The sequence below is a fragment of the Pseudomonas iranensis genome (genome assembly GCF_014268585.2).
GTDB classification, from domain to species: domain Bacteria; phylum Pseudomonadota; class Gammaproteobacteria; order Pseudomonadales; family Pseudomonadaceae; genus Aquipseudomonas; species Aquipseudomonas iranensis.
Genome location: NZ_CP077092.1, coordinates 3,315,274 through 3,371,736 on the forward strand (window position 1 = coordinate 3,315,274; position 56,463 = coordinate 3,371,736).

A 56,463-nucleotide genomic window follows, 5' to 3' on the forward strand; every position below is an offset into this window, starting at 1 on the left:
CTGTAGCGGTCTTCCTCGCCGGAAATCTTCGTCGCCGCCACTTCTTCCAACAGCGCAGCAGCGCCGCCAACGACTTTCTCCGGCGGGAAGGTCAGACCGGCCACACGGGTTTGCAGATCCTGCACGTCTTTGTTCAAACCGTCGGCCAATGCATCCAGGCCCTTAGTGGACTTCTCCGCGAACAACGAATATTCGATGCGGTGAAAGCCAGTGAAGTCTTCAGCCTTCACGCCTTTTTCGTGGTCGTCGACGCGCGAGTCGATGGACGCATCGAGATCGCTGAACAGCTCGGCAATCGGCTCGATCGACTCGTAATACACCCGCGTCGGCGCGTAGAGCTTCTGCGCGGTCGCCAAGTCGCCTTTCTTCACTGCGTCGGTGAACTGCTGGGTGTGGCTGGCCAGTTCATCGAGCTTTTCGGTCACGTAGATCTTGTAGTCCGACACCGGCCCCACCAGATCCAGCGGCGCAGTCGCGGCGAACGCCGCTAACGGGGTGTTGAGCAAACCAAGGGTCAGCAATAACGCGAGTGGCGTTTTTTTCATGGGGCGGCTCCAGTGTCGGTTGGGTGTCATGCGGTTTTGTTTTGGGAGGTGGCAGCCAGTAACGAGCGACCGATGAAATCGTCATCGCCGGTAGCGCCGGGCAGGGTGAAGAAATAACCGCCGCCGACCGGTTTGAGATATTCCTCAAGCGGCTCGCCATTGAGTCGGGTTTGCACGGTGATAAAGCCTTTTTCCAGATCGGCCTGGTAGCAGATGAACAGCAGGCCCATGTCGAGCTGGCCGTTCTTGTTGACGCCGTTGGAGTAGTTGAACGGCCGACGCAGGATCAGATTGGCCTGGGTCGCGGCGGTGCGCGGGTTGGCCAGACGAATGTGCGCATCGAGCCTGGTCAGTTTGCCGGCGGGGTCCTTGCTGTAATCCGGCACTTCGCTTTCCTTGTGGCCGCCGATGGGCGCGCCGCTGCTCTTGACCCGGCCGAGAATGCTTTCCTGCTCCTGCAACGGCGTGCGATCCCAGCGCTCGACGAAGTTGCGGATGATGCGCACCGCTTGGTAACTGCCGTGGGCAGCCCAGGCCGGTTCGTCACTGTCCGGTTGTACCCAGACAATCCGCTCCATCGCCTTGGCGTCGTTGGAATCGGGGTTGGCCGAGCCATCGCGAAAACCGAGAAAGTTGCGCGCCGACTGCGCCGGTACGCCGGGTTTGGCCGGCGCTTGCGGCGGGACGCTGCCTTCCTGTTTCCAGCGCACCAGCAGCAGGTCAGGCAGGTTTTTGACGATGTCGCGCAGGGCGTGAATGTTGGTGTCGGCGGTGTTGGCGCAGAACTGCAGGCTCAAATCGCCATGGCAGCAATCGGCGTCCAGCGCATCGTTGGGAAAACCGACCATGCGTTGCAGGCGCTTGGGCTTTGCCGCCGCCAGACCGAAGCGCTCGTCGAACAGCGAATCGCCGACGGAAACGGTGATGGTCAGGTTGTCCGGGGTGACCACCGGTCCGAGGATGCCGGAGTCCAGCGGTGGCAGTTTCGGGTCGACCTGCGCGACCGGGCCGCCTTTCATCAAAAACGCGATGCGTTCGTTCAAGGTGCGGAACAGCCGCTCGAGGTCTTCGCGATCGCTGGCCAGCACATCGAACGCCACCAGCATCCCGGAGGCCGGGCGCGGGGTGACGATGCCGGTCTGGTGCAGACCGTGGAAATCATGGCGGTCTTCGGTCTTGTCGCTGCTCGGCGCTTCGGTGACTTGCGCAGGCTGCGCGGCCATGGCCGGGCAGCTCAGCGCCGAGCCGGCAAGGGCGACACCGGCGGCGCCCATGCCCATCAGCACGCGACGTCGTTGCAGGTTGAGAGGTTCTGAATCGTTCATCTGTCGTGGTCTTCTGCTTACAGGCCGGAAAGGCCGAGGGCGGGGTCGATGCCATCCATTGCCGTGGCCAGAGCCTTGGCTTTGGCGGCGATCTGCTGGCGTTGCGCGGCGGTCACGGCGTCGTAACTGACGTAGCCATCGGCGGATTTGAACGCGTTGAGCTGGTTGTCGAAGTCACTCATGGCCTGGTCGACATTCGCCAACACGTCAGCGGAGGATTTGCTCAGCATCGGGCGCAGCAGGTCGACGACCTTGCGCGCGGTTTGCGCGTTGGCGGCGAAACCGTTGAGATCGCTGTGGCTATAGCGTTCTTCCTCGCCGCTGCCGGCGCGCACATCGGCGAGGCTGTTGAGGTTGCGCACGAGAATGCTGACCAGTTGCTCCGGCGGCAGCGACTGCGCGAGCAACTGTTGCTTGAGGGTGGTGACATCTGCGAGCAAGCGCTGGGCAATTGGCGCGACATCGTCGAGTTTGCGTTGCTGGAACAGCGCGTGTTCGAGGCGATGGAAGCCGACAAAGGCCGGATCCTGCTCACGCTTCTCGAAATAATCGGCGCGGGCATTGATCTGATTGTCCAGCTCGGCCAGGCGCTGCGCCGCCGGCGCCAGACGCTGATAGGCAGCACGCGCCGGCAGGTACAACGCTTGCGCCTGCGCCAGATCGCCATCGGCGATCGCCTGATTCAGCGCCGTCGCCGCTTTGATCAACGCGCTGCCCTGAACGGCCAGATACACGCGAAATTCCGACAGCGGCCCGACGAAAGCCACCATCGATGGCTTGGCCTTGGCGGCGGCATCGGAAGCGGCCGTCGGTGTGACGTGCAAAGTACCGCGCGGGTTGCTGAGCAGGCCGCAAGTGATCGCATAGTCGCCCGGTTGCAGGTTGGCGTTGATCACTTGGCTCAGGCCCGGCGCGATGTTTTCCCGCTCTTCGACCACCAGCACGCCGTCGAGAATTTCCCACTCGACCGCACGCTCGGAGCGGTTGACGATGCGGAAACTGGCGCGGCCGGCGGGCACCGTCAGGGCATTCGGCTCGCAACTGTGGGGATGGATGTTGACGACGATTTCGTCGTGGTTGTGCTGACGCTTGGCGGCGGCCATGTTCGAGGCGTACCAGAACAGCCCGCCGGCGGCGACCATCAGCAGCACCGAGCCGGCCAGCGCCCAACGCAGGGCCGGAGGGGTTTGGGTAGTAGACATGAAGGGCCTTATTGGCTGGAAACGGAAGTGGTTGGCGTCGCCTGGCGAGGCGCGGGCATGAAGAACATCACCAGTGCCAGCAGCAGATAAATCAGGTACGCGCCCAAGGTGCTGACGGTCGGCGCATCCTGATAACCGAACATGCCGGCCAGCACCGAGCCCAGCGGGCCGTCCATCGGCAGTGTCGCGCTGAAGTCGAACAGCACCGTTTGCAGGTGATTCCACAGCCCGGCTTCATGCAGCGCCTTCACCGAGTTGGCGAGTATTCCGGCAGCGACCACGAGGATGAACAATCCGGTCCACTTGAAGAACGCCGAAAGATTGAGGCGCATGCTGCCGCTGTAGATCAGGAAACCGACGATCACCGCCAGGATCAGGCCGAGCAGGGCGCCAATCGGCGCGCCCGGGCCTTCGCTTTGCTGGAACACGGCGAGCAGGAAGAACACCGTCTCCAGGCCTTCGCGAGCGACGGCGAAGAAGACCATGGCGATCAATGCAATCACCTGATGCCTGGATTGCGTCAGCGCCTGATCCAGCGAGGCTTGCAGCGAGTGCTTGATCGACCGCGCGACCTTGCGCATCCAGAACACCATCGAACTGAGAATGCCCACGGCGACCAGGCCGACCACGCCTTCGAATAATTCCTGCTGCTTTTGCGGGAATTCAGCACTGACCAGCTCCAGACCACCGCCGACCAGCAGGGCAAGGGCGGCGGCGAGGAAGACGCCGATCCATACCGCTGGCATCCATTGGCCACGGCCGGTCTGCTGCAAATAACTGGCAATGATGCCGACGATAAGCGCGGCCTCGATGCCTTCGCGCAACATGATCAAAAAGGGAACGAGCATTGGCTAGCCACAGCGGTTTAGATAGGAGGCTAAGTTGTAACATAATGACACTCATTCCCAAATGGCATTCATTGACATTTAGCTGAACCTTAGCTGAACAACTGTGATTCCTGGGGGAGCGAGCCTGCTCGCGAATGCGGTATACCTGTGACATTTGTTTATCTGACACACCGCTTTCGCGAGCAGGCTCGCTCCCACATTGGCCCTGCGGTGACTTCAGCAGCTGGGTTAAGATGCCTACCACCCAAAAAACAACAAGGCTCACCTCGCTCCATGGCGGAAAAAGACACCATTGCCATTCAACTGGTGCGCGAAGCGCTGCTGCAAAGTTGCGCCCCGGGCGCGGCGACGGATGAGGCGTTGACCAAGGTCGGCATCGATCCGGCTTTGTTAGCGGCCGATGAGGGCAGGGTGCCGGCCTCGCAATACGCCAGACTTTGGCGCCTGCTGGCCAGACGCTGTGATGACGAGTTCTTCGGCATGGACCCACGTCCGCTCAAGTCCGGCAGCCTGGCATTTTTGTGTCGCAGCGCCATGGCGCAACCGACGCTGGCGGCGGCGCTGGATACCGGTCTGACGTTCCTGTCGCTGATGCTGGAAAAACTGCCGGCGCAACTGGTCCATCAGCAGAGCCTGGCGGAAATCGTCCTGCTCGAAGACGACGCCGAGCCGCGCCGCGCCTTTACCTATTTCACTTACTGGATGATCGTGCACGGCGTCGCATGCTGGCTGGCCGGGCGGCGGATTCCGATTCTGGCGATTGAACTGCGCTGCGCCGAACCGGATTTCACTGACGACTATCGGGTGATGTTTTCGGAAAACCTGCGGTTTGAGCGCCCGCGAACACGAATGATTTTTTCCGCCGATTGCCTCGATCTGTCGATCAAACGCAGTGCCGAAGAACTCAAGCGCTTCCTGGCCCAGGCTCCGGCGAACATTCTGGTCAAGTACCGCGACCCCGACAGCCTCGCCAGCCGGATCAAACAGGATCTGCGACAGCTGCCCGCCGAGCAATGGCCGGAAACCGAGGCGCAGGCCCAGCAACTGTGCATGTCCGCGTCGACATTACGCCGGCGTCTGGCCGAGGAAGGGCAGACCTATCAGGGCCTCAAGGACAGTGTGCGCAAGGAGCTGGCAATCACCTGGCTGGCAGAGCCTTCGATCAGTTTCGTCGAGATTGCTGCACGGCTGGGTTTTGCGGATGCCAGTTCGTTCTACAAGGCGTTTCGCAAATGGTCCGGGTCGAACCCGGGGCATTACCGCACACTGATCCTCAATGAGGTGGTCTGACCCGACGGCTTCGCGAGCAGGCTCGCTCCCACCCAGGGCCGCGTGACCATTCCCTTAAAAGGCTTGGCCAAACCAGTCAGCCACTTTGATAACTTTGACCATTGCCCCAAGCCCCGCGCGGCGCGACTATCCCTGTGTTGTTTACGGTTCCCAGCCTAATAAAAACACCGAGGGATTCTGGCAATGCGCGATTACTTGTCTGCCACCGAACAGTTCAACTATCAGCACACCGTCGATGCGTCGCTCAGCGGCACGCTGGCGGCACTCAACGCCTGCATCGAATGTTGCGACCGCCATGCGTTGCCCGGGCGCATTGCGTTGTTCTGGGAAGGTCGCGACGGCTCAAGTGCGACTTACACCTTCACTGATCTGCAAGACAAAGCCGCGCGTTTCGCCAATTTTCTCCTCGCCCAGGGCGTGCAGAAGGGCGATAAAGTCGCCGGCCTGCTGCCGCGCAACGTCGAATTACTCATCACCGTGCTCGCCACCTGGCGCATCGGCGCGGTGTATCAGCCGCTATTCACCGCGTTCGGCCCCAAAGCCCTCGAACATCGCCTGAACAGTTCCGGGGCGAAAGTCGTGGTCACCGACGCGGTCAATCGGCCCAAGCTCAATGAAGTCAGCGCATGCCCGACCATCGTCACCGTTGGTGGCGCCAAAGGTCAGGGCATCGTTCGTGGTGATTTCAGTTTCTGGGCTGAGCTGGCCAACTATTCCAATGTCTGCGAGCCGGTATTGCTGACCGGCGAAGACCCGTTCCTGCTGATGTTTACCTCGGGCACCACTGGCCCTGCGAAAGCCTTGGCGGTGCCGCTCAAAGCCATCGTCGCCTTCCAGAGCTACACCCGCGATGCGGTGGACCTGCGTCCTGAAGACGCGTTCTGGAATGTCGCCGATCCGGGCTGGGCCTATGGCATCTATTTCGGCGTCACCGGGCCGTTGGCGCTGGGCCACCCGATTACCTTCTACGATGGCCCGTTCACCCTCGAAAGCACCTGCCGGGTGATCAACAAATATGGCATCACCAATCTCACCGGTTCGCCCACTGCCTATCGCTTGCTGATAGCCGGGGGAGAGGAGTTCGCCAGATCGATCAAGGGCAAACTGCGCATCGTCAGCAGCGCCGGTGAGCCGCTGAACCCGGAAGTGATCCGCTGGTTCGCTGACAACCTCGAGGTGGTCATTCACGATCATTACGGCCAGACCGAACTGGGCATGGTGCTGTGCAACCACCACGGCCTCGAGCACCCGGTGCATGTCGGCGCCGCTGGTTTCGCTTCGCCGGGCCATCGCATCGTCGTGCTCGATGAGCAATACAACGAACTCGGCGTCGGTCAGCCGGGCATTCTTGCCATCGACCGCCCGCAATCGCCGATGTGCTGGTTCGGCGGCTACGAAGGCGCGCCGACCAAGGCCTTCGTCGGCGACTACTACCTGAGCGGCGACACCGTGGAATGGAACCCGGACGGCAGCATCAGCTTTGTCGGCCGCAGTGATGACGTGATCACCACTTCGGGCTACCGCGTCGGCCCGTTCGACGTGGAAAGCGCCCTGATCGAACACCCGGCCGTGGTCGAGGCGGCGGTCGTCGGCAAGCCCGACCCGGAACGCACCGAACTGGTCAAAGCCTTCGTCGTGCTGAGCGCGCAGTACCGCGCCGCGCCGGAGCTGGCCGAAGAACTGCGGCAACACGTACGCAAGCGTCTGGCCGCGCATTCGTACCCGCGTGAAATCGAATTTGTCAGCGAGTTGCCCAAAACCCCGAGTGGCAAATTGCAGCGCTTTATCTTGCGCAACCAGGAAATCGCCAAGGCTCAAGAGGCCGCGGCGCACAACGTTTCAGCTTGAATCCAAGGAAACACCGTCATGCAGATCGAGAACAAGGTTTTTATCGTCACCGGCGGCGCATCAGGCCTTGGTGCCGCCAGCGCGGAATTGCTGGTCAGTGCCGGCGCCAAAGTCATGCTGGTTGACATGAACGCCGAAGCCGTCGCCGCTCAGGCGCAGCGCCTGGGTGCGCAAAGCGTGGTTGCCGACATCAGCAATGAGGCGGCTGCCGAAGCGGCGGTGCAAGCGACGATCGCCGCGTTTGGCAGCGTCAATGGCCTGGTCAATTGCGCCGGCATCGTCCGTGGCGAGAAGATCCTCGGCAAAAACGGCCCGCACGCACTCAGCAGCTTCGCGCAAGTGATCAACGTCAACCTGATCGGCAGTTTCAACATGCTGCGTCTGGCCGCTGCGGCGATTGCCGAAAGCGAAGCCAATGCTGACGGTGAGCGCGGAGTAATCATCAACACCGCCTCGGTCGCAGCGTTCGACGGCCAGATTGGCCAGGCTGCGTACTCGGCTTCGAAAGGCGCGATCGCCAGCCTGACCCTGCCAGCCGCCCGCGAACTGGCGCGCTTCGGCATCCGCGTGATGACCATCGCGCCGGGCATTTTCGAAACGCCGATGATGGCCGGCATGACCCCGGAAGTGCGCGACTCGCTCGCCGCGGGTGTGCCATTCCCGCCGCGTCTGGGCAAGCCTGCCGAATACGCCGCGCTGGTGCGCCATATCATCGAAAACAGCATGCTCAACGGCGAGGTGATCCGTCTCGACGGCGCCTTGCGCATGGCCGCCAAGTAAGGAGGATTAGTCATGACTATGTCCAATGATCCGATTGTTATCGTCAGCGCTGTCCGCACACCGATGGGCGGCTTTCAAGGTGAACTGAGAAGCCTCACCGCACCGCAACTCGGCGCGGCGGCGATCAAGGCTGCGGTCGAACGCGCCGGTGTCGCCAGCGACGCGGTTGATGAAGTGCTGTTTGGTTGCGTACTGCCCGCCGGCCTCGGTCAGGCGCCGGCACGTCAGGCTGCGCTGGGCGCCGGGCTGGATAAATCGACGCGCTGCACCACGGTGAACAAGATGTGCGGCTCGGGCATGCAGACCACCATCATGGCCCACGACATGCTGCTTGCCGGCAGTGCCGACGTGGTAATCGCCGGCGGCATGGAAAGCATGTCCAACTCGCCGTACCTGCTCGACCGCGCCCGCGCCGGCTATCGCATGGGCCATGGCCGCGTGCTCGATTCGATGTTCCTCGACGGCCTCGAAGACGCCTATGACAAGGGCCGCCTGATGGGCACCTTCGCTGAGGATTGCGCCGAGACCAACGGCTTCAGCCGCGAGGCGCAGGACGCTTTCGCCATTACCTCGACCACCCGCGCGCAACAGGCGATCAAGGACGGCAGCTTCAAGGACGAAATCGTCCCGCTGACGGTGACCGTCGGCAAAGAGCAGGTGGTGATCAGCAACGATGAACAGCCGCCAAAAGCCAAACTCGACAAGGTTGCCTCGCTGAAACCGGCGTTCCGCGAGGGCGGAACGGTCACCGCAGCCAACTCCAGCTCGATCTCCGACGGCGCGGCGGCGTTGGTGCTGATGCGCCAGTCCCACGCACAGCAACTGGGCCTCAAGCCACTGGCGGTGATTCATGGTCACGCTGCGTTCGCTGATACCCCTGGGCTGTTTCCCACCGCACCGATTGGCGCGATCAAGAAACTGGTGAAGAAGACCGGTTGGACGCTGGATCAAGTGGATCTGTTTGAAGTGAACGAAGCGTTTGCCGTGGTCGGCATGGCGGCGATGACGCACCTGGAGATTCCCCACGACAAGCTCAACGTGCATGGCGGCGCCTGCGCGCTGGGCCATCCGATCGGCGCATCGGGGGCGCGGATCCTGGTGACGTTGCTCGCGGCGCTGCGGCAGAAACAGCTCAAGCGCGGCATTGCAGCGATCTGCATTGGCGGCGGAGAGGCCACGGCCATGGCTGTGGAATGCGTCTATTGAGGTTGACAGTTGACCTTGTGGGAGCGGGCTTGCCCGCGATGGCAATGGATCAGTCGCCATCAATGTTGGATGTGACGGCCTCATCGCTGGCAAGCCAGCTCCCACAGGTTATGTGGTTGTTTGGAAGAATTAAGGAATCACCATGATCCCCAACGAAGACCAGACCCAGATCCGCGACATGGCCCGGCAGTTTGCCGAGGAGCGGCTCAAGCCGTTCGCCGCCGAGTGGGATCGCGAACACCGTTTCCCCAAGGAAGCCATCGCCGAGATGGCTGAGCTGGGCTTCTTCGGCATGCTCGTGCCGGAGCAGTGGGGCGGCTGTGACACCGGCTACCTCGCGTACGCCATGGCTTTGGAAGAAATCGCCGCCGGCGACGGTGCCTGCTCGACGATCATGAGCGTGCACAACTCGGTCGGCTGTGTGCCGATTCTCAAGTTCGGCAATGACGATCAGCGTGAACGCTTCCTCAAACCGTTGGCCAGCGGCGCCATGCTCGGCGCCTTCGCGCTGACCGAACCGCAAGCTGGTTCCGATGCCAGCAGCCTGAAAACCCGCGCGCGGCTGGAAGGCGATCACTACGTGCTCAACGGTTGCAAACAGTTCATCACCTCCGGGCAGAACGCCGGCATCGTGATCGTGTTTGCCGTGACTGACCCGAGCGCCGGCAAACGCGGGATCAGCGCGTTTATCGTGCCGACCGACTCGCCTGGCTACAAAGTCGCGCGGGTCGAAGACAAACTCGGCCAGCACGCCTCCGACACGTGCCAGATCCTCTTCGAAGATGTGAAAGTGCCGGTCGCCAATCGGCTGGGCGAGGAGGGCGAGGGCTACAAGATTGCCTTGGCCAACCTTGAAGGCGGCCGCGTCGGTATCGCCTCGCAAGCCGTCGGCATGGCCCGCGCCGCATTCGAAGCCGCCCGCGATTACGCCCGCGAGCGTGACACCTTCGGCAAGCCGATCATCGAGCATCAGGCCGTGGCGTTCCGCCTGGCGGACATGGCCACGCAAATCGCCGTCGCCCGGCAGATGGTGCATTACGCCGCAGCCTTGCGTGACAGCGGCCAACCGGCGCTGGTCGAGGCGTCGATGGCCAAGCTGTTCGCCTCGGAAATGGCCGAGAAGGTCTGTTCCATGGCCTTGCAAACCCTCGGCGGTTACGGTTACCTCAACGACTTCCCGCTGGAACGCATCTACCGCGACGTGCGCGTCTGCCAGATCTACGAAGGCACCAGCGACATTCAGCGCATGGTCATTTCGCGCAATCTCTGACAAGGAATTTTATTCATGACTTACGAAACGATTCTGCTGGAAACCCGCGACCGCGTTGGCCTGATCACCCTCAACCGGCCGCAGGCGCTGAACGCGCTGAACGCGCAACTGGTCAGCGAAGTGAACCACGCCCTCGATACGCTGGAAGCCGATGCGCACATTGGCTGCATCGTCCTCACCGGTTCGAAAAAAGCTTTCGCCGCTGGCGCCGACATCAAGGAAATGGCTGAGCTGACCTATCCGCAGATCTACATGGACGATCTGTTCAGCAACAGCGATCGCGTGGCCAACCGGCGCAAGCCGATCATCGCCGCGGTCAATGGTTTTGCCCTCGGCGGCGGCTGTGAACTGGCGCTGATGTGCGACTTCATTCTGGCTGGCGACAACGCCAGATTCGGCCAGCCGGAAATCAACCTAGGCGTGCTGCCGGGCATGGGCGGCACCCAGCGCCTGACTCGCGCCGTGGGCAAAGCCAAAGCCATGGAAATGTGCCTGAGCGGACGCATGATTGACGCGGTAGAAGCCGAGCGTTGCGGCATCGTCGCGCGCATCGTGCCGAGCGATGAGCTGCTTGATGAAGCGCTGAAAGTTGCAGCGGTTATCGCCGGCAAGTCGCTGCCGATTGCGATGATGATCAAGGAGAGCGTCAACCGCGCGTTCGAGGTCAATCTGACCGAGGGTGTGCGTTTCGAGCGGCGGGTGTTCCATGCCGCGTTTGCGACGCAGGATCAGAAGGAAGGGATGGCGGCGTTTATTGCCAAGCGTGAGGCTGCATTCCAAGGCAAATAGTGTGTGACCTTCAAAAGCCCCTCACCCTAGCCCTCTCCCCAAGGAGAGGGGACTGACCGCGTGATATGGGCAAATTACGCCGACCTGAAAGGTTGCCGCTGAATCCGTAACCGACTCGGTCGGCTCCCTCTCCCTGGGGAGAGGGCTGGGGTGAGGGGAAGGGCCAACGCCATTACAACTGGTAGTTCTTCAAATCTCGCGCAATCACCATCCGCTGTATCTCGCTCGATCCTTCATAAATCTGGGTAATCCGCGCGTCGCGGTAGTACTTCTCGACCGGGTAATCCTCAAGATAGCCATAGCCGCCATGGATCTGGATCGCCGACGAACAGACCTTCTCGGCCATTTCCGAAGCGAACAGCTTGGCCTGCGAAGCCTCGGACAAACACGGTTTGCCCGCCGTTCTCAACCGCGCCGCATGGAGGATCAGCAACCGCGCGGCGTTAATTTGCATGTGCATGTCAGCCAGCAGATTGGCAATGCTCTGGTGCTCGATGATCGGCTTGTCGAATTGCACGCGGTCTTTCGAATAAGCCAGCGCCGCTTCAAACGCTGCCCGGGCGATACCCAATGCCTGCGCGGCGATGCCGATGCGTCCGCCTTCAAGGTTGGACAGGGCAATCGCCAGGCCCTTGCCGCGTTCGCCGAGCAGATTGGCCTCGGGGACGCTGCAGTTGTTCAGTGTCACCGCGCAGGTGTCGGAAGCACGGATGCCCATCTTGTGTTCGGTGCGATCGACGATGAAACCCGGCGTGTCGGTCGGCACCAGAAACGCCGACAGGCCTTTCTTGCCCAAGTCCGGATCGGTTACCGCGAAAACGATCGCCAGTTTCGCCCGTTTGCCATTGCTGACAAATTGCTTGGCGCCGTTGATCACCCACTGGCCGTCGCGCAGTTCGGCGCGGGTGCGCAGGTTGTGCGCTTCGGAGCCGGCCTGGGGTTCGGTCAGGCAGAAGCAACCGATGGTCTGCCCACTGGCCAGATCGGCCAGCCAGGTCTTTTTCTGTTCGTCGCTGCCGTAGTTGAGCACCGGGCCGCAGCCGACCGAGTTGTGGATGCTCATGAACGCGCCGGTTGCGCCGTCACCGGCAGAGATTTCCTCAACCGCCAGCGCATAGGCGACGTAATCGACGTAGGTGCCGCCCCATTCTTCCGGCACAACCATGCCGAGCAAGCCCAGTTCACCCATCTTCGCCACCAGCGCGTCGTCGATCCAGCCGGCCTTTTCCCAGGCCTGGGCGTGGGGCGCGATTTCGCCACGGGCAAAATCCCGGGCCATGTCGCGGATCATCACTTGTTCTTCGGTCAGTTCGAGATCGTGCATGACTCAGCTCCCGCTCTCATCAAAACCATGGAAGAAGCTCGCAATCCGCGCAGCGTCCAGCTCAGCGACGGTTGGCGGGTTCCAGCGCGGTGACTTGTCCTTGTCGATCAGCAGGGCGCGCACGCCTTCGATCAGGTCGCCACGGGCAAACCACTGGCGGTCCAGATGCAGCTCCAGCGCAAAGCAATTCTCCAGACTCAGGTGCCTGCCGCGACGGAGCATTTCCAGGGTCACGGCCATGGCCAGCGGCGAGCGGGTTTCCAGCAGATCCGCCGTGGTGACCGCCCATTCGTGGCTGTCGGCGACGGTGACGGCGCGCAATTGCTCGATCATGCTCGGCACGTCGGGCAAGGCAAAGAAGTGGTCAATGGCCGGGCGCAATGCTTGGAGGGGCGCATCGGGCAGGGTTTGCACGGCGTGCTTGGCCAGCAGGTTCTGCAGCGATTTGAGCGGCGTGTCCTGCCACTCCATCTGATCGAGTTTTTCGTCGAGCAGGGCCAGTTTGCTGCTGTCCAGATACCAGTCGGCGAGGCCGCAGTACAGCGCATCGGCCGCGCGAATCTGCACGCCGCTGACGCCCAGATAAATCCCCAGTTCACCGGGAATGCGTGGCAGGAAATAACTGCCGCCAACGTCGGGGAAATAACCGATGGCCACTTCCGGCATCGCCAGTCGGCTCTTCTCGGTGACCACGCGCAGATCGGCGCCTTGCACCAGGCCCATGCCACCGCCGAGGACAAAACCGTCCATCAGGGCCAGCACCGGTTTGCGGTAGTGATGAATCGTCAGGTCGAGGGCATATTCCTCGACGAAGAAATCTTCGTGCAGCGTGTCGCCGCTCTTGTAGCTGTCGTACAGCGAACGAATATCACCGCCGGCGCAAAAAGCCTTTTCACCGGCACCACGCAATACCACGGCGTGCACATCGGCGTCAGACGCCCAGGCATCGAGCTGCTGTTGCAGCAGACGCACCATGTCCAGGGTAATTGCATTGAGGCCCGCAGGGCGGTTGAGGGTCAGGTGGCCGATATGGTTGCGCACCTCGGCCAGCACGTCGTTTTGCATGGCATCCATGGACGGGGTCCGCCGGGATGAAGCCTGAGCTGTCATCTGTAACTCCCTGCTTTTTATTGTCTTTATTCGAAAAGCCCGCGCGCGGGCGTTAGCGGATCGTAACAGTGCAAATTTGTCGTGTACAACGGGGATATGTGCAGGGGGAATCTGCGTTTTTACATGCCTCGAAATTGCGTGGTTATCGGAAGGTTTCGCTGATGCTGCGGCGCTTGGCGTGCAGTTCGCTGGCGTGGATCAGGCGTTCGAGGTCTTCCGGGGTGACGTCGATGAAGGCTTCCATGTCGGCCAGCGCAAGCTTGAGGTCTTCGGCGGTGATCGCCTGGCGGTCGACCGGGACCACTGGCGGCGCCGGGTCAGCAGCGCGTTTCGGATAGCGAATGCGGGTCAGGTTGTTATAGGCCAGCGCACTGACCAGCATGCACAGGGCGCCGAGCATCACCGGCTCCATGGCTTTCCAGTCCATGGCGATGGTCGCAGGGTCGGCCAGCACCAGCGTCAGCGCCAAGGCGCCGGCCGGTGGGTGCAGGCAACGCAGCCAGCACATCAGAATCACCGCCATGCCGGCGGCGAGGCAGGCGCTGCCCAGCGTACGGCCAAGCACATGGGCCACCAGCAAGGCGACCACACCGGCACACAGGTAGCCGCCGAGAATCGACCATGGCTGGGCGAGGGCGCCGGAGGACACGGCGAACAGCAGCACCGCCGACGCGCCGAGCGGGCCGACCAGGTGAAAGGCAACGTCATGGCCGAACACCTGCGCGCACATCCACACACTGAACAGCGTGCCCAGGCCCATGCCGATCGCGGCACGGCTCCATTCAGTGGGGCGGGTGTTGATGGCAGCGGGCAACCAGCGAGCAAGCATTTAGAACTGATCCTTTACAAAATCCGGGGAAAAAAAAAGGACTTGTCCGGCATATCCGGAAAGCCCTCGAAGCGTTCCAACATTGGGGGAGGAACGCGCGTAGTTTGCCGATCAAACTCGATGCTGACAAATTCATATAAATGCAGTTTTAGTGCACTATTTTTGCATTGAACGGGTGCGCCGCGCGCTGACGAAGCATAGATAGCCACCCAGCGCCGCCAAGCCGCTCAAGGCGTAGAACATGCTCGGCGCCGGCGTGTGCATCAGCAGAAACCCGCACAGCACCGGGCTCGCCCCGCCGCCGAGTGCCGCCAGGTTCTGCGCGCCGTAGTAGCTGCCGCGCAATGTCTCCGGGGCGAGGGTGTCGACAAAGAGGAAGTCTGCAGGGTAAATGATCATCTCGCCCAAGGTGAAGATGAACATCGCCACGCACCAGCCGAGCAGGCTGTCCGCCACACTGAAACCAATCAACCCGACGATGAACAGCGCAGTGCCGCCGGCAATCCAGTGACGCAGGTGTTCGCGGCTGAGCCAGCGACCGACCTGGTATTGCAGCAGGATCACTGTGATTGCGTTGCAGGCGAGCAGGGCGGCCATGGTGTCGAGCGTTTGTTGCTGGGTGTGGGTGACCAGCAGGTATTGCGACAGGTACAGCGTAAAGCGCCCGTGCACCAAGGTGCTGAGCAGGCAACCGAGGGTGAACAGCACCATGGTGCGGTCGTTTTTCAGGATCATCAGCGTGTTGAGGAAACTTTGCGGCGCACTGCCGGAAGTTATCGGACTGGCATCCCTGGTCGCGCCGAGCAGCAGAAAAATACTGCCAATGGCGATCGCGCCGGCAACGATGAACGGCGCGGACGGCTGCACCCCGGCAATCACCACGCCAATCATCGGGCCGACGGCGTAGCCGATATTGGTCAGCGTGTAATTGAGGGAAAACGCCTTGACCCGCTGGCCCACCGGCAGGTTTTCACTGAGGATCGCCTTGGAGCCGATCAGGAACAGCGCCGACGCGGTTTCGCTGATGATCAGCACCAGGGTGACCAGATACAGGTTCTGCGCGAAGGTCAGCAGGATCAGGCCGATACCGCTGGAGAGCATGGCCACAATCAGCAACTGGCGCTTGTCCAGCTTGTCGATGATGTAGCCACCGTACAGCGACAGCAGCGTGGCGCTGAACACGGCGATGCCGAGCAGCAAGCCGACATCCTGCGGATTGAGGCCAAGCTTGTTGCTGAGGAAGAGCGTCAGCAACGGACTGACCAGGGCGCGGCTGATGACCACGGTCAGCGAGCTGATCATCAACCGGCGAATGAACGGCGAATACATGGCCACGGATGGGGAATGTCCTTATTCGGGAAGCCTGAGCGAACACCATCCTCTCTGGGCAGCCGCCACCGGTCAAGCTGATACACCAGCGTCCCTCGGAGCACATGATTTTCCTGTGGGAGCGAGCCTGCTCGCGAAGGCGGCGGATCAGTCACCTGCGATGTCGCTGACATACCGTATTCGCGAGCAGGCTCGCTCCCACAGGGTCTGTGTACCTCACGATTACCACTGACTTCCACAGGCGCAAATCAAGCCACATCCGAAGCCGCCGGCCTGTGCCGCAAGGTGATCGGCAACTTGCACGATTCACCGCGCCCCATCGGGAAATACTGGAAACCATTGCGCGCCAGTCGCCCGGCGTCGTACAGGTTGCGGCCGTCGAAGATGACCGGGCTGTTGAGACGCTGTTTGATCAGCTCGAAATCCGGGGCCTTGAACTGTTGCCATTCGGTGCAGATGATCAGCGCATCGGCGCCGCCCAGTACCGATTCCGGCGTGCCCATCAGCATCAGTTTTGATTCGTTTGGATAGAGATTCTGGGTTTCCACCATGGCCTCCGGATCAAACGCGCGCACGCTGGCCCCGGCAGCCCATAAATCTTCGAGCAGAACCCGGCTCGGCGCGTCGCGCATGTCGTCGGTGTTGGGCTTGAACGCCAGGCCCCACAAGGCAAAGGTCCTGCCGCGCAAATCGCCCCGGTAGAAGGCGTTGATGCGTTCAAACAGTTTGTGTTTCTGGCGCTGGTTGATCGCTTCTACCGCTTGCAGTAGATCACTGGAGCAATGCGCCTGTTCGGCACTGTGAATCAACGCGCGCATGTCTTTGGGAAAACACGAACCGCCGTAGCCGCAACCCGGATAGATGAAGTGATAGCCAATCCGCGTATCGGCACCGATGCCCTGGCGCACTGATTCGATATCTGCGCCGAGATGCTCGGCGAGTTCGGCGATCTGGTTGATGAAGCTGATCTTGGTCGCCAGCATGCAGTTGGCGGCGTATTTGGTCAGCTCGGCACTGCGCAGGTCCATGAACAGGATGCGGTCATGGTTGCGGTTGAACGGCGCGTACAGATCGCGCATCACATCGCGCACTTCAGCGCCTTCGCAACCGATTACGATACGATCCGGCCGCCGGCAATCGGCCACCGCTGAACCTTCCTTGAGAAATTCCGGGTTGGAGACGATATCGAACTGCAGCAGGCGGCCAATCTTGATCAGGGCTTTTTCGATGTGGCTGCGCAAAGCGTCGCCCGTGCCCACCGGCACCGTGGATTTTTCTACCACGATCAACGGCTGCTCACGATGTCGGGCAATCGCGTCGCCGACCGACAGCACGTAGCGCAGGTCCGCCGAACCGTCCTCGCGTGACGGCGTGCCCACCGCGATGAACGCCACCCGCCCATGCAACACCGCAAACCGCTCATCAGTGGTGAATTGCAGGCGTTTCGAGTCCAGGCCCTCACGCACTAGGCTGGCCAGCGCCGGCTCGAAAATACTGACGTGACCCTGGCGTAACTGCTCGATCTTCTGCGCGTCGACATCCATGCACACGACGTCGTGACCGACCTCGGCCAGCACCGCCGCTTGCACCAGACCGACATAACCACTGCCAAACACCGTGATCTTCATGCCGCACTCCTGCTCGCAGTTCCGTGCTTTGAAGATAAGAGCGCGATGTTTCAGTTCGCCTACCGTGCTGAAGAGGCAGCAAACAGACCGTTCGGGGAATGCCCGATTGACTTTTACCGCCTCGAACGGCAGGTTGTCGGCCTTTCGCGGCAACCCCTGTCATTGAGTCACGCCGTTTTTTTGCGTTTCATTTCATGCATTTATTGTTTTTGTTGAATCGTTTTTTATTTCAAGGCCGTTTCGTTTGAGTGATTTGTCGAGTACCCAACCTGCACCGTCCACCAGCAATCCGCTAACCGTTTACCTGGCGCGACTGGCACCTTCCAGCCAGTTGACCATGCGCTATGTGCTGCAAGATGCCGCTGACCGCCTCGGTTTCGAGGACGTCGATATCGAAGAGATCCCGTGGCACGGTCTGCAACCGGAAGACGTGGTGGCGCTGGTCGCCGCTTTGCGTGCCGACGGTTATGCACCGAACACCTCTTCGCTGTACGTCAATGCCGTGCGCGGGGTGATGAACGAGGCGTGGCGCATGAGCCTGATCAGCCAGGATCACCTGTTGAAGATGCGTTCGGTCAAGGGCATAGCCGGCACACGGCTGTCCCAGGGGCGCAACCTCAAGCGCACGCTGATCCACGAACTGATGGAAGTCTGCGCTGCCGACCCGCGCCCGCAGGGCTTGCGTGATGCGGCGGTGATAGCGCTGCTGTACGGCACCGGCATGCGCAAGTCGGAATCGGTGGATCTGGATCTGAGTCAGGTCGACTTCAACGAACGCAGCCTGACCGTTACCGGCAAGGGCAACAAACAGCTGATCAAGTACGCGCCGGCCTGGGCCTTTGCCAAGCTCGACGCCTGGCTGGAACTGCGTCGTTCACAGCTCAAGGAAGGCGAGAGCGACGATGCATTCCTGTTCAATCGCATACGCCGGGGCAGCCACATCACCCGCGAGCGCATCACCAAACACGCGATTTACTACATCGCCCGCCAGCGCGGTACGCAGGTCGGGGTGAAAATCATGCCCCACGATTTTCGGCGTTCATTCATCACCCGGGTGATCGAAGAGCACGACCTGTCGATCGCGCAGAAACTCGCGCATCACAGCAATATCCAGACAACCGCCAACTACGATGTGCGCGATGACAACGAGCGGCGGCGGGCGGTGGATCGCTTCGATTTGTGACGCGTTTAGCCCGATGAAGGGCAATTGCGCGCGGCCGTCGCAGCCTGAGTGATTTGTGCAGCAAGCCGTTTGACGTTGTTCTGTTGCGCAGTCACCAGCTCTTCGATGCTTGGCCCTGAAGGCGTCTGCAACACCGAGCGACAGGTCAGTAGCGCCGCGTCCGCCGCACCCAGCGGGCGCACTCGCCATTTCACGTCGATCAAGGCGTACTGGCCGGGAATCGAATCGAAGCGCTGCACGTCGATACGGACCGAGGCGCGCTGCTGGCCGACACCGCTGCTCAATTGATCGATCAGCGCGCCGCGCAACTCATCGGCAAGAGTGGCGCTCCACCAATCGGTTTCCAGAATCGCCACGCCGCTGTTGCCCTGGCGAATCACAATCTGCGCGCGATCGACCTGTGGCGGCACGCTGATGCTTTCGATGGCAATGTCGGCGCCGTTGCGGCTGGCACCCGGTTGCGCCGGGGTCAGTGTGTGAAAGCTGATCGGGTCGCTACGGCACGCAGTCAGCAGCAAGAAGGCAGCGAGCACGGTGATCTTCAACGGTAAAGCCATGGATGCAGCTCCTGTGCTCAATTGCGTGGCGGTCCTTTGAGGTCCAGCGGCGCGGCGTTGTCGGGGCGTCCGCGAATCAGCGACTCAGGGTGGCGACCGAGGTAATCCGACAGCTCTCGCAACGAGCGCGACATGCGCCCGAGCTCGTCGAGGGTCTCGGTGAGTTGCTCACGTTGCGGTGAGTCCTCGGCGAGAGTCGAATTGGCCGACTGCAAGGTCTTGCTGACGTCGGCGAGGGTGCTCTGTACACCCGGCAGAGTCCTGGCGTTGAACTGCTTAAGGCCCTTGCGCAGCTCGACCAGATTGCCGTCGAGGTTGCTGGCGATGCGTTCAACCGGCAGCGCGTTGATCTTGTTCACCATCGCCTCGAGTTTTTCCTGCAATTGTTCGAGGCTGCCGGGAACGGTCGGAATGGTGACCGGCCGTGCCTTGGGGTCGAACGCGACTTTCGGCGCTTTGGGGTAGAAATCCAGCGAAATATACAACTGACCGGTGAGCAGGTTGCCATTGCGGGCCTGGGCGCGCAGGCCATTTTCAATGAACGTGCCGATCAGGCGCGCGCCGGTGGCCTCATCGTTTTCGTCGCCATGGTAGGTCTTGAGAATCTTCGCGTGGGCACGGCCGAGTCGCTGCGGATAAATGACAATGCCGACATTCACCGGAAAGGTGCGCTTGACCTCGTCGAAGTCGAGATTGACCGCCACCACCCGGCCGATTTCGATACCGAGAAACTCCACGGGCGCATCCACCTTGAGCCCGCGCAAGGCCTGATCAAACCGCAGCGCCAGGTATTGCGCCTTGCCGTCGGGCGGGGCGAGGGCGGCTGTCTGGTTGGCAAACAGCTCGAAACTCTTGTCGTCGCTGGCCGGCTTATCGTCGGGGCTGTAGTCCGGGGCGCGGAAAGCGATGCCGCCCACCAGCAGGGTCGACAGCGATTCGGTTTTCACCGCAAAGCCGTTGGCGCCGACATTGATGTCGATGCCACTGGCGTTCCAGAAGCGGGTGTTTTCGGTAACGTAGGCATCGTTGGGCGAATGCACGAACACTTCGATGTTGACGCCTTTGCCGTCCGGGTCCAGCGCGTAGGACACGACCTGGCCAACCGGAATCTTGCGGTAATAAACGGGGGAGCCGATGTCCAGCGAGCCAAGGTCCGCGGTGTGCAGCGTAAAGCGTTTGCCCGGTTCGCCGTAGGTGATCGGCGGCGGGTTCTCCAGACCTTTGAAGTTTTTTGAGCGGGTATTGGCCTGACCTATGTCGGCGCCGATGTAATCGCCCGACAGCAGCGTATCGATGCCCGAGACCCCGCCGGCGCCGATACGTGGACGCACCACCCAGAATTGCGAATCCTCGCGGGTGAAGGCTTCGGCCTGCTTGGCCAGTTTGATCGTGGCGTTGACGTGTCTATGGTCGTTGGCCAGTTCCACGTCGGAGACATGGCCGATGACTACGTTGCGGTACCGGACTTCGGTCTTGTTTGCGGTCAGACCATCGCCGGTCTTGAAGGTAACGGTGATGACCGGGCCTTCCTGAAGGATGTTGTGAATCACCAGCGAAATCCCGACCAGCACCGCCACAATCGGCACGATCCATACCAGTGAAATCGCGAAACGGCGGGTTTTGATCGGCGCCTGACCGGGTGCTCGCGGCTCATCGCTGGCTGACGACTTCATCCATGTCCTCCTCAATTTATCGGGCCCTGAGCGTCGGGAACGCAAAAGCACTTCATCAATATAGAAGTGCTTGGCGATAGAGCAAATGTGTATAGCTGGCCTAGGACGCGATTGCGGTGCAAGGAGTTGCCGAACACTGCGACCTGATCGTTCCCATGCTCTGCGTGGGAATGCAGCCCGGGACGCTCTGCGTCCCAAGATCGCAGCCTTCGGCAGCTCCTACAGGGGCCAGAATCTTGGCGGGCTCAGCCGAGCATTTCGCGCAAGCGATACCAGAACATGCCCAGCGCCAGCAGCGGCGAACGCAAGGCCGGGCCACCGGGGAAGGTCATGTGCGGCACGCCGCTGAACACGTCCATGCCTTGGCTGTGCCCGGCATGAATGGCTTCGCCCAACAACTTCGCGCACCAGTGCGTGACGTTGAGGCCATGGCCGGAATAACCCTGCGCGTAAAACACGTTCGGGTGCTGTTTGAGTCGGCCAACCTGGGGGAAGCGATTGGCGGTAATGCCGATCTTGCCGCCCCATTGGTAGTCGATTCGCACATCGGCCAGTTGCGGGAACACCTTGAGCATTTTCGGGCGCATATAGGCGGCGATGTCCGCCGGATCGCGCCCGGAATAATGACAAGCGCCGCCAAACAGCAACCGTCGATCAGCCGAGAGTCGGTAATAGTCCAGCCCGACTTTTTGATCGCACAGCGCCAGGTTCTGCGGAATCAACTGGGCGGCGCGGCTTTCGTCCAACGGCTCGGTGGCGATGATGTAACTGCCGGCGGGCAGCACTTTGCCGCTGAGCTTGGGTTCCAGTTCATCCAGATGCGCGTTGCAGCCAAGCACCAGGCTGCCGGCGCGCACTGAACCCGTGGCGCAGCGCACCTCGACGGTCGGGCCATGGAGGATTTCCAGCACCGGACTCTGCTCAAAGATCCGCACGCCCAGCGATGCCGCGAGACGCGCCTCACCTTGCACCAGATCCAGCGGATGCAAGTGCCCCGAACCCATGTCGATCAATCCGCCGGCGTACACACCAGCGTCGACCACTTGCTGCCGGATCTGTTCCGGCCCGACCAGCCTCGTTGCGTGGGCATAGTCGAGTTCGGCGAGGCTGTCCTGTTCCTGCTTGAACGCGGCGAATTGCGCGGCGGTGTTGGCCAGTTCGCAAAAGCCCCAGCGCAGATCACAGGCGATGGCGTTGTCAGTGATGCGCTGGCGCACCAGCTCCACCGAATCGATGCCGGCGCGCTGCAGATAGCGCACGCCGTCTTGGCCGACGTAGCGAGCGAACCCCTCGACTTCATGGCCGATACCGCGAATCAGCTGACCGCCATTGCGCCCGCTGGCGCCCCAGCCGATACGTCGCGCCTCAAGCAACACCACCGACAGACCGCGCTGCGCCAGCTCAATCGCGGTATTGACGCCAGTGAAGCCGCCACCGATTACGCAGACATCAGCAAGCAAATCACCATCCAGCGCAGGGTAGGGCGTGCTCGCCCGCGCAGAAGCGGCGTAATAAGAGCCGGTGTGTTGTGCGCTGTGCTGATTCATTTGTTCGACTTCACTTTGCTCCACGACCGGGTCATCAGGCGCATGATCGCCTGGGGCGGGGTCGAGGAAATGTAGAGTTTGTCGAGCACCGACTGCGGCGGATAAACCTCAGGGTTGTTGACCAGTTCCTCATCCATGAACGGCTTGGCCGCCGGATTCGGATTGGCGTAGCCGACGGTGGCGCTGACCTTGGCGATCACCTGCGGATCGAGCAGGTAATTGATGAAGGCGTGCGCCTCTTTGGCGTTGCTCGCATCGGCTGGGATCGCCAGCAGATCGAACCACAGGTTGGCGCCTTCCTTGGGGATGGCGTAAGCGATATTCACACCGTTCTTGGCTTCCTTGGCGCGGTTGGCTGCCTGGAACACATCGCCGGAGTAACCGAACGCGACGCAGATGTCACCATTGGCCAGGTCCGACACGTACTTGGAAGAATGGAAATAGGTGATGTACGGGCGGATGCTCAGGAGCTTGGCTTCGGCCTTTTTGTAGTCTTCAGGGTTTTCACTGCGCGGGTCCATGCCCATGTAGTTGAGGATGGCCGGGAAGACTTCGTCGGCGGAATCCATCATCGACACGCCGCACTGGCTGAGCTTCTTCAGATTCTCGGGTTCGAACAGCACGGCCCAGGAATCGATGTGGTCGATGCCGAGCACTTGCTTGACCTTATCGACGTTATAACCGATGCCGTTGGTGCCCCATAAATAGGGAACCGAGTGCTCATTGCCTGGATCATTTTTCTCTAGCAATTCAAGCAGTTTCGGGTCCAAGCTCTTCCAGTTTGGTAACTGTGAACGGTCGAGCTTCATAAACGCGCCGGCCTTTACCTGACGGGCGAGGAAATGGTTGGACGGCACCACCACGTCGTATCCGGTGCGACCGGCGAGGAGTTTGCCTTCAAGGGTTTCGTTGGAGTCGAAGACGTCGTAGATCACCTTGATCCCGGTCTTGCTCTGGAAGTCGGCGAGGGTGGTTTCGCCAATGTAGTCGGTCCAGTTGTAGACGCTGACTTGGGGCTCGGCGTGGGCTACGGCACTGAACAGCACGCTCAGTGCGACCGGGAGTACGGATTTCAATAGACGCATATCGACACCTCTTCTTGTAATGATCGTTCCCACGCTCTGCGTGGGAATGCCGCAACGGACGCTCCGCGTTCGGCTTTGGATGGGACGCAGAGCGTCCCGGGATGCGTTCCCACGCGGGAGCGTGGGAACGATCAACTGTGCGGCCGTCTTCGCGAGCAGGCTCGCTCCCACAGGGACGAGGCGCCGTCAGACGCTCAGCAGCAGGAACTCCCGCTCCCACGAGCTGATCACGCGCTTGAAGTTTTCGTGCTCGGCGCGTTTGACCGCGACGTAGCCGCGGACGAATTTGCTGCCCAGGTACTCCGCGACCTTCGGGCACTCTTCCATCTGCGTCAGGGCTTCTTCGATGGTGATCGGCAGGCGCAGATTGCGGCGCTCGTAGGCCCGGCCTTCGACCGCCGCGCTCGGCTCGATCTTCTCGACCATGCCGATGTAGCCGCACAGCAGGCTCGCGGCAATCGCCAGATACGGGTTGGCGTCGGCGCCGGGCAAGCGGTTCTCCACGCGCATCGATTCAGGCCCCGAAGTCGGCACTCGCAGGCCGACCGTGCGGTTCTCTTCGCCCCATTCGACGTTGACCGGTGCCGAGGTGTCCGGCAGGAAGCGGCGGAACGAATTGACGTTCGGTGCGAACATCGGCAGGACTTTCGGGATGTACTTTTGGAGGCCACCGATGTGATGACGGAACAGCTCGCTCATGTTGCCCTCGGCGTCGGCAAAGATCGGCTGGCCCGTCGCGATCTCGACCACGCTCTGGTGCAGGTGCATGGCGCTGCCAGGCTCGTCGCCGATCGGCTTGGCCATGAACGTCGCGGTGACGTTGTGCTTGAGCGCCGCCTCGCGCAGGGTGCGCTTGAACACGGTGATCTGGTCGGCCAGATCCAGCGCATCGCCATGACGGAAGTTGATTTCCATCTGCGCCGGGCCGTCTTCGTGGATCAACGTGTCGAGATCCAGGCCTTGCAGTTCGCACCAGTCGTAGACGTCTTCGAACAGCGGATCGAATTCGTTGGCGGCATCGATCGAGAATGACTGTCGACCGCTTTCCGCACGACCCGAACGACCCAGTGGTGCCTTGAGCGGCAGGTCCGGGTCTTCACAGCGCTGGGTCAGGTAGAACTCCATTTCCGGCGCGACAATCGGCTTCCAGCCCTTGTCGGTGTAGAGCTGCAGGACTTTCTTCAGCACGTTGCGCGGCGACAGTTCGATCGGATTGCCAAACTTGTCGAAGGTGTCGTGGATGACGATGGCAGTCGGCTCGATCGCCCAAGGGATGACATACACGGCGTCGGAAACCGGCTTGCAGACCATGTCGATGTCGGCCGGGTCGAGCAGGTCGTAGTAGATGTCGTCGTCGACAAAATCCCCGGTTACCGTTTGCAGCAGCACGCTCTCCGGCAGGCGCATGCCACGCTCATGCAGGAACTTGTTGGTCGGTGCAATCTTGCCGCGGGCGATGCCGGTCAGGTCGCTGACCACGCATTCGACTTCGGTAATCTTGTGATCTTTCAGCCAGGTGAACAGCTGATCGAAAGGGGCGTTCATAAAGACCTCGTTATTGGTTTTGTAGACGCCGGGGAGGGCGGGTTTCATCTTCCGCCCCTTCCCCTGTGGCGCGTTGGCGACTATCTTGGGCGCGGCTTGCGATTCCATCTATCCACTTTCAGCAGCACCAAAGCGCACCAAAAGAGTGCGCAAGATCACCCCATGACAACGTGCAATCGGCTTCAGGTACAAGCGTTCAATACCGCCGACGTGGCCGAGCAAATCCGCGCCACACCGGGCTGGGTCCAGCATTACCAGCAGATGTCGCCGGGACATTTCGCCGGGCAGATTCGCTATCTCGATCTGCAGGGCGTCGAGGTTTACGAAGAACAGATGAACACCCGTGTCGAGCAGAACTTCAGTGCGCCATCCGGGGCTCTGGCGTTCTGTTTCGATCGCAGCGACAACGCGCTGTACCTGCTCAACGAAGAGAGCCGCAACATCTGGATCACCCCGGAGAACTACCGGGAAATCGCCGTGGTATTCGGCCCTGATTTCGTCCGCGAGCACGGCCTGCAAGTGGCGAAACTCGAAGGGTTGTTCATGGCACCGCTGAACTGCGGACAGAACGCTTTGTTCAGTGGCTGGTTAAGCTCGATTCTCACGAAGTTGTCGCAAGCTGCTGATCAACTTGATAAATATCGCCTGACTCAACAGTTGCTTGAGGACTGTCTGTTCATCCTCGACAACGCTCACGCCAGCCTTGATCGCAGCGGATTGCAGCGGCGCAACAACGAACGCCAGATCATCAAAAGAGTAGGGGAGTGGGCGGCTGATTCGCCGGAAGACACGGTTAATCTGCTCGAACTTTCTCACGTTGCCGGCGTGCCGCTGCGCCAGTTGCAACAGGCTTTCAAGGCCTACACCGGGATGACCCCGAGCCACTGGTTACGGCTGAGGCGGCTGAACAGTGCGCACCGTGAATTGCTCAAGCGCAGGCCCACGGAAACCACCGTTGCCGAAGTGGCGATGCGCTGGTCGTTCTGGCATCTGGGGCGGTTTTCCAGCAGTTACCGCGCGCTGTTCAAGGAGCTGCCGAGCGAAACGCTCAAGCGCTGAGCAGAAAAAGGCTTTGTGTCCTTCGAGAAGTTAAATAGAATCAGTCTCATTTGAATCTACCTTCGCGCAGGGTCTCTTGAGATGTTTGAAGCCACGTCACCATCGGAGCAGAGCCTGCAGCAGTTGTATCGCGAGCACCGCGGCTGGCTGGAAACCTGGCTGCGCCGGCGCATGGGCAATGCGTGGGATGCGGCGGACCTCAGTCAGGACACCTTTCTGCGCGTCCTGTGCAACGCGCCGCCACTGGCCGAGTTGCGCGAGCCGCGCGCGTATTTGCTCACCGTCGGCAAACGCCTGCTGAGCAATTTCTACACGCGGCGCCATCTGGAAAAAGCCTACCTCGACGCCTTGGCGCAATTGCCGGAAGCGTTCGCACCGTCGCCGGAACAGCGCTGGTTGCTGCTGGAAACCTTGCAGGCGCTGGATGAATTGCTCGATGGCTTGCCGCGTGCGGTGCGTCGGGCATTTCTTTGGAGCCAGCTCGAAGGCATCGGCTACCGCGAGATTGCCGAGCGCTTGCAGGTTTCCGAGCGCACGGTGAAACGCTACATGGCCCAGGCTTACGAGCATTGCCTGCTGGCGGAGCTGTGATGCGCGTTGCCCCCAGCGAGGAAACACGGGAAGTGGCACGGGCCGCAGCGCACTGGCTGGCACTGCTCGAGTCCGGTGGTGCCAGTGATGAAGATCACGCCCGATTGCAGCATTGGCGCGCCAGTGACAGTCGCCACGAAAACGCTTGGCAGAAAATCCAGCAGCTTCGCCAGCGTTTCGCAGGTTTGCCGCCGACACTGGCCATGGCCACGCTGGATCGGCCTGATCCGGCGCGGCGCGCTGCTCTCAAGCGTGCCTTGGGCGTGGCGGCGCTGGTGCCGGCGGTTTGGTTGATCAGTCGGGAGCTGCCGCTGGAGGTCTGGCGCGCCGATTTGCACACCAGCACTGGCGAGCGGCGCAAAGTGCAGTTGGCCCAGGATTCTTCATTGCAACTCAACACCGACAGCGCGGTGAATGTCGATCTGCCTGCACGTCAGCTGACAATCATTCGTGGCGAAATGGCGCTCAACGTGGCGGGCGATTCAGCCTTTATCGTCAACGCGCCTTATGGGCGGATGATCGTCAATCACAGCGACATCTCGGTGCGTCTCAATGCGCGCGATTGCCAGGTCTGCGTGTTGCGCGGTTCGGTGCAATTGCAGCCGCTGCACGGCCCGGCGCTGGTATTGCAGCAGGGCCAGCAAGTCAGCCTGCAAGCTTCGGGCGCGGGGGCGCTGACTGCATTCGATGCGTTGATGCCCGGTTGGCGCGACGGTGTGTTGATGGCGCAAAACCAGCCGCTGGGTGATTTCCTTCGCGAGCTGAGTCGCTACCGCTCGGGAGTGCTGCGCTGGGATCCGGCGCTGGAATCACTGCGCATCACCGGCAGTTTCCGTCTCGACGATACCGATCAGGTGCTGGCCCTGCTGGCAGCCAGTTTGCCCGTCGACGTGCACACGCGAACGCGATTTTGGGTGTCACTGGTACCGCGCGCAGAAAAAACTGGCTGAAGCCTGTCCCTTTTTTTCGCCTCGCTGGTCATTCCAGGCAAGTGAACAAAATCGAGAGCTTCTTCCAATGCCTGCAGTATTTCCAGGTCGTTTGCGTCCGTTGTTGCAGTTGAGCCTTTTGCTGAGCCTGAGTGCCAGCCCCGTGTTGATCCAATCGAGCTGGGCCGACGATGGCAGCCGCCGCAGTTATCAGGTGCCGGCCGGTAGCCTGAGTGCCGCGCTGACGCGGTTCGCCGGTCTCGCTGGCGTCAATCTTTCGGTGGATCCGGCGCTGGTCAGCGGCCGCAACAGCAATGGATTGTCCGGCGAGTTCGGTGTGGAAGAGGGGTTCAGCCGGTTGTTGCTGGGCTCCGGTTTGCAGCTGCAACCGGTCGGTGATCAGGCTTATACGCTGGTGCCCGCAGCGCAAGGCAGCACCTTGCAACTTGCGCCGACATCGATTCTCGGCGCGAGCGGTTCAGCGGATGCCGATGTATTCGCCGGCGGTCAGGTCGCGCGGCGGGGTTCGCAAGGGCTGTTGGGTTCCAGGGATTTCATGGAAACCCCGTTCAGCATGACCACCTACACCAGCGAAACGGTGAAAAACCAACAGGCGCGCACCCTCGGCGACCTGATCGGCAGCGACCCTTCGGTACGCGCAACCAACCCGGCCGGTGGCCGCTATGAGCAATTCACCATCCGTGGTTTCAGCCTGTTCAACAGTGATGTTGCCTACAACGGCCTCTACGGTGTGTTGCCGACTTACACCATCGACATGGAAATGGCCGATCGCGTCGACATCCTCAAAGGCCCGAGCCAATTGATCAACGGGATTTCGCCACGGGGCAGTGTAGGAGGGGGGATCAACGTCGTGCCGAAACGCGCGACCGACAAGCCGATCACCTCGCTGACAGCCAATTACGCCTCGAACAACCAAGTCGGCGGCGCGGTGGATATCGGACGGCGTTTTGGTGACGAAAACCAATTCGGTCTGCGCTTCAACGGGGTCAAGCAGTCCGGAGATACGGAATGGGATCACCAGAGCGTTGATCGCGACATGGCGGTGCTCGGTCTGGATTTTCGTGGTGAACGCTTGCGACTTTCCACCGATATTGGCCACACCGAACGCGACACCGACGCACCGCAGGAACGCGTGCAAGTCGCGGCCAATGCCAAGGTGCCGAACGCCAATGATGTGCGCGATAACTATGCGCAACCCTGGAGCCAGGCGCGTACCAAAGACACCTTCGGCACAGTCAACGGTGAGTTCGATGTCAGCGATTCGGTCATGCTGTATGGCGGCGTCGGCGCACGCAAAAGTAATCACGACTTCTTGCGGCATGCCGTTTCGGTGACCAACGATGCCGGTGATTTCAGCGTCCAGCCGCGCGACTTCACCCGCGACGAAAACGTTCGCACGGCTACCGCTGGTGTTCGTAACTGGTTCAGTACTGGGCCGGTCAGCCATGAAGTGAACCTGGCGGCCAATTACTTTTATATGGACTTCGAAAACGGCGGCGCGCGTTACGCGGCCGGGCGCAGCAATCTCTACGACCCGGTGGAAATCGCCAGACCCGGCACGCCGACCCGCAATGACGCCAAGGTCTACACCGAAAATCGCTTCAGCGGCGTGGCGCTGTCCGACACGCTCGGCTTCTTCGAGGATCGTCTGTTGCTGACTTTGGGCGCGCGCTGGCAGCGGGTCAAAGTCGATGACTGGAGCGACGGCATCAAGGGCGACACGGCTTACGATGAGGAAAAAGTCTCGCCATCGGGCGGGATTCTGTTCAAGGCGACGGACAAACTTTCGCTGTACGCCAACTACATGGAAGGCCTCAGCCAAGGCAAGATCGCGCCATCGACATCTATCAACGAAGACGAAATCTTCCCGCCATTCATCAGCCGCCAGGTTGAAGTCGGCGCCAAGTACGACGCGGGCTCATACGCGCTGACAGCAGCGGTGTTTCGCATCAAACAGCCTGCGTACGAAACCAACGCTACCACGCGAGTCTTCGGCCCAAACGGAAAGCGCGAGAACAATGGCGTAGAACTGAGCGTGTTCGGCGAACCGCTCAAAGGCTTCAGATTGCTCGGCGGTGTGATGTACATCGACAGCGAACTGATCCACACCACCAACGGCACATTCGACGGCAACCGCGCACCGGCGACACCGAAATACAACGTTAACCTCGGCGCGGAGTGGGACGTGCCGACTGTGCAGGGTTTGACGTTGACCAGCCGTGGAATCTATTCGAGTTCGCAGTATCTGGATCAGGCGAATGATAAGGAAATCGACTCTTGGGAGCGGTTCGACGTAGGTACACGCTATGCTTTCAAGCTGGACGAAAAGACCATTACCTTGCGGGCCAATGTCGAGAATGTGTTGGATAAACGCTATTGGAGCTCGGCGGGTGCATCGGATGATAGTGAGCCGGGGTTGACGCTTTCTACGCCGCGAACGTATCTGCTGTCGGCGACGGTAGACTTCTAATGGAGTAGAGTAAGTGCGTCGATCGTCTTTGAAAATACGTTAACTACACTAAATGACCGTTTAGTTGAGCTAACAAAAAATGGTGCCTGTAACGGAGAAGGCCATGATTCAGCGCAAGCCGAATGCTACAGATGTGATTGCTGCGCTGAATCTACAGGCTCATGTCGAGGGCGGTTATTACCGCAGAACCTATCAAGCCGATCACCGTGACTACCTCGAAACGCAGCGAGGCCCGCGATATCTGCTGACCTCAATCTACTATCTGCTCACTGAGCAATCGCCAGTGGGCCAGTTTCATTTCAACCAGTCCGACATCCTGCATTATTTTCAATTGGGCGACGCCATCGAATACAACCTGATCCACGCCGACGGCTCATTGCAAACGCTGGTGATGGGCAGCGATGTTTTGGCTGGTCAGCAACTGCAGTTGCACGTATCGGGTGGAATTTGGAAAGCCTCTCGATTACTGGAAGGCTCAAATGGCTTTGGCTTGATCAGCGAGGCGGTTTCGCCTGGGTTTGATTTCGCAGACATGGAAATCGGTAATCGCGCAAAACTCACGGCACAGTTTCCGCAGCATGGTGCGCTGATTGAAAAGCTGACGCGTGATGATGGATGAGGGCTGTAGATTGGGAAGAATGCAGTTTGTAGGGAAAGCTGGTTTTGAAGTGGCCAACGCAGTTTCAAATCTCCTGGGCGACCACGCTAACCTTGTAATACCTTGTTACGTGTAATGTATATTATGTTAAATGTTGGGTGTGAATGGCCTCAGGCTTTAGATGTCAGATCCACCACTCCTAATGCGGCAATCGCTACGACTGGACGCTGCGCAACACCGACGTCGGCGAAGTCTGTGGCATTGGCAAGCGCATGAAGGCTCATCTGGAAACAATGGGCATCAAGACCGCCATGGACTTGGCGAAAGCCGATCCATGGATGCTTCGCCAGAAATTCAGCGTGGTGATCGAGAAGACTGTTCGTGAAGAAGCCGTCGCCACCTACACCCAGCGCGCAGCGGAGAAACTCTGAGCGCAAAACTCGCTATGCAAGAAAATCCGCGTCACTATCCGGGATCTAGCTGAAGCTGCTTGGGATGAGCACATCACATTCGTCGATGCTTCGTACGAGGAAATGGGTAAAGCTTGACCCCATAGCGGACGGTCGACCTTGGCTTCCCAAGCGCGTGCGCAAAGATCAGGTCTTTGGCAACAATCGACAAGACGGGAACGGAACGCAGGTCAACATAATCGAAGGGATGTTTGTTATGAGCCACCTTAACAACGACTTGAGGGCCGATTTCGTTGAGGCACTTGAGGAGATTTCGACGCTGATGTCCATTGCATACGACCAGCTTGGCCCTTTACCGGAAGACCATGCATTAGCTCAGGCAGGTTTAGAGAATGGTGGTGAAATAGTTCTGGATTATGTCGATCACAACGAGGCTGGAGTAGCGTTCGAACACTTGCTTTACATGATTAACGAACCACCGCTCGTTGTTTCTGAAAAATGCATAAAAATTTTAGCTCGGATCGCAAAGTCCTTGAAGATGCCATTCACGAGATGAAAAAAATTTACCCATCTGAAGATCAGCTTTGGGTCGAAAACAGTCACTCCCACCCGAAACTTCCACGGAGAATTGGCCCATGAAAACCGCCCTAATATCCGACACTCACAACCTCCTCCGCTCCGAAGCCATCAGCGCGCTCCAAGGCTGTGACCTGATCATCCACGCCGGCGACATCGGCAACCCGGACATTCTCGCCCAATTGTCCGAAATTGCTCCCGTCCATGCCGTGCGCGGCAACAATGATCTCAGCAGCCCATGGGCCAAAGACCTCCCCGACTTTCTGACCTGCACTCTCAACGGCTGGCACACTCTCCTTATCCACGACATCGCCGACGTCCCCGCCGATCTAGATCCAGACATAAAGCTCATCATCACCGGCCATTCCCACAAACCGCGCATAGAATGGCGCGGCGATCGTCTATACGTGAACCCTGGTAGCGCCGGCCCTCGGCGTTTCAAATTGCCGGTCACGCTGGCAATTCTCGAGATACAACCCGACAGTATCGAGCCGCGCCTGATTTCCCTGCTGGATCCCCCCGCCTGAAATCGCTACGGTTACTGCGATCCAGAACCAGGAAGCGCCACCTCCTACCAAGCCCGACCTATCTCGCGGCGAACCGATCCTCAACGCCGTTGAGCGTGCGATCAAGTGACAGGACAGCGGGTTTAGATCCGATCCGCGCCGCTCAGCAGGGCGGACTGACACTTCCGACATGGAGGCGTCTAATCACCCGATTAATCTCCCCTGCCACCCGCCCCGTCGCCTCCTCGATCGTTCCCTCATTGCGGCAAATAAACCAACCCTGATCGGCAGCGGCCACCTCAAACGCCTCAGTACAAGCGACATGCTCCTCCAGACCGCGAAGTACAGTACTGCTCAAGCCGCGCCGGCGTGAACCTGCCCTCTCCCACGAAATCTCCGCCGCTGTAACCACCCCGACATGCAGGTCTGGCACCTGTACGTTGCGGTCAATGTTCAATTGCAGGATTTCAGCAAACGGGACTATCCGGCGAAACGCGGCATCGGACGGGTACCAGCGATCGATGAGGATGATGCTGTCGGCGGGTTGTTTGGTCAGCACGTGCTGGGAAATCCAGCGGCGGCTATCAGCCAGGCGTTGGCAAACGTCCAGTTCCAGATCCCTGTCAGGATGGCGGACGAGCCGGTTCACCAAGTGCATTGTCTCGCCCCTGAAAGGGTCGCTTTTTTTCTCGCACAGTCGGATGACTTTCTGGTTGTCTGCCCTCAGGACTTCAGTGATGGCTTCCAGCAGCGAGGTTTTGCCGACGCCTTTGGGGCCATCCAGAGCGACAAACAGCGGACGAGTCATTTTTCTCACAGGCTTTAACGGGGAGTAGCGCGCACTCTAACGGATTTTCAGGTTGAACCTCTGTTGCTTAGCAGGACTCCCAAATTCAAATCCAGGAGAAACCTATGACCCAGACAGCTCTAGTCGTGGGCGCCAGCGGCATCGTCGGCAGCGCCATCACCCAGTTACTCATCGACAACCAGTGGCAAGTCGCTGCGCTGTCGAGACATCCATCGCAAGCGCACGGCGTGATTCCTGTGGCGGCAGACCTTCAGGATCCTGCTTCTCTGGAACAGGCGCTGAGGGATGTGAAACCCACGCATGTGTTCATTACGACATGGTCGCGGCAAGCCACGGAGGCCGAGAACATTCGCGTCAATGCGGCCATGGTGCGCAACGTCCTCGCCGCCATTCGCCCAGCGAAAAGCGTCAAACACGTAGCACTGGTTACCGGCCTGAAACACTACCTCGGCCCGTTCGAAGCCTATGGTAAAGGCAGCCTGCCGCAGACACCGTTTCGCGAAGAACAGGGTCGTCTGGATGTCGAGAATTTCTATTACGCTCAGGAAGACGAACTCTTCGCCGCTGCGGAAAAGGACGGTTTCACTTGGAGCGTTCATCGCCCGCATACCGTCACTGGGGTGGCCGTGGGCAATGCGATGAACATGGCGACCACCCTCGCCGTCTATGCCTCGATTTGCAAACACACCAATCGCCCTTTTGTGTTTCCCGGATCCAGGGTGCAGTGGGACAGCCTCACCGACATGACCGATGCGCGGCAGTTGGCGAAACAGCAACTGTGGGCGGCCACCGCGCCGGCTGCCGCAAATCAGGCATTCAATATCACCAATGGCGATGTATTCCGGTGGAAATGGATATGGAGCCGAATTGCCGAATACTTCGACCTGCCTGCTGCTGACTATCCCGCGTCACCCTCGCCTCTAGAGAAGCAGATGGCTGACGATCAAGCCGTATGGACGCAAATAGTCGCCGAACACGATTTGAAAGAATCCGATATCGGTCGCCTGATTTCCCCATGGCATACCGATGCAGATCTCGGTCGCCCTATCGAAGTGGTCACGGACATGTCGAAAAGCCGCCTGATGGGCTTCACTGCCTACCAAGCGAGCGATCAGGCATTTTTTGACGTGTTCGACAGGCTGCGGGAGATGCGCTTGATACCTTAGGCGTTTCCAGAAAGATAAGGTGGGGCACCTGGCGTGCCCCCCTCATTCAACAGTACTTTCCACGCCCTCACCCCCTTCCTCTGCCACGTTCATTCGCCCTGCGAAATCCTCCCGCCATTCACCGGCAGAACGCAGCCGATCGTATATCCCAACTCCAAAATAGCGCCTTCGACAGGTATCGCTCTGTATCCAAGTGTGTACGGACGCAAACACGTTACACAACATTGATCTTCCCGCCCCCTCAGACACAAGCGAGATACACCAGCACGATGAACTGCGCTCACGGCCAGCGCAGTGCTCCTGTGCCTGACACCTGTCATTGGGAGCACCTGAACGGCTTCCACTTTCTTGACGACGAGTCGGAGGATTAAACCAATGCGAACAAACGCGTCATCGGTCTTGAATCGGCTGCAACTTAATCTCGATCGCGCTGGGGACTGGATCGCCCCTTTAAGCCTGCGCGTTTTTCTGGCTTGGGAATTTTTTGAAGCGGGATGGGAAAAGTGGAACGGTGAGAACTGGTTCCCGAGCATTCAAGGGGCCTTTCCTTTTCCCTTCAATCAGCTGCCGGCTACGTTCAATTGGCAGTTATCCATGTGGGCAGAACTGCTCTGTTCCATTGCTTTGCTTGTCGGCCTGGGAACACGTCTTTCGGCACTGATCCTCATAGTGGTCACCGTCGTGGCAACTGCCGCAGTTCACTGGCCAGCAGAGTGGTCGACGTTGAGCGAACTGGCTATGGGGTACTCCATCAGCAACAAAGGCTACGGCAATTTCAAGCTGCCGTTGATCTATCTCGTCGCACTTCTGCCACTGGTATTCACAGGCGCCGGCAAGCTGAGCCTGGATGCATGCATCGGTCGGTATCTCAAGCGTTTGAATGCGCGCTGAGTGTTATCGCGTCACCAAGGTTATCGCTCTCAACCCCACTAGTAATCAGGAGTTTCATCATGACCCATATTGATAAAGTGCTGTACACCGGCAAAGTCCATACCTCCTCGGGTGGTCGTAATGGCACCGCCCTCAGTGACGACGGCCGACTGGATATAAAGCTGTCGTCGCCAGGCACCTCTGGCGCCGGTACCAACCCAGAGCAATTGTTCGCCGCAGGTTGGTCGGCTTGTTTTATCGGCGCGATGGGGCTTGCGGCGAGCAAGCTGAAAGTCACTCTCCCGGTTGACCTTACCGTCGACGCCGAAGTCGATCTAGGCACAACCGATGGCGCTTATTTCCTCCAGGCTCGCCTCAACGTCTCCCTTCCCGGGCTGGATCGCAACGTCGCTCAAGACCTGATCGATACTGCACACCAGACATGCCCGTACTCCAAAGCGACGCGGAACAACATCAACGTGGTGATCAACCTCGTTTGAGAAGAACCGTGGAGGGTTTCAAATCCCCGATTCACACCCCGCGGCTGCCAGCGGTAACCGTGGGGTGCTGTGGATCGGGTGTTCCAGACGTCGAATTGGAATATTGAGCTCATGCAAACGAACACTTCATCACCAACGCATTTAGATCCACAGATCCCCCTTGAGGGGACCGTCGGGCTGGGATTGCGCCGTGCGCTGCTTAACACGCTCCGTGACGCTCCAGTCGGTGATTTCGATTTTCTAGAGGTTGCTCCAGAGAACTGGATCGGCATCGGTGGCGCTCATGGTGAGGCCTTGCAGTTGCTGGCTGAACGCTATCCGCTGTCATGCCATGGCCTGTCACTGTCGCTGGGTGGCAGTGCGCCGCTGGACGAATCTTTTCTTGAGCAAGTACGAGGGTTTCTTGATCGCTTCAACGTGCCGTTCTATAGCGAACACCTCAGTTACTGCAGTGACGATGGCCATTTATACGACCTGCTACCGTTGCCATTCACTGAGGAGGCCGTTCATCACGTTGCTGCGCGCATCCGCCGTGCACAGGACATTCTCGGTCGTCGTCTTGCTGTAGAAAACGTCTCTTACTACGCCGCTGCTCATCAGGACATGGACGAACTGACGTTCACCAATGCAGTACTCCGCGAGGCGGATTGCGACCTGTTGCTCGACGTAAACAATGTGTACGTCAACTCAGTGAACCACCGCTTTGATCCAGCGGTTTTCCTCGCCGGCCTGGAACCCGAACGCGTAGTCGCCATGCATGTGGCTGGGCATTACGACGAAGCTGATGACCTGATCATCGACACCCATGGCGCCTCGGTCAAACCAGTAGTCTGGTCATTGCTGGGCCAGGCTTATGGCCTCTTTGGTGTGAAGCCAACCCTGCTGGAGCGCGATTTCAACTTTCCGTACTACGACGAACTGGTCGCTGAGCTGAACACCATCAGGCGCTTGCAACGCGACGCCAATGCTTTGGTGCGGGTGACTGTCGATGGCTGACTCCACTTCAAGTTTGCACAGTCAGCAGCTCGCGCTGACCCGTTACCTGCGTGACCCGGACAGTTATGCGCCGCCAGCGCAGATGAATCCTGCAAGAGCGCAGGTCTATCTCAACCTGGTGTTGAACAATCTGTTGGGGTTGCTGGGCGGAACGTTTCCGGTGCTGGTTGCCGTGCTGGGTGATGCCGGCTGGCGTGCGCTGGTACGACGTTTTTTGCGTGATTACCGCGCGCAAACACCACGCTTCGGAGAGATTGCTCGTGAGTTTGTAGACTTCGTAGCAAGCCTGGAAGACTCGCCCGGTCACGAACACCCTTGGTACCCGTTCTTGCCTGAATTGGCTCATTACGAGTGGGTGGAAATGGCGCTGCAACAGTTGGACGCTGCGCCGTTAAAAGTCAGTGATGCAGAACAGCTACTCGATCGTCCCCTCAGGCTCTCCCCGCTCGTCTGGCCGCTGGCTTACACCTGGGCCGTACATCGTCTCGGGCCCGGTCATCTGCCTTCTGGACCGCCAGAACAACCGACGTTGCTGCTGATCAGCCGTGCGCCGAGTGGCCAAGTGCAATTCTCCCAGGTCAGCCCTCTCGCGTTCCGTTTGTTGCAGCGGATCGAGCAGTTCCCTGACATGGACGGTCGAGCGCAGTTGCACGCTTTGGCTGCGCAGGCTGGTGCTTCAGACGTGACCCGCTTCGTCGCTGACGCACTGGTGCTGCTGCGCCAGCTGCATGCGCAAGCTGCCGTCGGCGTAGCCGCGACACCCGTGTTAAAGCTGTTGTCCTGACTGACGAGCAAAGGCTGAGGTCGGTTTTTGTATCTCTATGTACCCAAACGCGAAGTCTTGGGATTGGCTTACAAATGCTCCGCTCGCCGATACATCGCCGATACATGACTCCCGCTAAATAGGCCTACCCGAACAAGGACGCTGTATCGAAGTGGACGACACTTGCGCCCTTCGCCTCGAGCTTCCTTGAGGGTCTATCCGCCCTGTGGCATGAACCGCGGCCTGGCCGCGCAAAGCATCTGGAGAAGCACTATGTACCGTAAACCAATGTCGAACAAAACCAGTCTCGGCCTGGCCGCAATTGCTTTAGCCAGTGGCATGAGCCTGGCATCGTCTGCGGCTTTTGCTGTTGAGCCTTTGTCCCAAGGCTACCAACTGGCATCGGCCGATAAAACCGGCGAAGGCAAATGTGGCGAGGGCAAATGTGGAGAAGGCAAATGCGGGGCCAGCGAAACCAGCGACAAGTCCGCTACTGCCGAAGGCAAGTGCGGTGAAGGCAAATGTGGCGACGACTCTTTCGCTCGCACAGACACCGACCATGATGGCCTCGTCTCTCTTAAAGAACTGCTGGCTGTAGCGCCTCAGGGCGGTGAAGAATTCAAAGCAATGGACACCAACCACGATGGTTTTCTTTCGGAAGGTGAGGTCTACAAGTTCAGAACCAACCAGTACATTTCCAATGGCAAGAAAGTACCCACCGAGCTATTTACCCGCATGAGCAAAGCGCAAAACTGATTCCTCCCGCCATAGCATTCGCCCTCCCCCGCGCCTGCAGCCAGGGAGGGCGATTTACCTTCTGCAAAGCCCCCAGTTGTATTGATTACATCGCGTTATAAGTGATGTTCTCCGCCCCTGATTTATCCCCTGAACGCAACACTCTAAAGTCCATCCCACTGCTCCCCTCTTCATATCGATGGGGCGCCTACTGGAGACTTATCCCATGCCTTTCATCAGCGTTCGTATCACTCGCGACGGCGTTACCAAAGAACAGAAATCCCAAGTCATCGCCGAGATCACCAAAACCATGCAAACAGTCCTCAACAAGGACCCGCACCTCACCCATATCGTTATTGAAGAGGTCGACACCGACAACTGGGGCTATGCCGGAATTACCACCACCGAGTACCGCCAACAACTGACGGAGTCGAAGAAATGACCTTCCCCGTCAGTATCGACTTTGTGTCGGATGTGGTGTGCCCCTGGTGCGCACTCGGCGCCACGGCGCTGGAACAAGCCATGGCGAACGTTGCCGGCGAGGTTGCCGTGGAGCTGACCTACAAGCCGTTCGAACTGAACCCGGACATGCCGGCCGAGGGCGAGCACGCCATCAAGCACATGATGCGCAAATACGGGCGCAGCGCCGAAGAAGTCGCCTCGCGCAATGAAATGATCGTCGCGCGTGGCAAGGCCATCGGTTTTCAGTTCGACCTGGAAAAGCGCAGCCATTTCTACAACACCTTCGATGCCCATCGCCTTCTGTTCTGGGCCGTGCAGGAAGGCCGCCAGGTCGCGCTGAAGAAAATCCTGATCGAGGCTTATTTCACCAATGGCGAGAACCCAAGCGACCACGAAACACTGGTGCGCCTGGCCGCTGAAGCGGGACTTTCAACCACCCGCGCCCGAGAGATTTTGGCTAGCGAGGCGTTCGCTCTCGAGGTCCGTGAACTTGAGAGTTTTTACCTTGAGCGCGGGATTAATTCGGTCCCGGCCATGGTGCTGAACGGTCGCCAGTTGGTGTCCGGATCGCTATCCGTCAAGGAATACGAACAAATCCTCAGGCAAGTGGCACGAGAGTCTGCCCCGGCCTGACAAAGCGATTTACCAGCACGATGCGCGGTCAAGCCCACAGCATCGGTCACTCAACTTTTGCGGAGTACATCGTCATGTCGAACGCCTCTTATCCGCTGAACCGCACCGCTTACCTGCTGGTCGATCCTTACAACGATTTTCTCTCGGAAAACGGCAAGGTCTTCCCCTTGATCAAGCCGATTGCCGAACAGGTCGGGCTGCTCGACAACCTGCGAGCCCTCGATCGCGCCGTACGAGCGCAGAACATTCCGGTGGTCATCGTGCCGCACCACCGTTGGGAACATGGCGACTACGAAGGCTGGGATCATCCAACACCGACCCAGTGCAAAATCATGCACATGCACCACTTCGCACGCGGTGAATGGGGCGGCGAATGGCATCCCGATTTTGCGCCGAAGGACGGCGACATTGTCGTGCAGGAACATTGGGGCTCCAGCGGCTTTGCCAATACCGACCTTGATTTTCGCCTGAAGCAGAAAGGCATCACCCACGTGATCATCGTCGGCCTGCTCGCCAACACCTGCATCGAAGCGACCGCCCGCTACGCCTCGGAATTGGGCTACCACGTCACCCTGGTGCGCGATGCGACCGCCGCATTCCGTGCGGAAATGATGCACGCCGCCCACGAGTTGAACGGGCCGACTTTCGCTCATTCAATCGTCACCACCCAGGAACTGATTGAAGCGCTGGCAGCGCAGGGGTAGCGGCGATGAACCTCACCGATTTCGCCAGTTTGCCGAGGTGGTGCGTCAAGGCCGCTTTCTGCAATTGGCGATCGGCCCCGTCAAAAATGCACCTTGAGCAAGAGACTCAACGCGTTCTGGTCGGTAGGGAATCCGCTTGTGTCTTCAATCCCGTATTTATTCGACCAGTAATCCCACTCAAGTCCCGCATAAAAACGTTTTTGCTGTTGCCCCAGCGCCTTGCCCACGTCGTATTTGACTTGTGGGTTGAAGTGAAAGCTCCTGGCCACATAGTTGGAGGTGCCTTTGTTGCCGACATCGTTGACGTACCACTCCAGATAGCCGTCGAAAAGAATGTCGGAGCGACCCACCGGGAGGGTCATGGACCAGGTCGGGTTGATCTGCCATTGACCTGAGGCCTTACCGGTGATGCCGTCGGGTTTGCGATAGTAGGTGTTCAGGGAAAAGCGATCGAAGCCTGGAAGCACGAGGTCGACAGCGGGACCCAGCAGGTATTTGCGATTGCGGTTTTCACCGCGCTCGTAGGTGGCGGCGATGAGGACGTCCTTGACGATGCCATAGCTCAGGGAGCGGTCACTGATTTTGCCCAGCGACAGCCGTGGGGAGAATTCACCGTAGTAGGAATGGCCGTCGGCACCCGAGAGTCCGCTGGACCATTTGTTGTCGACGAACATGAAGATATCGCCCCACGTCCAGCCGCTGGCGTGTTCGAAGCTCAGCGTTTGCTGAGTATCGTCGCCAGTGCCGTCGACTTTGAAATGCTCGCCGTAGAGGTAGCTCAAGCTGTTGTCGTTCCACAACAGAGGGCCAGCTTCGGCGCCGGCGCTGGCCAGAGCTAACAGCGGCGCCAGGCTGCGACGCAGCAGTGAAGGTGCAAGTAATGGAGTACGCGATGCGTTCATGGGCTGCCCTTGTCAGGTGATGGCGGATATCACCGGCAAGGCATGCCCGAGCTGCGGATCAAGCAGCTGCTCTGGCCCTCAAATTAACGAGGGGCGACCCTTGCCGGGTGCGCGGCGTAATGCCGCCAGAGCAATGCCCTGCACCTCGGGTTCTGTTGAGAGCCCTCTGTGCTGACCGCTTCTACTCGATTCCGGACTAAGCAGAGGTTGTGCCAACTGAGCGAATACAATCTTCAATCCTGATCCAGCACAATCGATGCGTAAAAATGAATACTTTTCAGCCATCGGTTGCGCACCAGTTTGAGGCGCGCTCACTTGGATTCGCACCGTTGCGATTCGCCTGCCCACCTCCTGCTGATTGCCTCGCCCGCCGGATCCCGTGAGGGCGGGCCTGCGACGGCTTGGCACACTTTTGGCTATTACCACTTTCGAGTAGAAGCGGTCAGTGCCAGCAATGGCACCGGGCATTGCTCTTGCGCCCTTCCCTGTGGGCGTACGTCCGATTGGATGCTTGAACGCGGCGCCAGCGCCCCGGGCAAGAGAGAACTGTCAGCCGTGTAACTACGCATACGCGCCCTCTCTCCTCCCCATGTTCTCTCCAATCGGTCCCTCGCTGGCGTGCCGATTGGCGCGCGGCGGTTTTCGAATCGTTGTGGAGAACACATCATGAAAATTCGCTTTGCCTTGGGTCAACCGCTTCGCTCGCTACTGGCCATGGCGCTTGTGCCCGCCGCCCTGATCGCGTCTCCACTGGCTTTGGCCAATGACAAGGTGGTGCTGCTCACTTCCTGGTATGCCCAAGCCGAACAGGGCGGTTTCTACCAGGCCCTGGCGGATGGACTGTATGAAAAAGAAGGCCTGGACGTGACCATCCGCATGGGTGGGCCGCAGGTCAATGGCATGCAGTTGCTGCTCAACAAGCAGGCCGATTTCATCGTCAACTACGACTTGCAGATTCTCAAAAGTGTGGAGCAAGGCCTGCCGGTAGTGGCCGTGGCCGCACCCTTTCAAGGTGATCCTCAGGGTCTGCTGACCCATGCCGATGTGAGCGGCCTGGATGCGTTGCAGAACAAACAGGTGCTGGTGTCCACCTCCGGCCAGCAAACGTGGTGGCCGTGGCTCAAGGAAAAATATCAGCTCAAGGACAGCCAGGCCCGCCCCTACACCTTCAACCTGCAACCCTTCCTCGCGAACGCCAACACCACGCAGCAGGCCTATGCCAGCTCCGAGTTGTTCCAGGCGTTGAAGGCCGGGGAGAAAGCCAACTTCTTCCTGTTTGCCGACGCTGGTTACCCGCCCTACGGCTCGACCCTGGCCACTCGCCAGGACGTGATCGATCAGCATCCTGAGCGAGTCCAGCGCTTCGTTCGCGCCTCGATGGAGGGCTGGAAGCGCTACCTCGACAACCCGAGCGCCAACCACCTGATCAAGGCTGATAACCCGAACATGAGCGGTGAATTGCTCGCCTGGGGCTTGTCGACGCTCAAGCAATATCGCCTGGTCACCGGCGGTGATGCCGCCACCCAAGGCATCGGTGTGATGAGCGATGCGCGCTGGCAGGCCACCCGAAACTTCATGGTCGACGCCGGCCTGCTCGGTGCCGATGCGCCTTGGCAGAAGGCCTACACCACGCGCTTCGTCGAGGATCTGAAGGTGCTGCCTGACGCCGAACAGTCCGCCAGCCGCTGAGCCTGATTGCAAGACTGCTGAACCCAGAGCCCGAGCCCAAGAGCCGGCTGAACGAATACCGTGAGGACACTTGTTATGTTGGTCACCAAACAACCTGTATTGCGCCGTTTCTGGTATGCCCTGCTGCCCATGACCGCGCTGGATGCCGGCCCGCAGCCCTTCACTTTACTCGGTGAGGCGCTGGTGCTGTGGAAGCGCCCCGACGGCACCCCGGTGGCCATGCGCGACCGTTGCTGCCACCGCACCGCCAAGCTCTCGAAAGGTTTTGTCAGCGAGGACGGCAACATCGCCTGCGGCTATCACGGCTGGGAATACGACTGCACCGGCACCTGCGTGAAGATCCCGCAAAACCCCGCTGGCATGATTCCGCCGGGCGCCTCGGTCCAGGCCTTTCACTGCCAGGAAAAATACGGCTACGCCTGGGTTGCCCTCGACGATCCTCTGCAACCAATCCCTGAGTTTCCCGAGGATGGCGTCCCGGGCTACCGGCGCATCTTCCAGTTTTATGAAGAGTGGAAAACCAGCCCGCTGCGGGTCATGGAAAACTCCTTTGACAACTCGCATTTTTCCTTCGTCCACAAAGCCAACTTCGGCCTTTTCGACCAGCCCGCGCCGGCCGGCTACGAGTTTCGCGAAACCGACTATGGCTTCGAGGCGGAGACCCGGGTGCCGATCCGCAATCCTGAGGAAAGCTATCGCATCACCGGCACCCGCGAGCCGATTACCCAGCGCCACCTGATCAACCGCTATTACCTGCCGTTCTCCCGGCGCTTTGGCTGCATGTACCCGGACAGCGGCATCCATCACATCATCTACAACTGCGCGACCCCCATGGAAGACGGGCGCCTGATGCTGGTCCAGTGGTTGTATCGCAATGACAGTGAAGAGCAATGTTCGACCCAGGAACTGATCGACTGGGACGCAGCGATCACCGCCGAAGACCGCGACATCCTCGAAGCCACCGATTACGACGCCTGTGTCGATACTCGCCGGCGAGTGGAACTGCACATGCCGTCGGACAAGCCTGGCCTGGTGATTCGCCGGCAATTGCTGGGCCTGCTCGAAGCTCACGGTGAAAGTGAAGTGTTCCTCAGCCATTGAAGTCAGCGCCCCGGTGTGCCGGGGCTTTACCGGACGCTCATGACCCAAGGGGAGAGCGCTATGTTGATGCAAACCATAACTGGGGCCAACGCCCTGCCACAGGCGTTGCCACGGGGCGACAGCGTCGGCGTGAAAACACCGCTGTTCGCCAATCAGGTGGAAAAAACCTACAGCAACGGCACCCAGGCCTTGAGCCGGGTGAAGCTGGCCATTCAGCGCGGCGAGTTTGTTTCATTGCTCGGCCCTTCGGGCTGCGGCAAGAGCACCCTGCTGAAAATGTTCGCCGGCCTCGAAAAGCCCTCCGCCGGCCACGTGCGCTGGTGGGGCAAAGACAGCCCGGCCAGCCCGACCCAAGGGCAAAGCCTGGCGATGGTGTTCCAGGAGGCGACCCTGATGCCTTGGGCGAAGGTCAGCGACAACGTGCGCCTGCCGCTGGATCTGGCCAATGTGCCCAAAGCGCAGAGCCAGCCAAAGGTCGACGCCGCCCTTGCCCTTGTCGGCTTGGACCGCTTCAGCCAGGTGTACCCGCGGGAACTGTCCGGCGGCATGCAAATGCGCGCGTCCATCGCCCGGGCCTTGGCCACCGAGCCCAATCTGCTGCTGATGGACGAGCCCTTCGGCGCCCTGGATGAGTTCACCCGCAACAAGCTCGACAGCGACCTGCGTCAGCTGTGGGCTAGCCGCGACCTGACCGTGGTGTTCGTCACCCACAGCATTTTCGAAGCCGTCTACCTGTCATCGCGGGTGGTGGTGATGGGTGCGCGCCCGGGCCGAGTAATCGCCGACATCGAAATCGACGGCCCCTTGAAACGAGACGAGGCCTACCGCACATCTGCGGCCTTTATCGCGCAGTGCGCACGCCTGTCGCAGCTCCTGGCCGAGGCCAATGGCGATCCTTGCTGACTTTATTGAGAGCCCGCTCATGAACCCGTCCTTTACTCCCTGGTTACGTCACCCCACGGTGTTGCGCATCGTCTCGCCGCTGCTGCTCGGCGCGGTATTGCTGGGTCTGTGGCAATTGGCATGTGTGGCCTGGAAGGTGCCGGTGTATCTGGTGCCCTCCCCGGTCGATATCGGCCGTACCCTGATCAGCGATGGCCCGATGCTGTTCGGTGCATTGTGGATGACCTTGAAGATCACTTTTTTCTCCTTTGCCCTGGCGGTGCTTATCGGCACCCTGGCGGCCTTTGTGTTTGTGCAGAGCCGTGTACTGGAAGCCAGCCTGTTTCCCTACGCCATCCTGTTGCAGGTGACGCCGGTGGTGGCCGTGGCACCGCTGATCATCATCTGGTGCAGCAACACCACGCTGGCGTTGATTATTTGCGCAACCCTGGTGGCGATTTTCCCGATCATCGCCAACACCGTACTCGGCTTGCGCAGCGTCAACCCCGGCCTGCTCAATCTGTTCCGCCTGAACCGCGCCAGCCGCTGGCAGGTGCTGTTGCGCCTGCGCATTCCCAGCGCCCTGCCGTGTTTTTTTGCCGGGCTGCGCATTGCCGGCGGGCTGGCGTTGATCGGCGCGGTGGTGGCGGAGTTCGTTGCCGGCACCGGGGGCACCGGTGCAGGGCTGGCGTATCAGATCCTCCAGGCTGGCTTTCAACTGAATATTCCAAGGCTGTTCGCTGCCCTGCTGCTGATCGCCTTGACCGGTGTCGCGTTATTCAGCCTGATGGCCTTGCTGGCCCGGTTGAGCCTGCGCAACTGGCATGAAAGCGAACTCGGCTGACCCTTTGAATCCGCCGCAGATGCGGCGTATGGAGCCTGACATGAAGATTCAAAACAGCTGGCTGGTACGTAACGCCAGCGCCATTCTCACCGGTTTGTCCGGTGCAGCGGCGCGCCACGCCGGGCCTGATATCCGTATCGTCGACGGCCGCATCAGCGCCATCGGCGCCCTGCAACCCCAGCCCGGCGAGCGAGTGCTGGATGCCACCGATTGCGTGGTCTACCCGGCGTGGGTCAATACCCACCATCACCTGTTTCAGTCGCTGCTCAAAGGCATTCCCGCAGGTATCGACCAGAGTCTGGGAGCCTGGCTGGGTGCCGTGCCCTATCGCTATCGCGGCGCGTTTGACGAGCACAGCTTTCGCCTCGCCGCGCGCATTGGCCTGGTCGAATTGGCACGATCCGGCTGCGCCACCGTCGCAGACCATCATTACCTGTACTTGCCGGGCATGGACTTTGACAGTGCCGAGGTGCTGTTCGAGGAAGCCGAACGGCTGGGGCTGCGGTTTGTCCTCTGCCGTGGCGGCGCCACGCAAGCACGACAAGCCGGAGGCCAGTCCGTGGCCGGGCCGGAGACCCTGGAGCAATACCTGGACGACGTCGAGCGTCTGGTGCGGCGCTACCACGACCCGGCCGCCGATGCCTGGCGGCGGGTGGTGATGGCGCCCACCAGCCCGCCCTACTCCATGCCTGCCGAACACCTGCGCGAAACCGCCCGGGTCGCCCGGCGACTGGGCATTCGCCTGCACAGCCATCTGAGCGAAACCGTCGAATATCAAAATGAGGTGCAGCAACGCCACGGCATGTCGCCAGTGGCGTTCTGTGCCGAGTACGAGTGGCTGGGGCCGGACGTGTGGTTCGCGCATTTGGTGAAACTCGACGCCGAGGAAATCCGCATGCTCGGGGCCAGCAGTACGGGCATTGCCCATTGCCCGCAAAGCAATGGCCGCCTGGGCAGTGGCATTGCCGATGTGGTGGCCATGGAGGCTGCGGGAATGCCGGTGTCGATTGGCGTGGATGGCGCCGCTTCCAACGAGGCCTGCGACATGATCAGCGAAACCCACGCCGCCTGGCTGATGCAACGGGCCAGACTTGGCGAACGGGCCCGCCCGCGTTATGCCGGCGGTGACGAGGAAGGCGGTGCCAGCGCGGCCACGGTGGAAGACGTGGTGCGCTGGGGTACGTCTGGCGGGGCTCGGGTGCTGGGGCTGGACGCCGTGGGCAGCGTGCAAGTGGGCATGGCGGCCGACCTGGCGATCTACCGCCTGGACCAGCCGCGATACTTCGGCCTGCATGACCCGGCGATCGGGCCGGTGGTGGGCGGAGGACGCCCGACCTTGCGCGCCTTGCTGGTCGGTGGCCGGTTGACCGTACACGACGACCAGTTGCCTGACTTCGACCTGGCCGAACTCGGCGCCCAGGCTCGGGACGCGGTGCGGCGGTTGCAGCAGGCCACAGGCGTACGCTCATGAGCTGATCTCCCCGGCACGTGCTGCCGTGCCAATACTCGGCCGCATCAAATGTCTGGTAGACGGAAAAATAAGGCAGTAATCGACTTGGGACTGTCATCAGACAGTTTTAGGGTTCCGGAGAAGAAAGCAGAGGACGGCGTATGACAAGGCGCTGCTACAACAATTGCTCGCGTAGAAAATCGATGAACGCCATTGTCCGCGCTGAACGTCGTCGCTGCGACCACCCCCACATGCAGATCCTCATTCATTTCGTATTTTCATCATCCTGTGGGTATCGCATATAGAGACTCAGAGCCATAGAACGCTGATAGCCTGAATCGCTGTTATTATTCCCGCACTACAGGTAAATGGCGGCTTTATTCGGTATATGAACACGAATCGTGAGCAGTTTCCGTTGCCGGAAGATTTAAAGGTCTTCCTGACTGTTATCCGAAAAAACGGCTTCGCGAATGCCGCTGAAGAGTTGGGTTATTCACCTGCCTACATAAGCAAACGCATTTCCGTACTTGAGTCGACTCTAGCCACAAAGCTGCTGCACCGCACAACAAGACGTATTGCGCTGACCGACGACGGCGAACGAGCCCGGCAATGGGCAGAAAAACTGCTGGGAGACCTCCAGGAATTTCTTGGTGAAATATCCGAAGCGCGGCATCAACCTACAGGGTCGCTGCATATTTGCAGCAGCTTCGGTTTTGGACGTAACCACGTAGCACCAGCGATTTGCAAACTATCGCAGACCTACCCGAAACTCGATATCCGTCTGGACGTGTTTGACCGTGTAGTCGATATCGTCGGCGAAGGGTTTGACCTTGAGATACGTGTCGGGGATGACCTGCCTGGTCAGCACCTGGGGCGAAAACTTGTAAGCAATCGACGAGTGCTGTGTGCAACTACGGGGTATCTGGAGCGGCGAGGCATGCCTCACTCATTAGATGACCTGACCGCCCATGATTGCTTGGTACTGAAAGAGCGAAATAACGCATTCGGCGTCTGGAACCTGACAAAGGACGGACACGAAGAGTCGGTGCGCGTAAGCGGCCCTTTGTCCTCCAACAACGGTGAGATTGTTCTGGAGTGGGCGTTGAGCGGTGGAGGGATCTTGTTGCGGTCGATGTGGGACGTTAAACCGATGCTGGAACAAGGACGACTGGTGCAAGTACTTCACGAATACACTCAAAGTGCGAACGTATGGGCTGTGTACCCCACCCGACTTAGTGAGTCGGCGAAATTGAGGGTTTGTGTCGAGTTTCTCGAAGAGTATTTTCGCCATCTATCGGTTGAGTGATGCCCTGGCGGTAGATCCCAGCATGCGATCTACCGTCGACACTGTTTCCATCTGGTTCACAACCAGGGATTCTCCGACAGATACCGGGTTTCAAAGCTGCGAATCTGTTCGGTACGCTGAAGCGTGGTGCCAATGGCATCCAGACCGAGTAACAGCGACTGCTTACGCAATTGATCAATCTCAAAGTGAATAACTGCACCGTCAGCTAATTCGATCGTTTGCTCTGGCAGATTCACGTTGATCTTCGCTGTTGCTGCGTTGCTGATAACGCCTGCAATTTGTTTCAGCTGCGCTTCGGACACCTGGATGGCCAGCACGCCATTTCGCTGGCAGTTATCATAAAAAATACCGGCGAAGCTTGTGCCAATGAGTGCTCTGATACCGACTTGCTTCAAGCCCCAGACGGCATGCTCGCGGCTTGATCCACAACCAAAGTTTGGCCCGACCACCAGAAAAGCGGCATCGTTCCAGGCGGGCTGATTGAGAATGAACTCTGGATTGGGTTCGCCGGACTCAAGAAATCGCAGATCGAAGAACAGGCCTTGGTCCAGCCCCTTGCGATCGATCCCCTTGAGGAACTGCTTGGGCATGATGACGTCGGTGTCGATGTTGGAAGCCAAAAACGGTGCTGCACTGCCGATTACCGTGGTGAAAGGTTGCATGTTCACGCCTCCAGAGCGAAAGATCGAACGTCAGTCAAATGCCCGGTAATCGCCGCCGCAGCGACCATCGCCGGGCTCATCAGATGGGTGCGCGCACCGGCGCCCTGCCGGCCTTCAAAGTTGCGATTGGTACTGGATGCACACCGGTCACCGGGTGCGAGCACGTCATCATTCATGGCCAGGCACATCGAGCAGCCTGATTGCCGCCACTCAAAACCCGCATCCAGGAAAATCTGCGCGAGCCCCTCCTCTTCCGCCTGGCTACGCACCAAGGTCGATCCCGGGACGATCATTGCTCGCACATGGGCAGCGACTCGTTTACCGCGCACCACTCGTGCAACATCACGCAAGTCTTCAATCCTGGCATTGGTGCAGGAACCAATGAACGCATGGCTGATCATCACGTCGCTGAGCGGCATTCCGGGTACCAGGCCCATGTAGTCCAAGGCTCGTTGCATCCCCTGACGCAATATGAGGTCTGTCTGACTGGCGGGATCTGGTACACGACTTCCAACCGGCGCCGCCTGATCAGGGCTCGTCCCCCAGGTGACCATGGGTTCCAGCGCACCAACATCGAGAGTGACTTCACAATCAAACAGAGCACCTTCGTCGCTATGCAGTCCTCTCCATTTCGCGACTGCTTGCTCCCACATCTCGCCTTGAGGTGCGCGGGGCCTGGATTGCAGGTAGGCAAAGACTTTTTCGTCCGGTGCCATGAAGGCGCCTCTCGCACCAGCTTCTACAGCCATGTTGCAGATGGTCATCCTGGCTTCAACGCTGAGGTCTTTGATCGTCGGCCCCGCGAACTCAATTGCGTAACCTGTGGCGCCCGAAGCTCCGATCTTTTCGATCAGAGCCATGATGATGTCCTTGGAGGTGACGCCGGTTGCAAGTAAACCGTTCACCGTTACACGCATGGTCTTCAAGCGTTTGTAGACCAGCGTCTGTGATGCCAGCAAGTGTTCTATTTCGGAGGTGCCGATGCCGAAACCAAACGCGCCCAATGCACCATAGGTCGTGGTATGACTGTCACCGGCTGCGACGATCATGCCAGGCAGTATGAAGCCTTGCTCGGGCGCTACGACGTGCTCAATACCCTGACGTTTATCGAGAATATCGAACAGTTCAATTCCGAAGTCTCGGCAGTTTTCTTCGAAGTAAGAGACCTGCTGTGCGCCACCTGCATCTGGCATTGTGGCAATACGAATTGGAGCAGTCGGGTTAACGTGATCTACCACCGCCAAAGTCGCGCTCGGGCGCCAAACCTGGCGACCTGCTTCACGCATACCGCTAAACGCCTGTGGACTCGTGTATTCATTGGCGACTTGGCGGTCAATGTATAAAAGGACATGGCCCTGATCATCGAGAGCACAAACAGTGTGGCTGTCGATGTGTTTCTGGTAGAGCGTTCTTGGCTTATTCATTGAATGGGCTCTTTCGGTCTAAGCATGAATATGGGTGCGGTATGTCAACAGCTTATTTTTGCCGCTGATTCTGTATCAATAGCGATAAGGTGAAGGCGTTGCGCACGATGCGTGAATAATCGCCAGTGCTTTTGTAGGACATTCATTTGTGGGAGTCATATCTTGAGCAGAACAACGCCAAGACACTGTGTTGCGATTCAAGGCGGCGTAGTACTGGCGCCATGAGCCAACAGAATGGAATCTGTGCCGGGGGCAGCCTATTCGGGGGAAAGCTTGGCAGCCGCTGCGGCTGCTCGTGAATGACGGCCGCGCTTGAGGGCGATCGGTGCCATCTTGCTGCGATCCAGTTCACCCTCCCAAGCCGCCACTACAAGGGCTGCGACGGCATTCCCGATGATATTGGTTGGGGATCGGCATTCCGCCATAAAACGGTCGACCCCGAGGATCAACACCATCGCCGCCACAGGTACGGTAGGCACTACCGCCAGGCTCGCGGCCAGCGCGACGAAACCCGCACCGACCACTGCGCCCGCACCCTTGGAGGTGAGCATGGCCACCGCCAGCAAAGTCAGTTGTTGCTCAAGACTCAAATCGATGTTGGTCGCCTGAGCCAGGAACAACACAGCCAGGGTCATGTAGATATTGGTCCCGTCCAGGTTGAAGGTGTAGCCGGTCGGAACAACGATCCCCACTACACCTTTGGACGCACCAAGGCTTTCAAGTTTTTGAATCAGTTGCGGCAGCGCTGATTCTGAAGAGCTGGTGCCAAGCACAATGAGCAGTTCGGCCTTGATGTACGCCAACAGTTTGAAAATATTGAAGCCGGCGTAGTGGGCAATGCTGCCAAGTACGCAAGTAATGAAAATGAATGCCGTGAGATAGAAGGTTCCGATCAATTTCAGCAGCGGCAGCAACGAGCCGAGGCCGTATTTTCCGATGGTGAATGCAATCGCGCCAAACGCTCCGACAGGTGCCACGCGGCTGATGATGCCAACAATGCGGAAGAATACTTCGCTGGCCTGGTTGATCACGCTTACCAGTGGGCGACCCTTTTCACCGACCATCACCAGCGCAATGCCGAACAGCACCGAAACGAATAGCACGGGCAGAATCTCACCCTTGGAGAACGCATCAAAAAACGTCGATGGAATCACGTGCAGCAAAAAACCGGTAATGCCTTCGCCGTGCTCCGCCTGGCCGACAAAACCGGCAATCGCCGAGGAGTCGAGCGTCTTGACGTCGATGTTGAAGCCCGCCCCCGGGTGCAACAGATGGGCCGCCATCAATCCAATGACCAGAGCAACGCTCGAAACAATTTCGAAATACAGCAATGCCTTGCCGCCCACCCGCCCGACTTGCTTCACGTCGTGCATACTCGTGATTCCCGAGACCACCGTGCAGAAGATGATCGGGCCGATAATCATCTTGATCAACTTGATGAATCCGTCACCCAATGGCTTGAAGTCGACGCCAATCTGGGGCCAGTAGTGGCCGACCACGATGCCCATGGCGATTGCTATGACGACCTGCACATAGAGCGTTCCCAGCAGTTTTCTGATTGTCATTGTTATTATCTCCAGGCGTGTTTCGGGCATGACTATTGCGCGCAGGCCAATGATGTCCTGCGGCGCAAGGCTGGTTCATATCAGTGAAAGGCGGTTGTCAACGCAGGAAAGCCATTGCCTCGGCGAGCAATACCTCTGGGACTTCTTCAGCAAGGTAATGGCCGGCGGGCAACGCCTTGCCACGAACATCTGTGGCGACCTGCTGCCATTCCTTGAGCGGTTCGAAGCAACGACCGACCGTGCCTTCGGCGCCCCATAAAACCAGCAATGGAAGACTCAGGTGACGACCGGATTGGATGTCGGCACGGTCATGCTCAAGATCTATGCTGGCGCTGGCGCGGTAGTCCTCGCAGATACCCCGGGCGGCGCCCGGAAGTTTCAGGCAGCGCAGGTATTCGCCGAAGGCTTCGTGAGTAAACGGTTTCAGCCCCGCACTACGACTGCCCATCACACTGCGCAGATAGGCTCCGGGGTCGGCTTCGATCAGGGTTTCCGGCAATGGCGCCGGGCGGATCAGGAAAAACCAGTGCCAGTACGCGCGGGCAAATGCTTCGTTGGTTTGGGCGTACATCGACAAGGTTGGCGCGATGTCGAGCAGCACCATGCGTTGCACTGCAGCGGGATGATCCAACGCCAGGCGATGGGCAACGCGGGCGCCACGGTCGTGGGCCAGCAGAGAAAAGCGTTCGAAGCCCAGGGAATTCATCAGCTCGACACCGTCCTTGGCCATTTCGCGTTTGGAGTAGTTGGTGTGGTCGTCGTTGGCTACAGGCTTACCGCTATCACCATAACCGCGCAGGTCGGCGGCAATCACCGTGAAATGCTCGGCCAGTTGTTCGGCGACCTTGTGCCAAATGACATGGGTCTGAGGGTGACCGTGCAGCAACAGCAGGCCCGGCCCGCTCCCGCCAATGCGATAGGCAATGTCCACACCGTTGACATGACGCTGGTCTTTGAGGAATCCGGCAAACATGAGGTGACTCCTTGTTGTAGTTGCCTACATCCTGAAATCGTTGGCGCTAAAGTGAAAGTCGCAAAGCGTGGTGCAATTATTCATGAAGCGTGTTCAAAGGACGCTCGATCCATCCCTTCGCGAACAGACTGCAGTCTTTAAAGAATATCTGACGTCCCTTTTTAACAAGCCCCACTTAGGCGGGGCTTATTGCATTAATTGCTTCATGCGACGTATTTGCTTGACGCCCATCGCCTGAGTAGAATGCGATTCATTATCAATCATGTATGTCCCGGGATGCCGATGCGTAGCGACGAAACACTAGGTACTGCAGATCCAGGGCTGCTCTATCGCACCCACTTCTCGTGGTTACAGGGCTGGCTGATTCGGCGCATCGGCTGTCGCGACAACGCCGCAGATCTGGCGCAGGACACTTTCGTCCGTGTGCTCAAACACCGCCATCAGTCCGGCGCCCTGCGCGAGCCACGCGCCTATTTGAGCAGCATTGCCCGCGGTCTGATGATTGATCAGTATCGTCGTCGCGAACTCGAACGTGCCTACCTGGAAAGCATCACCTTGCTGCCGCAACACGAGGTTCCATCGGAAGAAAGCCGGCTGATGATTCTCGATGCGCTCGAGCGCATAGACCGTTTGCTCGACTCGCTTAAACCAAGAGTACGCCAGGCGTTTTTATTTGCCCGACTCGACGGTCTGACCTGCGCGCAAATCGCCGAAAAGCTCGGAGTCTCCCGCGCGACGGTGGAGCGCGACCTGGCCACGGCCCTGCAACACTGCTATCGCTTGCGTTATGTCGAGGCCTGAGCCCGAGGCGCTGGATCCGGCCATTGTCGAGCAGGCAATCCAATGGCTGGTGCGCCTTCGCTTCAATCAAGCCGATGAACAGACACAGCGCACGTTCGAGCACTGGCTGCAGCAGCGCCCGGAGCATGCGTTGGCGTGGCAGCGTGTGGAAACGCTTGGCGATGAATTCGAAGGCGTGCCAGCTCAACTGGCTCGACAAACCCTTAACGTCGCCCAGCATGGAATGCGCCGGCGGGAAAGCCTGAAGCTACTGGGCGTATTGGCGACTGTTGGCACGGCAGCCTGGCTCGGCCGCGACTACACCCCCCTGCCCTCCATGCTTGCACAGCAGCGCAGCAGCACCGGCGAGCAACGACGGTTCCAACTCGATGATGGCAGCCTTATCCAGCTCAATAGCGATAGCGCCGTCGACAGCGATTTCGACGCCCAGCGGCGCCTGATCATCCTGCGCCGTGGTGAAATCATCGTGAATGTCGGTGCGGATCAACACTCGCCGCAAGCGCGACCGTTGTGGGTGCAATCACGCGACGGAATGATGCGAGCCCACAGCTCGCGCTTTCTGGTCCGCGAGCGTGACGACGGCACGCTGGTCGCGGCTCAGGAGGGATCAGTCACGGTTTTCCCCGGCTCCAGCCACACGCCTGCGAGCCGCAACGTCCTGGCAGGAAACCAACTGCTGTTCACCTCAAGTGACGCCCGAACGTTCGGGGACAACGGCCTTGATCCATGGGGTTGGGGTGACGGTGTGATCAGTGCGAACCATATGCGCCTTGGTGACTTCATCGCAGAGTTGTCGCGTTATCGACCAGGAGTCTTGCGCTGCGCCGAAGAGGTCGCTGATCGTCGCGTTTCCGGCACTTTCCAGCTCGCCGACAACGATCGGGTCCTGGCATTGATCGCACAGTCACTGCGCCTGCACATTGATTACCGAACCCGTTACTGGGTCACGGTGAGCGCTGCCACCTGACTCCACCCGAATATTTTTTTGCTACCTGAAAAACAATGAGGTGGTTTCTCATTCTCGTTCGACCTGTAAGGAAGGCCGGAATACAGGCCAGTCTGCCGATGTCCTTTCTTGGAGCGAGAAAATGAGTTCGTCCCCGGTTTCACAGCGCCATCCATTAAGTCGTGCCATGCACGGTGCGATCCTGGGTTTGATCGTGAGCAGCTACGCATTGCCATCGCTGGCGCAAACCTCGGGCGCTGATCACAGCAATCAAGTCAAACAGTGGAATATCGCCCCCGGGCCACTGGCGCCAGCGCTTGACCGCTTTGCGCGCGAGGCTGGCATCAGCCTTTCCTTCGACGCCTCGAGTGTGGCGAACCGCACCACGGCTGGCGTGAATGGCTCGCTCGATACATCGGCAGCGCTGTCATCCCTGCTCCAGGGCAGCGAATTGCAGATCGAACAGCAAGGCCCGAATGCTTACCTGCTGACCCCTCAAGCAAAAACCGCCGGCCCGCTGGAACTCGACGCAACGGCCGTCGAGGATTACCGCCTCGCCCCGCTCATCATCAATGCCAAGGTCCGGGTCAGTGCCGACGACGACGCCAACTCGGTGGTTGCCAAGGAACTCTGGGTGGGCGGCAAGGTCGCCACCAGCATTCTTAATACACCGGCATCGGTGTCGGTGGTGACCAACAAGGAAATGCAGCAACGCAGCGTCAGCACCACGGAAGAAGCGCTGCAATACACGCCGGGCGTGGTCAGCGACTTTTATGGTACGGATGACCGCAACGACTATTTCCAGATCCGCGGCTTCCAGGCCACCACCTACCGTGACGGCTTGACCCTCAGCTCGATGCGCGGCGTACGCGAAGACCCATTCGCCTATGAGCGCATCGAGATTCTGCGTGGCGCCAACTCCACCCTGTTTGGCCCTGCGGACCCGGGCGGTTCGGTAAATTTCGTGACCAAACAGCCGCGCTTCGAAAAGTTTGGCCAAGGCTATGTCACCTACGGTTCGTTTGACCATGTCGAGACAGGCATCGATGTCGGCGATGCGCTGAACGACGAGAAAACCTTGGCCGGCCGCTTTACTGCCAAAGGCCAGAACAGCGATCGCGAGTACGATCATTCGCAGGACGACAACCAGTTGTTTATGGGTGGCCTGACCTGGGCACCGACGGATTACACGTCGGCTACGATGATTCTGGATTACCTGAAAACCGAGAGTTCGCCCAACAGCGGCGGCTATCCACTGGATCGGGAATACGACCGCAGCAAGTTCTATGGCGAGCCCAGCTACAACTTCCACGATGTCGAGCGCACCAGCCTCAGCGGTAACGTCACCCATGATTTCGACAATGGTTTCGTGCTACGCAGCAATCTGCGTTACAGCAAGTTGACCGATGATTTCGGCTACGTGTACCTCAGCGACAGCGCCGCACGTGTCGGTACCACCGTCGATCGATACCTGTTTGGAACGGACACTGAAGCCGACCAGTTCAACGGCAATCTGATGCTGCAATACGATGCCCGCTTCGAGAACATCGACAGCAGCAGCCTGGTGGGCGTGGAGTACCTCGATTCGACCACCAAGGAAAGCTCGGTCTACGCCCTGACGACCCCGATCGATATTGCCAACCCGGTGTTTACTGGCGTTCCACGCTCAATCGCGCCGTATGCCGTCAACAAGCGAGACGCGACCACCAAGGCCGTCTTCCTTCAGCAGAACCTGTCGTTCTACGAGCGTTTCATCGTCACCGGGGGCGTGCGCAACGACTCGATGGACCTGACCAGCAAAGGCTTGCAATCCACTGAGAAAGACACCTTCTCCGAAACCTCCTACCGAGGTGCGTTGACCTATATCGTCAACGATGAGGTGTCCACCTACGTGAGCATGGTCGAATCCGTCTCGCCGCCGCAGGTTGGCGTAACACCGCAGACAGGCAGGCAGTACGAAGTGGGCGTGAAGTATGCACCGATGGGGATGGACGCACTGTTCTCCGCCGCCGTGTATGACCTGACCCAGGAAAACGTCACCATCGCCGTGGTGCTGCCGAGCGGCATCATCGAGCAGCAAACAGTTGGCGAATCGCGCGCTCGTGGCCTCGACCTGGAGGCCAAGGCGCAGGTAACGCAGAACCTCAGCCTGATCGGTGGTTATTCCTACATGGAGTCAGAAGTACTGCGCGGTTCGTTGTACGATGG

52 protein-coding genes and 1 pseudogene (2 of these 53 cut by a window edge) are annotated in these 56,463 nt (G+C 59.5%); 33 read left to right on the plus strand and 20 right to left on the minus strand.

The genetic code is table 11. The features are described from left to right. The 4 genes in view from efeO (HU724_RS14820) to efeU are tightly spaced (at most 26 nt apart) and all read right to left on the minus strand, a layout consistent with a single transcriptional unit that may run on beyond the window. Window positions 1-545: the 5' portion of an iron uptake system protein EfeO gene (efeO, locus tag HU724_RS14820; protein ID WP_016774710.1), read on the minus strand. Its footprint begins 280 nt before the window's first position; only the first 545 of its 825 coding nucleotides appear in the window; the start codon lies at window positions 543-545; the stop codon falls past the left edge of the window. Window positions 546-571: 26 nt separating this feature from the next. Next, window positions 572-1,870, minus strand: a complete 1,299-nt coding sequence (gene efeB, locus HU724_RS14825) for an iron uptake transporter deferrochelatase/peroxidase subunit (RefSeq protein WP_186569684.1) — start codon at window positions 1,868-1,870, stop codon at window positions 572-574. A 17-nt stretch (window positions 1,871-1,887) separates the two neighbouring features. Then, window positions 1,888-3,072, minus strand: coding sequence for an iron uptake system protein EfeO (gene efeO, locus HU724_RS14830; protein WP_186569683.1), 1,185 nt, complete (start codon window positions 3,070-3,072; stop codon window positions 1,888-1,890). 8 nt (window positions 3,073-3,080) lie between these two features. Continuing rightward, window positions 3,081-3,920, minus strand: a complete 840-nt coding sequence (efeU, locus tag HU724_RS14835; RefSeq protein WP_186569682.1) for an iron uptake transporter permease EfeU — start codon at window positions 3,918-3,920, stop codon at window positions 3,081-3,083. 273 nt (window positions 3,921-4,193) lie between these two features. Here efeU and HU724_RS14840 point away from each other — a divergent pair, with 273 nt between their 5' ends. The 6 genes from HU724_RS14840 to HU724_RS14865 all read left to right on the plus strand — a co-directional run bounded on the left by HU724_RS14840 (window position 4,194) and on the right by HU724_RS14865 (window position 11,103). Next, the gene (locus HU724_RS14840; RefSeq protein ID WP_186569681.1) at window positions 4,194-5,210 is read left to right on the plus strand and encodes an AraC family transcriptional regulator; all 1,017 of its coding nucleotides are present in this window, start codon (window positions 4,194-4,196) and stop codon (window positions 5,208-5,210) included. Window positions 5,211-5,393: 183 nt separating this feature from the next. Continuing rightward, complete coding sequence (locus tag HU724_RS14845) at window positions 5,394-7,058, plus strand: AMP-binding protein (RefSeq protein ID WP_186569680.1); 1,665 nt, start codon at window positions 5,394-5,396, stop codon at window positions 7,056-7,058. An 18-nt stretch (window positions 7,059-7,076) separates the two neighbouring features. Then, window positions 7,077-7,838, plus strand: coding sequence for an SDR family NAD(P)-dependent oxidoreductase (locus HU724_RS14850; protein ID WP_125927031.1), 762 nt, complete (start codon window positions 7,077-7,079; stop codon window positions 7,836-7,838). Between the two features lie 12 nt (window positions 7,839-7,850). Beyond that, entirely contained in the window at window positions 7,851-9,044 is a 1,194-nt protein-coding gene (locus HU724_RS14855; RefSeq protein ID WP_186569679.1) for an acetyl-CoA C-acyltransferase, read from the plus strand. 142 nt (window positions 9,045-9,186) lie between these two features. Continuing rightward, window positions 9,187-10,314, plus strand: a complete 1,128-nt coding sequence (locus HU724_RS14860; protein WP_073474453.1) for an acyl-CoA dehydrogenase — start codon at window positions 9,187-9,189, stop codon at window positions 10,312-10,314. Window positions 10,315-10,329: 15 nt separating this feature from the next. Then, the gene (locus HU724_RS14865) at window positions 10,330-11,103 is read left to right on the plus strand and encodes an enoyl-CoA hydratase (RefSeq protein WP_186569678.1); all 774 of its coding nucleotides are present in this window, start codon (window positions 10,330-10,332) and stop codon (window positions 11,101-11,103) included. Window positions 11,104-11,275: 172 nt separating this feature from the next. Here HU724_RS14865 and HU724_RS14870 read toward each other — a convergent pair whose 3' ends face one another. From HU724_RS14870 to HU724_RS14890, 5 genes are all read right to left on the minus strand, one after another. Further along, entirely contained in the window at window positions 11,276-12,427 is a 1,152-nt protein-coding gene (locus HU724_RS14870) for an acyl-CoA dehydrogenase family protein (RefSeq protein WP_024012951.1), read from the minus strand. 3 nt (window positions 12,428-12,430) lie between these two features. Beyond that, the gene (locus tag HU724_RS14875) at window positions 12,431-13,537 is read right to left on the minus strand and encodes an enoyl-CoA hydratase/isomerase family protein (RefSeq protein ID WP_186569677.1); all 1,107 of its coding nucleotides are present in this window, start codon (window positions 13,535-13,537) and stop codon (window positions 12,431-12,433) included. A gap of 142 nt (window positions 13,538-13,679) precedes the next feature. Continuing rightward, window positions 13,680-14,366 (minus strand): HPP family protein, encoded by a 687-nt coding sequence (locus HU724_RS14880; protein WP_123442491.1) that lies wholly within the window; start codon window positions 14,364-14,366, stop codon window positions 13,680-13,682. A 156-nt stretch (window positions 14,367-14,522) separates the two neighbouring features. Further along, entirely contained in the window at window positions 14,523-15,701 is a 1,179-nt protein-coding gene (locus HU724_RS14885) for an MFS transporter (protein WP_186569676.1), read from the minus strand. Between the two features lie 242 nt (window positions 15,702-15,943). Then, window positions 15,944-17,323 carry a UDP-glucose dehydrogenase family protein gene (locus HU724_RS14890; RefSeq protein ID WP_186569675.1) on the minus strand — a complete coding sequence of 460 codons (1,380 nt, stop codon included), beginning with the start codon at window positions 17,321-17,323 and terminating at the stop codon, window positions 15,944-15,946. Window positions 17,324-17,567: 244 nt separating this feature from the next. Here HU724_RS14890 and HU724_RS14895 point away from each other — a divergent pair, with 244 nt between their 5' ends. After that, window positions 17,568-18,506: a site-specific integrase gene (locus tag HU724_RS14895; RefSeq protein ID WP_186569674.1), complete on the plus strand. Its 939-nt coding sequence runs from the start codon at window positions 17,568-17,570 to the stop codon at window positions 18,504-18,506. Between the two features lie 5 nt (window positions 18,507-18,511). Here the strand turns inward: HU724_RS14895 and HU724_RS14900 are convergent, their stop codons facing one another. From HU724_RS14900 to HU724_RS14920, 5 genes are all read right to left on the minus strand, one after another. Further along, window positions 18,512-19,063 carry a PqiC family protein gene (locus HU724_RS14900; RefSeq protein WP_186569673.1) on the minus strand — a complete coding sequence of 184 codons (552 nt, stop codon included), beginning with the start codon at window positions 19,061-19,063 and terminating at the stop codon, window positions 18,512-18,514. 17 nt (window positions 19,064-19,080) lie between these two features. After that, complete coding sequence (locus HU724_RS14905) at window positions 19,081-20,736, minus strand: PqiB family protein (protein WP_123442487.1); 1,656 nt, start codon at window positions 20,734-20,736, stop codon at window positions 19,081-19,083. A gap of 245 nt (window positions 20,737-20,981) precedes the next feature. After that, the gene (locus HU724_RS14910; protein ID WP_186569672.1) at window positions 20,982-22,283 is read right to left on the minus strand and encodes an NAD(P)/FAD-dependent oxidoreductase; all 1,302 of its coding nucleotides are present in this window, start codon (window positions 22,281-22,283) and stop codon (window positions 20,982-20,984) included. Beyond that, on the minus strand, window positions 22,280-23,368 hold the full coding sequence (locus HU724_RS14915; RefSeq protein WP_186569671.1) for a polyamine ABC transporter substrate-binding protein: 1,089 nt from the start codon (window positions 23,366-23,368) through the stop codon (window positions 22,280-22,282). Before HU724_RS14915 ends, HU724_RS14910 begins: the two co-directional genes overlap by 4 nt. Before the next feature lie 186 nt (window positions 23,369-23,554). Beyond that, window positions 23,555-24,913, minus strand: coding sequence for a glutamine synthetase family protein (locus HU724_RS14920; protein WP_016774729.1), 1,359 nt, complete (start codon window positions 24,911-24,913; stop codon window positions 23,555-23,557). A gap of 162 nt (window positions 24,914-25,075) precedes the next feature. Here HU724_RS14920 and HU724_RS14925 point away from each other — a divergent pair, with 162 nt between their 5' ends. The 8 genes and pseudogenes from HU724_RS14925 to HU724_RS14960 all read left to right on the plus strand — a co-directional run bounded on the left by HU724_RS14925 (window position 25,076) and on the right by HU724_RS14960 (window position 32,094). Further along, window positions 25,076-25,972: a helix-turn-helix domain-containing protein gene (locus tag HU724_RS14925; protein WP_186569670.1), complete on the plus strand. Its 897-nt coding sequence runs from the start codon at window positions 25,076-25,078 to the stop codon at window positions 25,970-25,972. Between the two features lie 81 nt (window positions 25,973-26,053). Continuing rightward, window positions 26,054-26,563, plus strand: coding sequence for a sigma-70 family RNA polymerase sigma factor (locus HU724_RS14930; protein WP_186569669.1), 510 nt, complete (start codon window positions 26,054-26,056; stop codon window positions 26,561-26,563). Beyond that, window positions 26,563-27,513: a FecR domain-containing protein gene (locus HU724_RS14935; protein WP_186569668.1), complete on the plus strand. Its 951-nt coding sequence runs from the start codon at window positions 26,563-26,565 to the stop codon at window positions 27,511-27,513. The genes HU724_RS14930 and HU724_RS14935 overlap by 1 nt, the downstream gene beginning before the upstream one ends. 67 nt (window positions 27,514-27,580) lie before the next feature. Continuing rightward, the gene (locus tag HU724_RS14940) at window positions 27,581-29,983 is read left to right on the plus strand and encodes a TonB-dependent receptor (RefSeq protein WP_186569667.1); all 2,403 of its coding nucleotides are present in this window, start codon (window positions 27,581-27,583) and stop codon (window positions 29,981-29,983) included. 103 nt (window positions 29,984-30,086) lie between these two features. Then, a complete protein-coding gene (locus tag HU724_RS14945; protein ID WP_186569666.1) occupies window positions 30,087-30,602 on the plus strand; it encodes a cupin domain-containing protein in 516 nt (171 codons plus the stop codon). Window positions 30,603-30,799: 197 nt separating this feature from the next. Next, window positions 30,800-31,009: pseudogene (locus tag HU724_RS14950) on the plus strand (DNA polymerase V subunit UmuC); the annotation flags it as partial. A 238-nt stretch (window positions 31,010-31,247) separates the two neighbouring features. Next, on the plus strand, window positions 31,248-31,547 hold the full coding sequence (locus HU724_RS14955) for a MafI family immunity protein (RefSeq protein WP_186569665.1): 300 nt from the start codon (window positions 31,248-31,250) through the stop codon (window positions 31,545-31,547). A gap of 79 nt (window positions 31,548-31,626) precedes the next feature. Then, on the plus strand, window positions 31,627-32,094 hold the full coding sequence (locus HU724_RS14960; RefSeq protein ID WP_186569664.1) for a metallophosphoesterase family protein: 468 nt from the start codon (window positions 31,627-31,629) through the stop codon (window positions 32,092-32,094). Window positions 32,095-32,236: 142 nt separating this feature from the next. On the opposite strand, the gene HU724_RS14965 is transcribed toward HU724_RS14960, so the two are convergent. Further along, the gene (locus HU724_RS14965; protein WP_186569663.1) at window positions 32,237-32,881 is read right to left on the minus strand and encodes a dTMP kinase; all 645 of its coding nucleotides are present in this window, start codon (window positions 32,879-32,881) and stop codon (window positions 32,237-32,239) included. A 104-nt stretch (window positions 32,882-32,985) separates the two neighbouring features. Here HU724_RS14965 and HU724_RS14970 point away from each other — a divergent pair, with 104 nt between their 5' ends. The 9 genes from HU724_RS14970 to HU724_RS15010 all read left to right on the plus strand — a co-directional run bounded on the left by HU724_RS14970 (window position 32,986) and on the right by HU724_RS15010 (window position 39,710). Further along, complete coding sequence (locus tag HU724_RS14970; protein ID WP_186569662.1) at window positions 32,986-34,047, plus strand: SDR family oxidoreductase; 1,062 nt, start codon at window positions 32,986-32,988, stop codon at window positions 34,045-34,047. Window positions 34,048-34,422: 375 nt separating this feature from the next. Further along, window positions 34,423-34,938 carry an HvfX family Cu-binding RiPP maturation protein gene (locus HU724_RS14975; protein ID WP_186569661.1) on the plus strand — a complete coding sequence of 172 codons (516 nt, stop codon included), beginning with the start codon at window positions 34,423-34,425 and terminating at the stop codon, window positions 34,936-34,938. A gap of 59 nt (window positions 34,939-34,997) precedes the next feature. Beyond that, complete coding sequence (locus tag HU724_RS14980) at window positions 34,998-35,417, plus strand: organic hydroperoxide resistance protein (RefSeq protein WP_186569660.1); 420 nt, start codon at window positions 34,998-35,000, stop codon at window positions 35,415-35,417. Between the two features lie 111 nt (window positions 35,418-35,528). Continuing rightward, window positions 35,529-36,413 (plus strand): HvfB family MNIO-type RiPP peptide maturase, encoded by an 885-nt coding sequence (locus tag HU724_RS14985; RefSeq protein ID WP_186569659.1) that lies wholly within the window; start codon window positions 35,529-35,531, stop codon window positions 36,411-36,413. Continuing rightward, window positions 36,406-37,197 carry an HvfC family RiPP maturation protein gene (locus HU724_RS14990; RefSeq protein WP_186569658.1) on the plus strand — a complete coding sequence of 264 codons (792 nt, stop codon included), beginning with the start codon at window positions 36,406-36,408 and terminating at the stop codon, window positions 37,195-37,197. Before HU724_RS14985 ends, HU724_RS14990 begins: the two co-directional genes overlap by 8 nt. A 252-nt stretch (window positions 37,198-37,449) precedes the next feature. Further along, entirely contained in the window at window positions 37,450-37,932 is a 483-nt protein-coding gene (locus tag HU724_RS14995) for an HvfA family oxazolone/thioamide-modified RiPP metallophore (protein WP_186569657.1), read from the plus strand. Window positions 37,933-38,137: 205 nt separating this feature from the next. Then, window positions 38,138-38,353, plus strand: coding sequence for a tautomerase family protein (locus HU724_RS15000; protein WP_016774741.1), 216 nt, complete (start codon window positions 38,138-38,140; stop codon window positions 38,351-38,353). Then, complete coding sequence (locus tag HU724_RS15005) at window positions 38,350-39,006, plus strand: DsbA family oxidoreductase (protein ID WP_186569656.1); 657 nt, start codon at window positions 38,350-38,352, stop codon at window positions 39,004-39,006. The genes HU724_RS15000 and HU724_RS15005 overlap by 4 nt, the downstream gene beginning before the upstream one ends. Before the next feature lie 74 nt (window positions 39,007-39,080). Further along, on the plus strand, window positions 39,081-39,710 hold the full coding sequence (locus HU724_RS15010) for a cysteine hydrolase family protein (RefSeq protein WP_186569655.1): 630 nt from the start codon (window positions 39,081-39,083) through the stop codon (window positions 39,708-39,710). Window positions 39,711-39,790: 80 nt separating this feature from the next. Here HU724_RS15010 and HU724_RS15015 read toward each other — a convergent pair whose 3' ends face one another. Continuing rightward, window positions 39,791-40,612 (minus strand): outer membrane protein OmpK, encoded by an 822-nt coding sequence (locus HU724_RS15015; protein WP_186569654.1) that lies wholly within the window; start codon window positions 40,610-40,612, stop codon window positions 39,791-39,793. A 666-nt stretch (window positions 40,613-41,278) separates the two neighbouring features. On the opposite strand from HU724_RS15015, the gene HU724_RS15020 reads away from it, so the two are divergent. From HU724_RS15020 to HU724_RS15045, 6 genes are all read left to right on the plus strand, one after another. Then, window positions 41,279-42,301 carry an ABC transporter substrate-binding protein gene (locus HU724_RS15020; RefSeq protein WP_186569653.1) on the plus strand — a complete coding sequence of 341 codons (1,023 nt, stop codon included), beginning with the start codon at window positions 41,279-41,281 and terminating at the stop codon, window positions 42,299-42,301. 75 nt (window positions 42,302-42,376) lie between these two features. Further along, window positions 42,377-43,402, plus strand: a complete 1,026-nt coding sequence (locus HU724_RS15025) for an aromatic ring-hydroxylating dioxygenase subunit alpha (RefSeq protein WP_186569652.1) — start codon at window positions 42,377-42,379, stop codon at window positions 43,400-43,402. A gap of 60 nt (window positions 43,403-43,462) precedes the next feature. After that, the gene (locus HU724_RS15030; protein WP_186569651.1) at window positions 43,463-44,305 is read left to right on the plus strand and encodes an ABC transporter ATP-binding protein; all 843 of its coding nucleotides are present in this window, start codon (window positions 43,463-43,465) and stop codon (window positions 44,303-44,305) included. A 19-nt stretch (window positions 44,306-44,324) separates the two neighbouring features. Continuing rightward, window positions 44,325-45,128 (plus strand): ABC transporter permease, encoded by an 804-nt coding sequence (locus HU724_RS15035; RefSeq protein ID WP_186569650.1) that lies wholly within the window; start codon window positions 44,325-44,327, stop codon window positions 45,126-45,128. A gap of 40 nt (window positions 45,129-45,168) precedes the next feature. Further along, window positions 45,169-46,599, plus strand: a complete 1,431-nt coding sequence (locus tag HU724_RS15040) for an amidohydrolase family protein (RefSeq protein WP_186569649.1) — start codon at window positions 45,169-45,171, stop codon at window positions 46,597-46,599. A 367-nt stretch (window positions 46,600-46,966) separates the two neighbouring features. Continuing rightward, complete coding sequence (locus tag HU724_RS15045; RefSeq protein WP_186569648.1) at window positions 46,967-47,884, plus strand: LysR substrate-binding domain-containing protein; 918 nt, start codon at window positions 46,967-46,969, stop codon at window positions 47,882-47,884. Window positions 47,885-47,940: 56 nt separating this feature from the next. On the opposite strand, the gene leuD is transcribed toward HU724_RS15045, so the two are convergent. The 4 genes from leuD to HU724_RS15065 form a co-directional block, all read right to left on the minus strand. Further along, on the minus strand, window positions 47,941-48,546 hold the full coding sequence (leuD, locus tag HU724_RS15050; RefSeq protein ID WP_186569647.1) for a 3-isopropylmalate dehydratase small subunit: 606 nt from the start codon (window positions 48,544-48,546) through the stop codon (window positions 47,941-47,943). Window positions 48,547-48,548: 2 nt separating this feature from the next. Then, on the minus strand, window positions 48,549-49,970 hold the full coding sequence (gene leuC, locus HU724_RS15055; RefSeq protein ID WP_186569646.1) for a 3-isopropylmalate dehydratase large subunit: 1,422 nt from the start codon (window positions 49,968-49,970) through the stop codon (window positions 48,549-48,551). Window positions 49,971-50,227: 257 nt separating this feature from the next. After that, window positions 50,228-51,535: a C4-dicarboxylate transporter DctA gene (gene dctA, locus HU724_RS15060; protein WP_217847172.1), complete on the minus strand. Its 1,308-nt coding sequence runs from the start codon at window positions 51,533-51,535 to the stop codon at window positions 50,228-50,230. Between the two features lie 97 nt (window positions 51,536-51,632). Beyond that, window positions 51,633-52,508: an alpha/beta fold hydrolase gene (locus HU724_RS15065; protein ID WP_186569601.1), complete on the minus strand. Its 876-nt coding sequence runs from the start codon at window positions 52,506-52,508 to the stop codon at window positions 51,633-51,635. Between the two features lie 282 nt (window positions 52,509-52,790). On the opposite strand from HU724_RS15065, the gene HU724_RS15070 reads away from it, so the two are divergent. The 3 genes from HU724_RS15070 to HU724_RS15080 form a co-directional block, all read left to right on the plus strand. Continuing rightward, window positions 52,791-53,309 (plus strand): sigma-70 family RNA polymerase sigma factor, encoded by a 519-nt coding sequence (locus HU724_RS15070; RefSeq protein WP_051600722.1) that lies wholly within the window; start codon window positions 52,791-52,793, stop codon window positions 53,307-53,309. After that, complete coding sequence (locus HU724_RS15075; protein WP_186569602.1) at window positions 53,296-54,276, plus strand: FecR domain-containing protein; 981 nt, start codon at window positions 53,296-53,298, stop codon at window positions 54,274-54,276. Before HU724_RS15070 ends, HU724_RS15075 begins: the two co-directional genes overlap by 14 nt. Before the next feature lie 121 nt (window positions 54,277-54,397). Further along, a protein-coding gene (locus tag HU724_RS15080) for a TonB-dependent siderophore receptor (protein ID WP_186569603.1) crosses the window boundary here: on the plus strand, window positions 54,398-56,463 show its 5' portion. It continues 325 nt past the right edge of the window; only the first 2,066 of its 2,391 coding nucleotides appear in the window; it begins with the start codon at window positions 54,398-54,400; its stop codon lies beyond the right edge, outside the window.

What these genes read in the sequence shown, in the direction of transcription:
- efeB (WP_186569684.1), bottom strand. Translation starts at nt 1,870, where the DNA reads ATGAACGATTCAGAACCTCTCAACCTGCAACGACGTCGCGTGCTGATG.
- efeO (WP_186569683.1), bottom strand. Translation starts at nt 3,072, where the DNA reads ATGTCTACTACCCAAACCCCTCCGGCCCTGCGTTGGGCGCTGGCCGGC.
- efeU (WP_186569682.1), bottom strand. Translation starts at nt 3,920, where the DNA reads ATGCTCGTTCCCTTTTTGATCATGTTGCGCGAAGGCATCGAGGCCGCG.
- HU724_RS14840 (WP_186569681.1), top strand. Translation starts at nt 4,194, where the DNA reads ATGGCGGAAAAAGACACCATTGCCATTCAACTGGTGCGCGAAGCGCTG.
- HU724_RS14845 (WP_186569680.1), top strand. Translation starts at nt 5,394, where the DNA reads ATGCGCGATTACTTGTCTGCCACCGAACAGTTCAACTATCAGCACACC.
- HU724_RS14850 (WP_125927031.1), top strand. Translation starts at nt 7,077, where the DNA reads ATGCAGATCGAGAACAAGGTTTTTATCGTCACCGGCGGCGCATCAGGC.
- HU724_RS14855 (WP_186569679.1), top strand. Translation starts at nt 7,851, where the DNA reads ATGACTATGTCCAATGATCCGATTGTTATCGTCAGCGCTGTCCGCACA.
- HU724_RS14860 (WP_073474453.1), top strand. Translation starts at nt 9,187, where the DNA reads ATGATCCCCAACGAAGACCAGACCCAGATCCGCGACATGGCCCGGCAG.
- HU724_RS14865 (WP_186569678.1), top strand. Translation starts at nt 10,330, where the DNA reads ATGACTTACGAAACGATTCTGCTGGAAACCCGCGACCGCGTTGGCCTG.
- HU724_RS14870 (WP_024012951.1), bottom strand. Translation starts at nt 12,427, where the DNA reads ATGCACGATCTCGAACTGACCGAAGAACAAGTGATGATCCGCGACATG.
- HU724_RS14875 (WP_186569677.1), bottom strand. Translation starts at nt 13,537, where the DNA reads ATGACAGCTCAGGCTTCATCCCGGCGGACCCCGTCCATGGATGCCATG.
- HU724_RS14880 (WP_123442491.1), bottom strand. Translation starts at nt 14,366, where the DNA reads ATGCTTGCTCGCTGGTTGCCCGCTGCCATCAACACCCGCCCCACTGAA.
- HU724_RS14890 (WP_186569675.1), bottom strand. Translation starts at nt 17,323, where the DNA reads ATGAAGATCACGGTGTTTGGCAGTGGTTATGTCGGTCTGGTGCAAGCG.
- HU724_RS14900 (WP_186569673.1), bottom strand. Translation starts at nt 19,063, where the DNA reads ATGGCTTTACCGTTGAAGATCACCGTGCTCGCTGCCTTCTTGCTGCTG.
- HU724_RS14905 (WP_123442487.1), bottom strand. Translation starts at nt 20,736, where the DNA reads ATGAAGTCGTCAGCCAGCGATGAGCCGCGAGCACCCGGTCAGGCGCCG.
- HU724_RS14910 (WP_186569672.1), bottom strand. Translation starts at nt 22,283, where the DNA reads ATGAATCAGCACAGCGCACAACACACCGGCTCTTATTACGCCGCTTCT.
- HU724_RS14915 (WP_186569671.1), bottom strand. Translation starts at nt 23,368, where the DNA reads ATGCGTCTATTGAAATCCGTACTCCCGGTCGCACTGAGCGTGCTGTTC.
- HU724_RS14920 (WP_016774729.1), bottom strand. Translation starts at nt 24,913, where the DNA reads ATGAACGCCCCTTTCGATCAGCTGTTCACCTGGCTGAAAGATCACAAG.
- HU724_RS14925 (WP_186569670.1), top strand. Translation starts at nt 25,076, where the DNA reads ATGACAACGTGCAATCGGCTTCAGGTACAAGCGTTCAATACCGCCGAC.
- HU724_RS14930 (WP_186569669.1), top strand. Translation starts at nt 26,054, where the DNA reads ATGTTTGAAGCCACGTCACCATCGGAGCAGAGCCTGCAGCAGTTGTAT.
- HU724_RS14935 (WP_186569668.1), top strand. Translation starts at nt 26,563, where the DNA reads ATGCGCGTTGCCCCCAGCGAGGAAACACGGGAAGTGGCACGGGCCGCA.
- HU724_RS14940 (WP_186569667.1), top strand. Translation starts at nt 27,581, where the DNA reads ATGCCTGCAGTATTTCCAGGTCGTTTGCGTCCGTTGTTGCAGTTGAGC.
- HU724_RS14945 (WP_186569666.1), top strand. Translation starts at nt 30,087, where the DNA reads ATGATTCAGCGCAAGCCGAATGCTACAGATGTGATTGCTGCGCTGAAT.
- HU724_RS14955 (WP_186569665.1), top strand. Translation starts at nt 31,248, where the DNA reads ATGAGCCACCTTAACAACGACTTGAGGGCCGATTTCGTTGAGGCACTT.
- HU724_RS14960 (WP_186569664.1), top strand. Translation starts at nt 31,627, where the DNA reads ATGAAAACCGCCCTAATATCCGACACTCACAACCTCCTCCGCTCCGAA.
- HU724_RS14965 (WP_186569663.1), bottom strand. Translation starts at nt 32,881, where the DNA reads ATGACTCGTCCGCTGTTTGTCGCTCTGGATGGCCCCAAAGGCGTCGGC.
- HU724_RS14970 (WP_186569662.1), top strand. Translation starts at nt 32,986, where the DNA reads ATGACCCAGACAGCTCTAGTCGTGGGCGCCAGCGGCATCGTCGGCAGC.
- HU724_RS14975 (WP_186569661.1), top strand. Translation starts at nt 34,423, where the DNA reads ATGCGAACAAACGCGTCATCGGTCTTGAATCGGCTGCAACTTAATCTC.
- HU724_RS14980 (WP_186569660.1), top strand. Translation starts at nt 34,998, where the DNA reads ATGACCCATATTGATAAAGTGCTGTACACCGGCAAAGTCCATACCTCC.
- HU724_RS14985 (WP_186569659.1), top strand. Translation starts at nt 35,529, where the DNA reads ATGCAAACGAACACTTCATCACCAACGCATTTAGATCCACAGATCCCC.
- HU724_RS14990 (WP_186569658.1), top strand. Translation starts at nt 36,406, where the DNA reads ATGGCTGACTCCACTTCAAGTTTGCACAGTCAGCAGCTCGCGCTGACC.
- HU724_RS14995 (WP_186569657.1), top strand. Translation starts at nt 37,450, where the DNA reads ATGTACCGTAAACCAATGTCGAACAAAACCAGTCTCGGCCTGGCCGCA.
- HU724_RS15000 (WP_016774741.1), top strand. Translation starts at nt 38,138, where the DNA reads ATGCCTTTCATCAGCGTTCGTATCACTCGCGACGGCGTTACCAAAGAA.
- HU724_RS15005 (WP_186569656.1), top strand. Translation starts at nt 38,350, where the DNA reads ATGACCTTCCCCGTCAGTATCGACTTTGTGTCGGATGTGGTGTGCCCC.
- HU724_RS15010 (WP_186569655.1), top strand. Translation starts at nt 39,081, where the DNA reads ATGTCGAACGCCTCTTATCCGCTGAACCGCACCGCTTACCTGCTGGTC.
- HU724_RS15015 (WP_186569654.1), bottom strand. Translation starts at nt 40,612, where the DNA reads ATGAACGCATCGCGTACTCCATTACTTGCACCTTCACTGCTGCGTCGC.
- HU724_RS15020 (WP_186569653.1), top strand. Translation starts at nt 41,279, where the DNA reads ATGAAAATTCGCTTTGCCTTGGGTCAACCGCTTCGCTCGCTACTGGCC.
- HU724_RS15025 (WP_186569652.1), top strand. Translation starts at nt 42,377, where the DNA reads ATGTTGGTCACCAAACAACCTGTATTGCGCCGTTTCTGGTATGCCCTG.
- HU724_RS15030 (WP_186569651.1), top strand. Translation starts at nt 43,463, where the DNA reads ATGTTGATGCAAACCATAACTGGGGCCAACGCCCTGCCACAGGCGTTG.
- HU724_RS15035 (WP_186569650.1), top strand. Translation starts at nt 44,325, where the DNA reads ATGAACCCGTCCTTTACTCCCTGGTTACGTCACCCCACGGTGTTGCGC.
- HU724_RS15040 (WP_186569649.1), top strand. Translation starts at nt 45,169, where the DNA reads ATGAAGATTCAAAACAGCTGGCTGGTACGTAACGCCAGCGCCATTCTC.
- HU724_RS15045 (WP_186569648.1), top strand. Translation starts at nt 46,967, where the DNA reads ATGAACACGAATCGTGAGCAGTTTCCGTTGCCGGAAGATTTAAAGGTC.
- leuD (WP_186569647.1), bottom strand. Translation starts at nt 48,546, where the DNA reads ATGCAACCTTTCACCACGGTAATCGGCAGTGCAGCACCGTTTTTGGCT.
- leuC (WP_186569646.1), bottom strand. Translation starts at nt 49,970, where the DNA reads ATGAATAAGCCAAGAACGCTCTACCAGAAACACATCGACAGCCACACT.
- dctA (WP_217847172.1), bottom strand. Translation starts at nt 51,535, where the DNA reads ATGACAATCAGAAAACTGCTGGGAACGCTCTATGTGCAGGTCGTCATA.
- HU724_RS15065 (WP_186569601.1), bottom strand. Translation starts at nt 52,508, where the DNA reads ATGTTTGCCGGATTCCTCAAAGACCAGCGTCATGTCAACGGTGTGGAC.
- HU724_RS15070 (WP_051600722.1), top strand. Translation starts at nt 52,791, where the DNA reads ATGCGTAGCGACGAAACACTAGGTACTGCAGATCCAGGGCTGCTCTAT.
- HU724_RS15075 (WP_186569602.1), top strand. Translation starts at nt 53,296, where the DNA reads ATGTCGAGGCCTGAGCCCGAGGCGCTGGATCCGGCCATTGTCGAGCAG.